Origin of the sequence: Rhizobium tropici CIAT 899, from assembly GCF_000330885.1 — a bacterium.
GTDB classification, from domain to species: domain Bacteria; phylum Pseudomonadota; class Alphaproteobacteria; order Rhizobiales; family Rhizobiaceae; genus Rhizobium; species Rhizobium tropici.
Genome location: NC_020060.1, coordinates 1 through 56,494, shown reverse-complemented (window position 1 = coordinate 56,494; position 56,494 = coordinate 1). Strand labels below are relative to the sequence as shown.

The following is a 56,494-nucleotide window of genomic DNA, read 5'->3' as shown; positions in this document are numbered from 1 at the left end:
CGCGGCAAATCCTTGAAGGACGCGGCCGACGATCAGCGCCAATGGAGACCAGGCAAACCCGCATAAGGCAGATGCGACCGCAAACCCGACCATGCCAGCCATAAAGACGTTGCGTCGACCATAGAGGTCTCCAAGCCTGCCACCTGTGATCAGCATGACAGCATAGGTGGCGGCGTAACCTGAGATAATCAGTTGCATCGTCGATGCTGAGGCCCGGAAGTCTTCCCGGATCGAGGGTAGCGCCACGTTGACGATAAAGAAATCGAGAGGCGGCAAAAACGCCCCGGTCAAAAGGATGACCAATGCCATCCATCGGCGTGGATCAGGTGTCGCATTGGCGTCGCTAACGTGTTTCATGTGTGTCTCCACCTCGACCGAAGAACCAGCCGACGGTTTGCAATGGTACGGTATTTGGAACCTTTTGGTTCCTAATTAAAGTCAGCCGAGCGCCTTCAGCGCAATATCGATCATGGCCCTGGTCTCCTCGCGATCCGCGACAGCCTTGCCCAGAACCCGCATGCCGTGGATCTGGCATACGAGGAATCTGGCAAGTGCACGTTCGTCGAGCCCCGGATCAATTTCGCCCAAGGCTTGAGCTCTTATGATCGCCGCGGCGTATAGATCTTGCAGTCGCCGAAACAGGCGGGAGATACGAGGCGCGACCTCTTTGTCCTCTGGAAGCATTTCCACAGCCGTCAAGACAACAAAGCACCCACGCAGTCCCTCCGTGCCAGATGATTGATCCAACTGCTGCAAAAATGCTTCACGAATTGCGGCCTTGGGCGATGGGTTGGAATGCAGCGTTTCACCGACCGTGCGAACGGCATCCTCGATATAGGCGTCAAGAGCACGAAGATAGATGCCCCGCTTGTCGACGAAAGCTTTGTAAAAGCTGCCTCTGGACAGTTCCATACCTTCAAGCAGGTCCGGAAGGGACGCATCGTGATATCCACGGTCCCAAAAGACGTCCATCGCTTTGCGAACTGCATCATCGAGTTCGAATTCGCGAGGGCGACCTACCGTCGGGGATGTATTAGTGCGTTTAACCATGATTGCGATATGGAACCATTCGGTTCATAATTCAAGCCGTGTTCTCGAAATTATTTAACGAAAGAGCAGGTCATCCCACTAATCAGCCGACGGAGGGATCCTCGGGATAGTCCCGAGAGAAGTCCCTAACGGCCATGATAAGCGGCATGAGCCCACGCCCCGCAGCACTTAGGGAGTATTCGACGCGAGTAGGCTGCTCTTGGTAGTCGCGTCGGTGTACGAGGCCGTCACTCTCCAGTTCCCTGAGATGCTGCTTTAGCATCTTCTGGGATATGTCCGGTATATCGAGCATAAATTGCGCGCTCGCAGCGAGGGCTCAGCCAACAATCTGAAAAGAATTCGCAGAACTCAACTCACATGGGCGACAGATCCATCGGCTCCGAGGCATGTCGCCCTGTCCTCGACAGGCACTTTAAAGTCCGAAATTGCCTGATGCATTACCGAACCTCATACCTGCGGATGCGAGAATAGGGATCGAATATCATGGACTTACAGCTCGGTGGCAAGATTGCGCTCGTAACGGGAAGCAGCAGGGGTATTGGCGAGGGCGTCGCCAGAGGCCTTGCGAAGGAGGGCGCGACCGTCATCGTCCACGGCCGACAAACTGACGGATCTCTGATTCAAGTTCCTGGTCTTCAGGTGTCCCGCCCATGAAGCCGCCATGCGGCATGGCCTCGAAAACGTGCAATTCTGTTTCCACGCCAGCCTTTCGCAAGGCTCGATGCATTCTCACCGTGTTCGATAGAAACAGATCACGGGTGCCGGTCTGCAGAAACGTCGGCGGGAAACCACGCAAGTCGCCAAAAAGTGGCGATAGATAGGGATCGGAAAGATTGGCACCACCAGCGTAAAGCAGGTTGTTCGATCTGAGGGGGCGAGGCAGAACGAGGTCGACCATCTGGTTGGTTTGGAAGCTGTCGCCGGATTCGGTGAGGTCGACCTGGGGTGAAAGCAAGACCAATCTGCCGGGCATTGGCAAGCCTTGATCCCTCGCCCGCAACAGCATGGCAGACGCGAGATTGCCGCCTGCCGATCTACCCAGGATGATTACCTTTTCGGGGGCGTGGGCGTTCAAGACATGGCGATACGTGGCCAAGCAGTCATCAAGCGCGGCCGGGTACGGATGCTCAGGCGGCATCCGGTAATCGACGCCGTAGCATCGAACCGCGTGCTGTTGCGCTTGGCAAAGCGCACTCACGCGACAGGCTTCTCCGCCGCCGAACACCAACCCGCCTCCGTGCAGGTCGATGAGTGCGCCGCCTGCATCAAATGCCCCGTGTGGCGTCGCGACATGGATTGTCGCGCCATCGATTGTAATTGTCTCCGCGGTGGACTGTAGACTGCCAGCCATCCCTTTGATCGCTGCGGCGTAATGCGCATCTGCCGCGGCTTTCATCGCCATCCAGCCCGAAACATCCTCTGGAGACGGCATTCCATAGCGCGCATTGATAGGACTGCCGTCCTCGTCCACGAGGCGAGACAGTGCCGCTTGCGCTTCGGCGCTAATGGACTGCGGTGGCTGAATTGTTCGTGGAGGGATAGCTGCACTGCGCGTGGCGTTGCTCATTTCTTACTCTGTCATTGGTCGAAGCTTCGACGTCTCTGTCCTACCTTGGGGCGACCAGCCTGTCGATCGTCGATGTCTTCACGAGACATGACATCGCGATAGATTGGCACCGTTGTCTACAGCTCAGTTGTCGATGGTTCATGCCGACGACTCTGCTACCGCATAGGCTCCCTTCGTGCCTTTACGAACGACTTCTATCCGTCATGCCGGAAATGCTCAGCCGCCTTGATGGGTATCGAACCAACGGCCAATAGGTAAGAGGCGAACTCTCTCGACGACTTATGTCACCAACCGCGTTCAATTCCGCCAGATCGAAAACATTAGAGTCCCGCCAAGACCAACGGGTGGATTTCTTTTTCCGTAGTTAAAGAGCCCAGCAGCGAAGCTAATGTACCTTACCGAGAGCGGGTCCCGTCTGCTGCAGCGCCGCGTCAGGATCTTCTTCGGATTGCTCGCGCAGTTTACGATTAACTGGGCGCTGGTCCTTGAACCGACGACGTAATGCCCCCCTCGATACAGCGGCACCATGTATCTATCTCGCCGTGCGCTCGGGCTGAAGGTTGTTGAGTGACGGTGACCTTAGGGAGATAGTGGGGGTCCATACGGCCACGTGGAAGATGCGTTGGCTGACGGCACGTGACCCGCATAAGAAGCAGGCGACACCGTATGAAATACGACATGACCTTTGGTGCTTTGGCAAAGGCACCGATATACCGCTGACCTTTTTTCTTTCGGCTTCGTGCCCGCAGGGAAACCTCTCCCGCAAATTTGAACGATCAACGTCTCCGCACTTGCGTCATCGATTTACGTGTTATATGATGATCATCATGCGAAACTCAACAATCAATTCCCGAGCCGCCGCAAAGGAGGCTTCCCACAAACGGATCGTACAGGCTGCGGCACGCGCCATCCGCCGCAGTGGCTTTGACGGTACGGGTGTGGCAGACATCATGAAAGAGGCTGGCTTGACGCATGGTGCGTTCTACGCCCACTTCGACTCGCGAGAGGCCATGCTGGCCAAGGCGGCAGAGCAAGCTGGCGCCGAGTCAAACGCTGCTGGCGCCCTTGCCCTCTCCTCAGCGTGTTCAAAAGGAGCTTTCCAGGCATTGGTACAGGCCTACCTCTCCAAGGAGCATCTCATGAGCATTGAGACGGGATGCCCCGTGGCCGCACTTGGTTCCGAGATGCACCGTCAAGCGCCTGAGGTGCGCCGGGTGACCACGCGCGGTATCAAGGAAATGATCGATCAGGTCGCGCGCCAGCTACCGGACTGGGGGCAGCCAGACGCCCATGAGCGCGCTTTGGTGACGGTCGCTACCATGGTGGGCACGCTAATCTTGGCTCGCGCGGTCGATGACGCCGCCCTGTCGGAATCTTTGTGCAGTGCGGCATTGAAGCGTCTTGACTCCTCAGGGTCTTGATTGGCCGCCTCATTTTTTTTGACATTACATATGACGACCATCATATCAAAAGACCCGTCAACTGCCACTGGTTGTGGTCCTGAATCTGGCACTACTGAGGAAAATCTATGAAAGCTTTCATCGTGGATCGTTACGGCAAGCGGGAGCCTTTGCGGGCTGTTGACGTGCCAGAACCGGAACTAATGGCCGACGAGGTGTTGATCGAGGTCTACGCGTCAGCCGTCAATCTCATCGACGCCAAAGTGCGCAACGGCGAGTTCAAGCTCATCCTGCCTTACCGCACCCCCTTCATCCTCGGGCACGACGTGGCCGGTGTGGTGGTTCGTGTCGGTGCCCGCGCTCGTCAATTCAAGGTGGGCGACGAGGTTTACGCGAGGCCCCGTGACCTGCGCATCGGAACCTTTGCAGAGCTCGTTGCGGTCAATGAGGATACCGTGGCGCTCAAGCCTAAGAACATCACCATGGAGGAGGCCGCCTCGATCCCCCTGGTCGGTTTGACGGCATGGCAGGCGCTGGTCGAGAAAGCAAAGCTTCAGAAGGGGCAGAAGGTATTCATCCAGGCGGGTTCCGGCGGCGTCGGAACATTTGCGATCCAGTTGGCCAAGCACCTGGGCGCCACCGTGGCCACCACCACCAGCGCCGGCAACGAGGCGCTGGTGAAAAGCCTGGGCGCGGATGTCGTGATCGATTACCGCAAAGACGCCTTTGAAGATCAGCTGCGCGACTACGACGTGGTGCTGAACAGTCAGGATGAAAAGACATTGAAGACGTCCATGGGCGTGCTCAAGCCTGGCGGTCACGTCGTGTCCATCACCGCGCCACCGGACCTGCAGTTTGGCAAGAATATCAAAGCGTCGTGGCCAGTGAGACAGATCTTCAGAGCGCTAAGTTTCAGCGTTCGCCGCAAAGCACGTCGCCTCGGGGTCAGCTACACCTTTCTGTTCATGAAGGGCAACGGAAGCCAGCTTCGTCGGATCGCATCGCTCATCGAGGCAGGCGCCATCCGCCCGGTGGTCGACAAGGTCTTCCCCTTCGAATCCACCAACGAAGCCCTGGCTTATGTCGAAAGCGGCCGGGCCAAAGGCAAGGTGGTGATCAAGATGCGATGACGTCCCACAGAACGACGCAGCACCCTCCGAAACATGACTAATTCACTTGAAAACTGAACCAATCAACTGGAGCCTTCCATGAACATTGAAAACTCTGTCGTCCTCGTCACCGGTGCCAACCGTGGCATCGGCCTCGCATTTGCCCGCGAGCTTCTCGCACGTGGCGCCCGCAAGGTCTACGCCGCCGCACGGGACCCTGCCACTGTGACGCTGCCGGGCGTGCATGCCTTGCGGCTTGATGTCACCAAGCCTGAAGAGATCGCGGCTGCAGCACGGGTGGCCACCGACGTGAACCTGGTGATCAACAACGCCGGGATAGCCCAGGTGGGTGGCTTTCTCGCCGATGACAGCGAAGAGGTGGCCCGACGCATCTTCGAGACCAACTTCTTCGGCGTGCTGAACGTGAGCAAGGCCTTTGCACCCGTGCTCAATAGCAACGGCGGTGGCGCATTGATCAATGTGCTGTCGGTGGCCTCGTGGATTAACGGCGCGGAGCTGGCTGCCTATTCGGCGAGCAAGTCAGCGGCATGGTCTTTGACCAATGCCTTGCGCCACGAGTTGGCCAGCCAGAAGACCCAGGTTCTGGGCCTGCACATGGCCGGCGTCGATACCGACCTCACGCGCGGCTTCGAGATTCCGAAGACCAGCCCCGAAGAGATCGTTCAGCGCGCACTCGACGGTCTGGCTGACGGCGCCGACGAGGTGCTGGCTGACGCGTTCACCGAACAGGTTCGGCGAGGCTTGACGGCCCCGCGCCCGGCCTACCTTCCCCAGGCCCAGTGAAATGACGTATGAATCCCGCATCGACAGAAAGCCCGACATGCTCTTTACACCCTTCGTTAATCCCTCCCTACAGTTGCGCAATCACATCGTGATGGCGCCTATGACGCGACACCGCGCCGTGGAACACAACACACCGAACGCCCTGATTGCCGAATACTACAGCCAACGGGCCACAGCCGGCCTGATCGTCACCGAGGGCACCTCGCCCTCACCCAATGGGCTGGGCTATCCACGCATTCCGGGCCTCTTCAACCAAGCCCATGTGCAGGGTTGGAAGCAAGTGACGCAGGCTGTCCACGCACAGGGCGGCAAGATCTTTGTGCAGCTGATGCATACCGGTCGCGTGGCTCATGCGGACAACCTGCTGTCGGGTGCTGAAGTTCTGGGACCGACTGCGGACATTTGCCCCGGCGAGATCCACACCGACTCGTCGGGCATGCAGCCGCACAGCGCGCCGCGCGCCATGACCACGGAGGACATCGCCCACGCGGTAGTGGAGTACGCTCGGTCGGCGCAACTGGCTATCGAGGCGGGTTTCGATGGTGTCGAGCTGCACGCGGCCAATGGCTATTTGATTGAGCAGTTCCTGAACGCCAGCGTCAACCGGCGTACCGATGGGTATGGGGACGGTCTGCATGGCCGTAACCGTTTTGCGCTGGAAGTGGTTCGCGCCACTGTTGCCGCCATTGGCGCAGACCGTGTTGGGATTCGCCTGTCACCGTTCGGCGTGTTGAACGGCACGGGCGGCTACCCCGATGTCGAAGCCCAGTATCTGGCGCTCGTCAAGGAACTGTCGCAGCTCGGCATTCTTTACGTCCACCTTCTGGACCATTCTGCCTTGGGTGCCCCTCCAGTGCCTGCCGAGCTGAAGTTACACCTGCGCAGCGCGTTCAAGGGCCTATTGATCCTGGCCGGTGGCTTCGACCAGGAAAGCGCCGAGCGTGCACTTAAGGAAGGTCAGGCGGATTTGATTGCTGTTGGCCGCCCCTTCATCGCCAACCCGGATCTGGTGGCGCGCATGCAGACAGGGGCGCCTCTCAACCCCTTGGACATGGCGACGTTGTACACCCCTGGCCATGAGGGCTACACCGACTACACAACGCTTAATCTGGCATAAAACACCGACTCATATCTTTGCTCGGGCTTTGTCCAGTCAACGACCTGCGCCCGCTCACGGCGGGAGCGGGAGATTGCAAAACGGGAAGCCCCACAGACAGTCTTCTATGGGTGAGAGATCGGGCGATCTCGCGATTTGGGTGAACCAGGGTCGTCGCCTTGACTGGACTCGAACCTGCGGCATGCAGTTCGCTCTAGCTAAACTATTGAAAAAACATAATTTCACAGGTAACCAGCGCACTCAAATGAGTAGACGCCTCAAAAGAGGAATACCGTCAATATATTCAGGCTCAAAAGCCGAAGAATCCATGCAGTTTCATTGCATCACATTAAAGCCCGATAGGGATAGAGGAAAACGGCGGCGTTCAGCGTCGGACGTGTTTTCCCGACTCGTCGTAACTAGGTGATCCGCGCTGACCAAACGCATTCCACATGAGATCAAATAAAGGCTTAAGGGTATTCTCTGGAACATCCGCTGCGCCTCTCGCATCAATATTGAGTTCGGGCAGCATGATCCGGTCAGAACGATACGGATAATTGATGCTGCCCCGCCACTCATCAATCGGGGCCGAAACTCCACGAATACCAATGAGGCTCACGAAAATCGTGTATGGCGCGGGGATCGACCGCCGTTTGTATTCTCCCAGGATCTGCCGAATACCGGAGGCTATCCCTTGCTCCACACCGGTCAGATAAATGTTGCGTTGACCGTCCTTCCCGCCGACATTCAACTTTGCAACGGCCTCCGCGATACCATTGCGAAAAAGCGTCGAAAATGCGCGGACGGTACCAGATTGCTCCTCCGGCCCCGAGTAAGCGACGAGACCGTCGAGCGAGTACATTGGATTTGCGCCGCTAGCGCCGAGAGGCCACGGCCACATCGTTCCACCACGTTCATCAAACGAGAGTGAAATGCTCTCTGTGAATGAGGCTCGTGGCACGACTTGCATGACCAGCCGAGTCTCTCCATCGGCGCCAACCGCCAGAGGTCCCTCGTTGTTGGTCAGGATTTCCAGCCGTTCTGTTCTAAAGCGTCTGATCCTCTCTTCGACCTCGGATGCAAATAGAAACGCTCGCCGCAACTCTTCTACTGACATCGGATGCTTTCCGTTTTCGTCGCGGATGAAAAAGCGATAGTCCTTGGCGACGGTTTACTCGGGGGGGGGCACTCCAGCTCCGCGCCATCTTGATGACGAGAACGCCGCGTTCACCCTCGATAGCAATCCATTTCACCCGAAATTCGAGGATTGGCGGTTCGAACGACGTTCGAATGGTATCGGAAACCGCTCGAACCAAGCCATCAGGATCTGGCGTCGCAACGCCGCTGACGTCTGATGCTATTCCGTTCCGCTCGTCGAGTCCGATCACAAGATACCCGCCCACAGCGTTGGCCATGGCGGATACATCCGCAGCAAACTCTCGCCGGTCTTCGTCTTTGCGCCCATAATGATCGCGCTTGAATTCTAGTTGTCTGCCTTCAGGGATTCCCTCTTCAACAAGTGCTTGAAGATCGGAAAGTGCTATGTCGTCGAACTCTCTCGCAAACATCGACTCGCTCTCTAAATACTCCGAAGAGCGTGCAATATTTGTATCCACCCAACAAGAACCGGACGCTCAATTCACAGCCACAAGCAGTATTGCGACCGACATCCCAATCGACACCACCATCATCGCGGACAACACGAGCGAGATAGCGTTCAAACTGCTTCTTCGAGGAGAAGGCGGCCAGAGCACGAGTTGGAAGCTGAGACTATCGTCGAGGGAAAATCAGTCGGTTGCAGTCGGCGGTAGTCAGCGTGCATATGGGCGCTTATGGTCTTGCTCATCGAAACATGGATGGGTGACCTCGATACCGTGGGAAGCAGCAGCGCGAGCGGAGACAAATCGGCTGGCTCGATCTCTGGTGCTGTCTCAGTCTGCCGGCGACGCCCCTTCGACTTCGTGTGTGTGGCATGCTTTACACTTTCCGTACTTCGTGAAGCCGTCCGCGATAGCCATCGTGCGCGGCGAAAAACGATCTTCTTGTGTTGAACAACAAAGATGCGCTATCCTCTGATTCTGCCGCTAACGTCGGCATGGCCGCTGCCAGGCGAAGGGTTTCTGATCCAACGTTCTTCAATATTCAGCTCACGTGACCGCAACCTAGTCCGGCCGCCTGAGACGAGCAGCGCGTCGATATGGCCGGAACGAAGGATGCACCCATGTATTCGACGCTCGACGGCGCCAAGAACCAAGCAAAGCATCTCAAGCGAATTCTTTCAGCGAGTGGCCTAATCTATTCTCTCGCAAAATGCCAAACAGCGGTCGCCCGAGCCGGTGGATTTGTGGACTGGTATGACCTCAGCAGGAAATTGGTGAGCAGCATCCAGCCAAGACCGCCGTTCGATTTCTGGGGTGCGCTTCTACAGCATTTGCCGATGCCTTGCCACTTCCCCATTCGGTCGTACCTCCGAGACAGCGGCCATACAGGCGCGAACACGAGGGACTCTTCGGAAAACTGGGTACGGAATGTCATCCCCTACTGCGCCAGCCTAGAACTCGTTCACAGAAAACATTCTCCTATCCTGATGCCGGGCTCAGGCCGCGGCCAAAGGTTGCGCCTGGAGATCGTGGCCGGAATGCTTCTGAACATTGAGGGGCATGAAGATTACTTGCCCAGGCTTGACCCGGAAACCTTGTCGATCGTATTCGAGAACCAACCGGGTTCGCTTCTGCCAACGTTGGCGGAGAGAGCGGATTTCGATAGAGAGGTCGCTGCATTAATCGCCTCTCAGATTATTCAGGTCTCAGAACGGCAAACCATCATTCTAGCGCCGCGCCTTGATGGTATTCCGGATGAAATCGTTCGGCGAGCTCGGGCATGGAACAGCCAGAAGGAGCCGCCTGTTCCGACCTTTGAAGTCAGCGCCGACCTCGCCGCCCAACTCAGACGCCAGTATGAATTGGACCGCGCGGATAGCGGCGAAAAAGTGTCATATGACGAACTGGAATATCGTGGCGTCACGTTGAGCAGTCGATTTTCGGTCAAGCATGAGTTCGAGACGATGAAGAACGTCGTTGACGCTATGAGCCCTTCAATCCTCCCGCGGGTTTCATCTGTTTATTGCGATTCCCGTGCGTGCGCGGTTTATGCAGTCGAGATCAAGCTGGGGATGAACACGGCCGAACTAGCAAATCAGGTCCAGGCGGTGTTTGTATGGGCGACAGACGGATTTAACGGCCTGACGGTAAGTCACGGCGCATCAGTCGAATTCTTCAACCCGGAATGGCCCGGTTTCGAGAGCGAGGATGTCAACGTCGAGATCGATGAGAGCATAACTTTGTGAATATGGTCCGGCATCGCAGGCCGTGACTTCAATCGCAGTCGGCGATGCCAAGATCGAAGGCGGCGGCCTACATCCCCGAGCGTGGATCTCCGACGAAAAGTTCCTATTTTTGACTTCTGTCGAAGAGCTCCTTCACCCAAGGTGAGTGATGGTGCTCTTGATAGACCATTGCAAGTTCCCGCCGTGGGCGCGTCACGCCAACGTAGAAAAGACGGCGCGCTTCACGGAGCGCAACGGTACTCTGCCGATCGCGTTGACTGGGAAAATCGCTTGCATTCACGCCATACATGACGACGGCATCAAACTCCCTGCCCTTCGCACTATGCAGCGTGCTCAGGTTCACGCGACCGGTTCCCTCTAAACGGCCGGCGAGATGGGCGAGCGGGATATCGAGGTCGGCCACAGGGTCAGTATTGCGGATCATCTCGGCACAGACCTCCCATTCTTGCTCTGCGTTTCGCGCAATCGTCCGCCAATGTGCAATAAGCTCGCTGTCGAAAAGTTGTAGCCAGGTGTGGGTGGTGTCGCTGGAGTTGATCGTAGCTTGGAGAAAGCCGATGAGCTGATCCGAAAGAAGTTGTTCTTCGTCAGGCCTAACTTGAGCGCCGTAGACGATCTTCAACGCTTGCTGAAGCAGGCGGCTATACCGCGGGTCAGCACTTTTCCAGCCACCAACGACCCAACGCGCGCAATCCTCGATAAACCGGGAAAGTCGCGAACTCCGCCTGACCAGTGCGTTTCCGTCGCTGCGTACAAAGGGCGTGCCGGCCCGCTTCAAGGCTTCGGCAATCTTGTCCCCGAGATATGCAGCGCGATACAGCACGGCTATTTCGTCAAGTGCGAAGCCTCTCTTTTCCAGATCGGGAATGACAGTGTCGGCAATCGCTTGTGCCTGCACATCAAGGCCGAGCGTCACCGGCCAGAATGTCAACTCTCCCTCTGGAGCTCCTTCTGCCTCGCGATAATCACGCTCCTCTCCCAATGCGCCGAGCGACGCTCGCACGATTTTCCCGCCAGACCGGTAGTTGAAGCGCAGTCTGATGGTGCGGACATCGCAGCGTTGGGTCAAGCTATCGAGCAGTTCGGGGTTTGCACCAGTGAACCCGTATATGGATTGGTCGGAATCGCCGACCGCAAACAAGCGAATGCCCCCGCCAAAACACAATAAAAGGACAAGCTCGTGCAATGCATGGCCGAGATCCTGATATTCGTCGACGAACAAGACGGGGAAGCGCGCGTGAAGTGCATCTCTGATCCAGTCGTGCTCCTTGATCATGCGATACGCCAGGAGCGGCATATCGTCGAAATCGATCAAGCCTTGCCGTCGAAGCTCGTTCTCATAAGCCTCAATGAACACGGCGAGCTCCGGATTGCGGCCTAGCCAGTCTGGCCGGCTGCGATCAACGTCCCGTCGCCGCTTTTCCGACGCAAAGTTCCATCGACGATGAGGGTCGTCGCTACCGCCGATCGCGGTCGCGTAGGCCGCCTCCACCGCAGCTCGTGTCTGGGCACGGGTCGCCACCTGAAACTCTGCAGGCAGTCCGATCGGTACGCATCGGGCGTACGGCGCTATGACCTGGCTCAGAGCGAATCCATGCACGGTTCCGATGAAGGCTCGATCACCACTTTCGATCCCAAGGCGGGCAAGGCGTGTCTCAAGCTCAATTGCGCACTCATTGTTGTAGGTGATGCAAGCAACCCCGCGAGGTTCAATGATGTCGTCAGACAGAGCGCGGGCCATCGCTGTCGTCAGCGTCTTCGTCTTGCCACTTCCTGGTCCGGCCAGAACGACGCAGTGGCCCGTCTCGCGCACAGCTGCGACTTGCTCCGGATTGGTGCTCAATTCGTTGATCGCGCTAAGCAGTTGCTGACTACTGGACACGGCTCACCACGTACGCAATTGCATCGGCAATGTACTTCGGTGGGGTCAGGCCGACCGCTTTTTTCGATAGTTTTGCGCTGAGCCGGCCTTTGCCGATATCCGCGATCATAGCCAGCAGTTGCGCGGGATCAACGGAAGCCGTACCCGATCGCCAAGAGGCGATGCGTTTGGTTCGGATCGATCCGAAACCTTGGGCGCCGAGGATATCGAGGAGAGGACTCAAAAGGGACGGCGTGTTTGCAACTGACACCTCGAACGTCTGCTCGTTAAGAAAGATCCCGGCAGGTGCAACCATTGATGCGAACGCGGCAAAGTCGAGCGCTTCCCATTGACCTCGCTGCACGGGATTGACCGCAGGCTGCTTGCGGACCTTCAGGATGTCATCCCAGAGGTCCAGCGTGCGTGTCTTGCCGAGGGGTAATTTCGTGCCGTCCAACGGATCCCAGTCGGTGATCACCGCGTAGGGCATGCCAAGAGATTCGGCCAATTTGACATATGGTGAGAAGTTCGTACCGGCTACATTGCATACGCTTATGCCGAGATCGTCGAGCCCATGGCCCAAGGCCGAGGAAAACACTGGTACCAAAGCCTCCTCGGCGTCCCCCTCCACGAAGATCACGCCACGGGCGAACAGCAGTTCCGCACGCGTGGCATCAATATAGTTCTCCAGGTCGTCGAGCTCATCAGGCGTGACAGGCAACTCTGCCAGCGAAAATGCGCGCGTCGACTGATCGCGCGTCCTCAGGTGAATGATTGACCGCAACGGAGTGACCGCAGCGAGCGTCGGCGAATGGCTGGTGACGATCAGCGATTGTGCTGCATCCCCGCCGGCGAGGAGTTTTTTGAACACCGAACGCTGCAGTTGCGGATGGAGGTGGGCCTCAGGCTCCTCTATGCACAAAAGCGAGAAATTTCGCTCATTTTTCTTCCGGCGCCAGGCAAATTCAGCAAGCTTCAGCGCGAGTAATGCGACATTGGCCGATCCGAGGCTTGCCTCTGCAATACCACGCTTGCCGCCGTCAATGAACATGGCGATAGCTCGGAAGAGCCGCAACGGATCGGAGGGCGCAAACCTGAGCCGCGCATCGATATCGTGCGCCTTGCCGGAAAGATTCAGAATGCCGGTGCGCAGCTCCTCTTCCAGATCTTTGATCGTCGGAAACGCCTCGAGCGCCTTCGTCGCCTTGTCGAGTTCAACCGCGACGGCATTGAGCTCCGCTCGCGTCACTCCCGCGATTGCGTCTTCGAGGAGGGGACGCAGAGGTGAACTTCTCCATGTACCAAGCTGGCCTTCGGCATCACGCAAGGCATCGAGCATATCAATCGCAATGCGTCGACGGACCTTGCTCGGCACGGTCCGCGACTCAACACCGCCGCCGAACACGAGAAACTCGCAGTCGTCGCTCGACTGTGGCGCGCCTTTGATATCGGCCTTCTTGCGGAAGATATAGGTGAGGCGCGCGATCGTGGGATTATCCGCAGGCCTGAACTCAGAAAGCATCGCCAGAAGGCCAAGGTCGCTCGCGAAGTCTGCGAGTTCTAGATGAACTTCGATCGCATCCTCGTAGGGGGCAGCTGCCCCGTCCCAGAAATCGGACAGTTTGAGCTGACGGGCCGAATCCGGGAGCGTTGAATCAAGTATCAACCGGATGGCGAAGAGGAGATTGCTCTTGCCAACACGGTTTTCGCCCAACAAGACGACATTGTCCGAGAGCGGGATGTCAACGGACTGAAAATTTCGAAAATTTCGAACGCTTAATTTGCTTAGACGCATGCTTTCCGGCCCGTTAATTCTTGAAGGCGAGGCCATCTACCAAGGCCCAGCACTCCGGTTGATCCACGAAATCACAGCGGAAAAAGGCTGCGCACTCGCTCAAAAGGATTGCGATACTCCGATGCGTGCCTGATCTTCGCTGCGATAATGTCGGGAATCGAGATGCGGCGCGCCAACGCATCGAAGATATCCATACCATCAGCGAGGATGATCTTGCGTGCCGTAAACGCCTGCAGGCCAACGTCGGTAAACCCGGCGAAACTGACGAATAACCCGCGTGTCCACTCAGGGCGTTCGCTCACCTTGCCTTGAAAACCATGGAGGGTATTAGCGTCAGTCTTCACGCGATGCCATTTTGCCTCCAGAAGGTAGGTGTCGCCCCCCAACTGAAACGAGCCGTCGATTTGCTCGCCGACGACAGTGAAGCCACCACGCGCGTCCATACACCAAGCATTAAAAAGGTCCGTGAGTAACCTCTCGAAGTGACGGCCGCGAGTGTGGGGCTCATCCGACATTTCTTGGAGCGCCAGAAACCGTGCTTCAAGCCCCCGTAATACGGTTTCGTCGGCGCGAAAAGTTCGAGGCGTAGCCTGTGACTTCGTTTCGAACTCGCCCAGGGCCGGCTCATAATTCGCAAGAGCAGCTCCGCCCAAACGCTCTATTATCGCGGTCAGACGGCGATGAGCATTGACGACTTTTTCAGTCTGGGCTCGCCCGAGCCGATCCGTTTCACGATATTCCCACAAGGCTGTAAGAGCTTTGACGATCGCTCGTGGCTGCCCGATCGTGAGAAAAGCGCGGAAATGCTTTCCCTTGCTGCCGCCATGGATCGCGTAGGCGTCGTCATAGATGTCGATGCCGACCTCCCGGCGGAAGAAATCAGCGAATGTGCTGTTCGTGAAATCGAGGACGTAGCCCGAGCTCATGCCAAACAATTCATCGATCAGCTTCATTTCGACCGGTCGTAGTTGTTCCATCTATCCACCAATACCCAACTCGCCAAGCAGCGTAGAGATCACGTCATTCACAGCGCGCTGGCGAAGCGCCCGCTGCTCAGCGATCTCAGGATCTCCGTCATCACCGATGATCTCAAACCGCGCGGCCGCAACCGGGCCCTCGCGGAGATAACCTTCATCGGGGACGGGATCGCAAAAGCGCTTCAGCAGGATTTTGAGCGCCGAGCCAATGATCTCGGCATGCTTGCCAGCCATAGCATCCTTGAATTTCTCGATCGCCGCTTCCAACCCGCCATCCGCGTGCTCGAGACAATAGACGAGGTCGTGAGCATCCTTGCCTTCGCGTCGGTGGTCGAATGCAAAGGCCTTCAGGCAGGTGAACGATACGATGTTTGCGTAAGGAATACTTTCGGTGGCTCGTCCCTTCTGACCGAGGAGATCTGCCGTCACCTCCATACGATCATGCAGATCGAAGACAAGCGATGCATGAGGAATGTTGACCGCCGAAATGTTTCCGTCCGTCGGCAGCTCTTGAAGGGCGCCGCCCTTCAATCTCGGGTCGTCGGCCAGGAATTCGAGAATGACTGTGACACCGTGTTCAGTCTTGGTCTTCCAACGCCAATTGACCTTGGCGCCCTTATCGTTTTCAGCCCGCTCGAAACCCATGCGCTTGAGGTTCTCTTCCAGGGAGCGATAGGCCTCGGTGTCAGCGAGAACGGCAAGATCGACGACAACGTCAATGTCCCCCGTCCCGGCATGTGCCGGAACTACCGGAGGGCGCGCCGTCACCAGATAACGCGGCGTCAGCCCACCAATCAGGAAAACCGAGTCTCGCCATGGCCCAAGGCCACTGAACAGTGTCACGAGCACACGCTCGCAGTCTCGGGTTACTTCTTCACTGTAGTCGACGAGGAATTGCGGCTTTGTCATCATCCACCCAGTCTCTCAGACCGCAAATGTTGAGCCAACTCCTTGGCGCGTCCGCCCGCCTGAAGAAGGTCGAGATACGTCTGGAGAGGATCGGTGACCCAAAGATCATCGATCCTCTGACGAAATCGAAGTTGATCGCTGGCGGCGACCTCGTGAATGCCGAGGTTCCAGCCTTCCCTCACTTGGCGTGCGTCGATCGACCCAACAAACTCCTGCATGCCAACTCCTGCCGGAATTCGGCAAAATACCTGCGAAACACTCGACAAATACGGGGTATGTATCTGGCCAGCCGTGATGTCGGCTAACTCATAAGGAACTTTGAGCTTTTCGCATGTGTGATGAATTCGCCGCTGAAGATCGGGCGGCGTGGTCGACCGCACGTAGAAATGTCGGATGGCTTTTGGTTTAGCTGACATTTGATGGATCGACCAGGCGTCCAGCAGCCCTCGCGGGTTGGCCAACCGACGCTCTTTGGATGGGCCCGCCCCTCGCACCTCAACCCATTCCCGACGTTCGATGCTTATCAATGTCTCGGAAGCTGTTGCCGGTGACACCCCTGCCCGCTCCGCAACTTGATGAACGCCGAACCAATCTGTTCCGAAAAGCCAGACTGCGTGCAGAACCTGCGCCCGGCGACCGACAAACAAATTGGTGAGTGAACGAGCCTGCTTCTTCGAGGCCGGACGATCGACAAGAACGTAAAGACCTTCGGCGGGAATGAAGAGACTTCCACTGGAATCAAAATAACCCACGCGCTCTTCGCGCAGCAGCTCTCGGGCGCCTGGCGAGATCGTTTCTGCCATCAAAATCGGCACTACGGACCCACCCGCCGGTCCGACATGAGCGAGATAGTTCCTCAGCTGCCAGATCGCTTCGCGTGCATCGCGAGGAAAGAGCGCCGGCTTAGCCTCGACAACGAGGCGCAGGGGCCTGCCCTCGTGCTCGAGCTCCATAACAATGTCCGGCCGAAAGTTTCCTTGTGAAAGTGTGGCCTCATGGATGATCTCGGGAGGTGCCCCGATGGCTTCGGCGACCGCTTCAGCGAAATCATCAAAAAGTGCGTCGATCGTCTGGCGTTCCATCGTAATCTTCTGCGCAGTGAATTTACCCTAAATACCGTATATTCGGCCTATAGTCCATATTTTCTGTACCGCAAAAAAGACATTAATGCTGAATATTTCCATTTTTAAGATTGCCCCATTCACCAGATCGCGTCTGTTGAAAGCGCCTCTCCATGTCGGTCCGGATCGTAGCTCGCCAGCGCTCACTTTCCGAAGGCATACGCGAGGATGGACTGGGCGCCGCTTTACCCATGCGGCAGGACATTTACCTGTCTTATGAACACTTGAGAATCCGGTTTAAATGACATCATCTCATTGCCGACCCTTGTACTTTTAGTTGCATGTATCTTTGCTACTGCTATGACTTGAATCAAACCCGGGCTACCATTTTGCTTAGAGCATAAGGCTGAAATGCAGGCGACAATGATGTCATTACAGGATGCGGTGAAGGACCTGCCGCCAGCAAGAATCCTTCTGGCAAGCGATTTCGAGAACGGGCCAAAGATTGATCCTCTCAAAATCATCCAGATTTATGAAGCAAGCGAATGGGAAACGTTCGTTGACGAATGGGTCCATTCGCTCAAAACCTCGTATGTCAGCGTTATGCGGCCGACCGGTGCGGGAGACAAAGGCATCGATATTGCCGGTTTCTGCGACACCGACCAGCTGCTTGGGATCTGGGACAATCACCAGTGCAAGCATTACACGTCGCCCTTGAGTTTCGGCGTGGTTGCGCCTGAGATCGGGAAGATGATCTGGTACTCTTACTCAGGAGAGTACAAAGCTCCGAGAGCATGCCGTTTCATTGCACCGAAAGGCGCTTCGACATCGTTGTCGTTGTTGCTCTCCAATGCCGACAAGCTAAGAGCGAAGGTGCTTGCGGAATGGGACAAAGCCATTTCCGGAAAAATCACCTCCACTGGTCCGGTCGCTCTGGAGGGGAAATTTCTCGACTACGTCAGGGAATTCGACTTTCGAATCTTTTCGGCCGAGCAGCCTCGAACGATCATCGAAGCTCATTCCAGAACGGCCTATCACATCGGCCGCTTCGGTGGCGGATTACCCTCACGGCCGCGGCCCGATGCTGTGCCTGTCGAGATCGGGGAGACGGAGGCGACCTACACGAGCAAGCTGCTTGATGCCTACGCAGAGCACAAGGGCGAGACGATCGTCGCAATCTCTAATCTCGATAAGTGGGCAAGTTTGAAATCCCATTTCCAACGCTCCCGCGAAGCCTTTTATCATGCGGAGTCCTTGCGAGTCTTCGTACGCGAGAAAGTAGAGCCCGGTACCTTCGAGGGGCTACAGACCGAGATCCTGGACGGGGTCTTGGACACCCATGATGGCGAACACTCAGATGGATATGCGCGAGTCATCGCCGTGACCGAGAAGGCGCAAGCCTTGATCCTCGATGCTCATCCGCTGAACAGAAGCGCTTTTCCCACCGATCGCCGGGGCATTTGTCATCAGCTTGCGAATGATGGGAAGCTGACATGGCGGCGCTAATGCCTTCTGCGTCGGCCTTTAATGGTCCGCTCGAAACGGGCGTGAGGGCCGTCTTTGTTCTGCACGCGCATTTCCCCCGAGCGGTGGATCTCAGTCGATTGACGGCTATGGACTATCTCATCGTGAGGACCAGCGTACTAGATGGACCAGCGGACCTGCATCCCCCGACACCAATCATGTCGCCGGTCACGCAAGTTCGCAGGAGGTCCGTCCAGTCCGCTGTGACCCTGATGATGTCCCGAGGCCTCATTGAACAGGTTGTCGACGAAAGCGGTATCCTGTTTCAGGCCGGGGACAATGCGGAGTTTTTTGTCACCGCGCTACAGACGCCATATCTTCAACAGTTGTACGAACGAGCTGAATGGCTGGCAGGTTACTTTCAAAATTACGACGATGAGGCTTTTGACGATCTAATGCGCAATCTCCTCGCGAATTGGGTATCTGAATTTCAAGACGAGGCGTCCGGACCGGCATAATGACATATTCAGGCTTCCAGATCCGCCATCTCTCCTTTCACGGCTCAGAGAAAGAGCCGGCGGTGGTCTCGTTTCAGTCCGGCCTTAACGTCGTGTACGGTGCTTCCGACACCGGGAAGTCCTATATTGTCGAGGCGATCGACTTCATGCTTGGCGGTAAGGGCCCTCTCCCCGATATCCCGCAGGCCAAGGGCTATGATCGCGTATTGCTTGCAATAGCTTTTGATGATGGATCGGAAACAACGTTGCACAGAAGCATGTCCGGTGGACAGTTTCGGGCTTTTGAAGGCTTGCACACGTCGATTCCGGATGCGGAGGGGAGCCCGCTTGGTGAAATTCACAACGAGCGCGATGAGGCGAACCTCTCGTCGTTCCTTCTCTCCAAGATCGGCCTTTCAGGCAAACGGATTAAAAAGAACGCAAAGGATGAAACGCAGGCTTTGAGCTTCCGCAACATTGCGCGGCTGGCGATCATCAACGAGGAGGAGATCATCCAGAAGCGCTCGCCGTTGTCCGATGGGAACTATACTGCGAATACGGCGAATACATCCGTGTTCACAATGTTGCTGACCGGCGTTGATGACACAGCGCTCCTGTCACGCAAAGGCACGTCTGCCGAAGAGCAGAAGCGCCTAGCGCAAATCGATCTTCTCGATCAACTGATCGCGGACGCTCAAAAACGCATCACGACAATATCCGGCTCACGTGACGAACTGTCTGACCAGGAAGAGCGGCTCGCGAGAGCGATGGACAATCGTGCCGAGCAGCTCGCCTTTACCGAGGAAAAATTCAAGGCGATCTCGACCAGAAGGCGGGCCATCATCCAGAAGATCGAGACAACAAGCGACCGATATACGGAAATTGCTACTCTGCTTGACCGCTTCAATCTTCTAAGGGACCACTACGTTTCCGACTATGAGCGTCTCCTGGGGATCAGGGAGGCGGGGAGCTTTTTTTCGGTCCTCGAGCAAGAGGTCTGCCCGACATGCGGTGCCTTGCCCGACCATCATGATTCCGGTGCGGCCTGCCACGGCGACGTTGGATTGACCGTCGCTGCTGCCGAGGCGGAGATGCAAAAAATTGAGTCTCGGCAAACAGAGCTGATGACAACGATAGCCGCGTTGAATGCGGAGTCGCAATCCATTCAGAAATCGCTTCCCAATTTGAAGAACTCACTGAGCGAACTCTCCATTGAGATTGAGATGGTCGTTTCACCAGACCTACGAAGACAGCGCGCAACATACAAGGAGCTCGCGGACAAGGGCGCGAATGTACGCGAAGCGCTCGGGCTCTTCAGCAATCTCAATGATCTGACCAGTCGCAAAGCCAACCTGGAACGGCAGAACGAAGGGGGCGGGAGCGATGCTACGTCCAACAATCGTTTATCAAGCACTGTGGTGGCACCGTTCGCAGAACGCGTGGAAAGTGTCCTCCAGCAGTGGGGCTTTCCGGGCATTGCTAATGTGCATTTCGATACAACCGCCAAAGATCTGGTAATATCTGGGAAAGCGAGAACAGCCTACGGAAAAGGGCTCAGGGCAATCACGCAGTCGGCTTTTACAATCTCGCTTCTGGAATACTGCGCCGACAACAATCTGCCTCACCCTGGTATTGTCGTGCTTGATTCTCCTCTGCTTTCCTACCGCGAACCAGAGGGGGCAGAAGACGATCTCAGTGAGACCAACCTCAACGGAAACTTTTACAGATATCTTCTCGGGCTCAAGGGTGATCGACAAGCTATCATCGTTGAGAACATGGACCCGCCGTCTGATGTCGAACTCGGCAATCGGGTCATTCATTTCTCCGGAATGTCCGATGAAGGCCGCTTTGGCCTTTTTCCACTCTAGCCGGGCTTCTGGGCTCGCCTCAGTGCCTACAGAACATTGGGATCACCTGTCAGATGCTCGGCGATCTGGAGGCCGTTACGGACTCCTTCAGGGGCTACGATGCTTAAAATTTATATCGACGACAGCGGGAAGTCGGATCACTCACCAGTTCTCGTTCTGGCCGGCTACCTTTCTGACAACGCTCGTTGGACCAAGCTGGAAATCGAGTGGCGGGCAATATTAGCCGATCACAAAATGACGACGTTCCATGCCGCGGAAGCGTGGCGAAGAGCGCATGGCTCCGGTCTCAAGGTCCCATTGGTACGTGATAGCGCGTTCGTAAAACTGCTGAATTGCATCAGGTCTAACGTCGACCACGCATTTGCCGTCTCAATACCTTTCGAAGGCCACGAACACTGGTTCCAAGCAAAGCAGTTTCCCGAATTGCCCTCGCTCAGAATCTACAATATGGCCTTCTACGGGCTCATGACGCAGATTCACCAGTACCTTTATAAGCGGCATTTCGATAAGCCCGTCGAACTCATTTTCGACGAGCAGGGAGGCGAGTCTGCCGCGCGGGTCCTAAGCGGAATGGAAGAGTTCCGTCGACTTGCTTCCACGGGCTTTCCAGGTCTGAACGTTTCTACCCCGAGCTTTAAGAGCGACGATGGTTGCCCGGGACTCCAAGCCGCTGACATGCTGGCTTGGCTTCTTCGTCGCGATGCCTATAACGCCGTCCGTCAAGTTGATCGGAAGCAAACCGCAGAAGCCTTGATGCTTGGCGAGGCGCTTTCCATGCCGTCGACTATCAAAATCTGGAGCGATAGTGACCTTCGCCTTGCCGCAGAGAGCGTTGCAAAGGCCCTGCAATAACGTCTTTTTTGTAGATCACTGGAATGTGCTGCTTGCTCTGGATATTTGCGCGATACAGCGTCCACGGTCTGCCTCGTTTGCCCTACGCCAAATCGTTCGCCCGACGAGACGCAGATCATGCAAGCCCCCACGCCCGAAACCTCCCCCTCCCCGTCATCTCGCGCAAGCCCAGCTCCAAAACAATCCGCCGCGCCGCCTGCGGCGTCACCTCAAGCGTTTTTGCGACCATCCCGGCCGACACCAACGGCTTCGCCATGACCAGCTCGACCAGCTCGGGTAATTTCGAAGATGTTCGCCGCCCCTCCAGCTTCCGCTCGAACAGGGTGCGCGCCAAAACCAGCCGGTCATGCTCTTTCAACCCGATCTCGGCGGCCGCGACCAGGCTGTGGGCGATGGCGAGCAACCGGGTCTGCCGATCACGATGCCGGCGCCGATCGACGGGAATGGTTTTGAGGCCGAGGTTGATGGAGGCGAGATGGGCACCTGACGTGATGCCGGCCTGGCGCAGGATGGAGGCGCAAAACAGCCGGCCGAGCCAGGGGGCGTGCTGCAGCACCGAAAACTCGTTCCAGGCATCGAGGGCGACGATCGCCTGCAGCACCGCCGGCAGGTGTTCGGCTTGGTGCAGTACACCACGCCATTCGTTGAGCCGGGCGTCCTCGTCCCAGTCGAGATCGTAGATGAGAGGATCCTTTTCCGATGCGCGGCTGCCGCCGGCGCGGTCGGACCGGGTTGCGTCCTCGATCGCCGCCTCCGAGCGGGCCAGCACTGCATCGATGGCGGCGTAGTCAATGCCAGGGAAATTTCTATTCGCGTCGTCGTCGACCCCCTCGCCTTCCGAATCGGTGACGACCGCGGGTCGAACAGGAACAGGCGCCGCCGGCTCAGCGCCAGCCGGAGTGCTGTCCGACGTCTGTCGCAAAGTTCGGATACCCTCTGCCGATAACGCCCAATCCTGCGCGTGCGAGGCAATTCGGCGGCGTGTTCGGAGAACGTCGCGGGCGATGGTGAGTTCGTGGGTCGGGGTGCGGGTGTCGCGAAAAGCGTCGTGGAGGACGAGGTCTTCGAGATGGACGAGTTCGCCGTCGATCCACAGCGAGGCGCAGGCATCGGCAAAATTCTGGCGTTCGATCCAGCCCCGCCCGACCGGCGAACGGGCAATCCGCTCGTCGAGACGGGTGTGGCTTTTCCTTTGCTATTTCAATCTGGAAGATGTCATACGCGGGTTGAGTTTAGCGGATAAAATCGAGAGGATTTTCCGCTAAAGATTTCAGCGAGAACCTCGTTTGTCAAAGCGATTGCGCAATCGGACAGTCAAGGCAGGTTCCGTAGCCACGGACGAGCAATGGTCGATGGCGCGCCGCATAGCTCGAGAATTAGAGAAGGTTCTCGAAGATAGCGGTCCAAGGCAGGAGGCCATCGCCCGAGCGGCGGCCGAGCTACGCGTGACCACCCGGCAAATCTACAATCTGCTCGTACGCTACAACACTGCTCGAACGGTCTCAGCCTTGTTGCCTCGCACCGCCGCGACGCGGCGCAAGCGGCTTCCGGCCGAGGTGGAGGGGATCATCAGGACGACCCTGCGCGAACAATGGCTGGTTTTAGAGGCGCCGCCGCTCGCGCCTGTCGTTGCCGAAATCCGCGCCCGCTGCGAGGAGGCCGGCCTTACCTTGCCGTCCTACGTGACAGTCGCACGACGCATTCCGGCGTTATTCGAGCCAGAAGAAATCGCCAGGAAGCGATCGGCCAATCCAAAGCATCTGCTTCGCCTCAAACCTCGGCCGGGCTACATCCACGCATCGCGCCCGCTGGATGTCTGCCAAATCGACCATACGCCGACAGATATCAATTTCGTGGAAGTGGTCGACGGAAGTGGCGTGTTTGCCGGCCGTCCCTATCTGACGATCGTCACCGACGTCGCGACACGATCGATCCTCGGCTTCTGCCTGACGCTGGAAAAGCCGTCGGTTCTGTCCGTCGCGCTCTGTCTTGCTCAGGCCATGTGCCCGAAGGAGGCCTGGCTTGCCGCACGGAACCTTGGTCACCCATGGCCTATGTTCGGCCGGCCGCGGCTGCTTGTCGTCGACTCGGCAAAGGAATTCAAAGGGCACGCGTTCCAGCGGGGCTGCGACGACTATGGCACCCGAATCCGCTACCGCGATCGCGGCCGGGTGCATCAGGGCGGCGTGGTCGAGCGGCTGCTCGGCAAGCTCAATGCGGTGCTTGCCACCTACCCTGGATCGTCGGGCCGCTCTGTTGCCGATCGCGATCGTTATCCATCCGAGCGACGCGCCCGCCTGAGCTTCGTGGATCTGGAACGTTGCGTCGCTCTGGCCGTGATTGATCACAACCTTCAGGAAAACACCAAGACACTGAAGGTGCCGATCAAGGAGTGGCAGCGGAACAGTGCGGACCTCACTCGCTTCGATGACGATCCGCAACGCGTGTTGCTGTCGTTTCTGCCAGGAACGGAGAGACAACTGTCACCGCAGGGCATCAGCATGTTTGCCCTGCATTACTATGCACCATGGCTTGGCATACTCGTTCCGCAACGCGATCGGCTTGAGAAGCTGGAGGTTCGTTACGACCCCCGGGACATCAGCCACGTCTACGTCCGAGACCCGGACACCCGGCAGTTCCGACCTGTCGAGCGGCGCGATGGTCGACGGGATTCGCTGACACTGTGGGAGTTCGAGGCGAAGCGCGCGAGGCAACGCGCGGGAAACCGGCGCTCGAGCCTCGAACAGGTGGCGTTTCGCCGAGAAATGGCTACCATCGTCACCGCGGCAAAACCTTCCAAGGGTCAACTGCGCGACGCCGTTCGCACCGCACATGCCGCAGCGGCGACAAAGCCCTATCAGGCCATGCGGCCACAAGAGCCGGCGACGGCCGAGCACCCCGTCCGTCAGAAACGCACACTGCCGGTTGAGGATTGGTGATCGCCATGTCGGACCACCTCCTTGAACATGTGCGCCCCTATCTCGACCGCGATCCGGCAGAGCGCATTGCCTATGTCCGCGCTCCACGATGGATCGGGCATCAGACAGCCCAACACGCCCATCGCCAGCTTGCGGATTTGCTCTCGCGACCGCCATCGTTGCGCACGCATGGTCTGATGCTCGTCGGGCCGTATGCCAATGGCAAAACGATGATTGCCGAGCGGTTCGCTGTCGAACATTTGAGAAGCGCGCCGGAGCAAAGACTATGGATGGTCCAGACCCGCGAGGGTGCCGGCCTTGGACACTTTTATGGCAGCATTCTTCAGGCGCTGCGTGCTCCTGGCGGTGACCTTCACGACGTCGGCCGCCAGGCCGAGCAACTCGATCATTTGCTCGCCAGCCTCAAACCGAGGATGCTGATCTTCGACGAGTTCCACAATGCGCTCCGCGGACGCGCGCGAGACGTCGAGGCGGTCTTTGCTTTCCTGCGGCGGATTGGGCGCCAATACGATATTTCCCCGGTGTTGATCGGCGAAGTGGCGGTCTACGACTTCATCAATGCTACCAGCGAGATGGCAAGCCGGTTTGACGTTTTCGCCGTTCCACGATGGCAATATGACGAGGACTATCTCATGCTGCTCGACAGTCTGGAGGGGGCCTTGCCGCTCACACGGGCGTCCGATCTATCCGACGAACGGTTGGCGCGACGTATATTCAATCTTTCGGAGGGATTGATTGGCGAGACCGTCGCCATCGTCACGAAAGCCGTGATCGCGGCGATCCGTTCGGGCGCGGAACGCGTCACCAAGACTTGCGTCGACGAATTGCACTATCGGCCGATCTCGCAGCGGCGCAATGCCCCCATGCGCGAGACGCTTCTATGACGGCCTTCAATGACAGTCCGGCGATCGCCATACGCGAGCGATACCATGAGGTGGCTTCGGACCAATGGCCCGTTTTGGTCGAACCGCAGCCCGACGAATTGTTATCGAGCTGGGTGCATCGGGTCGGATTTGCGAACGGCATCGCCGCTCGGCCGTTCGGCCGCGTGCTCGGCTTCAGCGGCGGAATGTGGTCTCCGTCCCTCGACATGAATTTTCAGATGGACGCCGTCAGCGTCCTCAGCGAGCACACCGGCGTTCTCGTGCCACGCCTTTGGGCGATGTCCCTGAAGGGTTCGCCGCTGAAGCGCCTGCTCCTTCCCCTGCGCGATGACGGACGCCGCCGCGGTTCGACCTGGCTGCAATTCTGCTCGCAATGTCTGGCGGAAGACGCCCAGCCGTATTTTCGCCGGCAATGGCGTTTGGCGAACAGAGTTTCCTGCCAGCATCATCGATGCGGATTGCGCGATCGATGCCCGTCTTGCCGCAGCCGCATCGCGGTTTTCAATCAGGTCGAACTCGTTCCGCAGCATTTTTGCGCCACCTGCGGATTTGATCTGCGGCAGGCATCAAAGGTTCCTGTCAGTCCATCAATACGGTCGCTGGATCAGTGCGTTCACGATATTTGCAGACTGGAGGCGATTGCCAGTACGCTGCTCAAGAATTCCCTTGTCCGTCGGCTGCTGGCCATCCCCGATCTTTGTGGCCAATATCCGACTGTATCTCTCGTCCGTTTGTCCACATCGGCTCGCGTTCGGTGTTTCGCGCGGCTCGCGATCCGACAGAATGACTATAACTGGCTGATCGATGACGACGATGCTGTGATCGCAGTTTGGCGACGGTCCATCCTGTCGGCGGGAGGACATGCTCCATTTATTGAGTTGCTTGCGAACGCCCTTGAGCGCAAACGGCGACGGTGTCTTCCCGTGAAACGCCCGCGACCAACGACTGAGCTCTCCACTTTTTTGACAGCCTATTTGCGGATGATGGAAAATCCCCGTCGGTCGGTCTAGGCCGAGCCGGACCGACGAACTGAGGTATTCCTTGGCATCTCAGCCGCAGCTGGCACTCTTTCCGGTGGACGGACCACAGCATGATTGAGCTGCGCCCCTGCTGCTCGGCAAGCCAGCGATCGCGTGGCTTGTGGCTTGACCGCGCGGCGAGAGCTCGAAGTGCACCGCGCCCGCTCGGAACGTTGGCATTGCGGCGCAGTAGAACTGCATCGGTTGAACGCCGTCACTGACTTCAAAGGTCAACTTGGCGGTATCATCGAGCTTCACGTTCTCGGTGACCTTGCGGATGATCGCGTAGAACTTCCCCGCAGGCATGTGCGTGCAATCGCCTTTCTTGATGTCCCATAGCTGAATGAAGATCTCGGACCAGGCTTCCGGGTTGGCGCCACAACCGAAGGCAGAGAACTGGCCGGCCTTGACCTCGGTGACGTGGTAGCCGGGCTTCACCGACTGCCCATCGGCAGGGTGACACTAATGGGCATCTACAAAATCGAAGGCGATCACATCGTCGCCTGGCGGGACTACGTGGACGACAACACCATTACCGCTCCAGCTGCAAGCTGACGGGCGACCGTCTCCCGCTGAATCGAGACGTTTCTCCGTTTACCGTGACCGGAAGACGACCATCGCTATTTCACGCGTTGAAAGGCAACGAACCGTCGGAGTGCCTCAGCGCTATCCGAATTCACTCAAATATTCGAATGGTACAGCCCGATCACCTAAGCCAGCATCAACCTTTGAACCGTAGTGCCTCAACGAACAGCGCAAACGCAGCCGTGTGCTGGCGTCGACTCGGATAGTAGAGATGGTATCCGGAAAAAGGCTGGCACCAGTCGTCTAGGACCCTGATCAGTCGGCCGTCTTCAATGTATTGGGCAACCTGGGTTTCGAACGTGTAGGCAAGCGCCAGTCCATCCAGGGCAGCCGACTCAAGCATCAGACCATCGTTCATGATCAGCGGCCCGTTCATTCGGACTTGTAGCTCCTCGCCATCGCGCTCGAACTCCCAAGCATACAAACCGCCGCCTGTGGTCTGCCGATAACTGACGCCTAGATGCTCGCCGAGGTCTCGAGGCGTTTGCGGGATCTTGCGGTTTTCGAAGTAAGAGGGCGATCCAACGACCGCCATGCGAAGGTCCGGACCAACTCTGACGGCAATCATGTCCTTTTGAACCTGCTCTCCCACGCGAATACCGGCATCGAAACGGTCCGCGACGATGTCGGTCAGCCCTTCGTCGAGAATAATTTCCATTTCGATGTCTGGATATTCCGCCAGGAATTTCGCCACAACCGGCCATAGCACACTGGTGGCGGCGTAGCGAAACGTCGTGATCCGGATCGTGCCGGAGGGTTTGTCACGCAGTGCTGTGATCGCTGCGATTTCATTTTCGATGTTCTCGAACGAGGGCCGCAGATTTCGTAGCATCCGTTGTCCGGCATCTGTCAGCGATAAGCTTCGAGTCGTGCGGGAAATCAGCCGCACGCCGAGTCTCTGTTCCAGCATCCTGACTGAGTAGCTGACAGCGGACTGAGACAGCCCGAGCTTGGCGGCGGCACGCGTGAAACTTCCTGCTTCGGCGACGGCGATAAAGGCCGCAAGTTCGCTAAAGTCGCCACTTCTCATTTATCGATCCCGCTTATAGTTCTCCCTCGATTATACCATTTTCCAACTGTTTGTCTCCTGTGGAGCTCCAGTATCACAACTCATTGAATGCCCGTGACCAGTAGCGTCAACATAATCGCGTTCGGGCCTCCGCAACCACTCGCCGGCGACATTTAACCCATTTCAGCTTTGACGTACTGCGTGGCCTTCGATCGAATTTACCGGTTAGGCCAATCGTTGGAGCGAATACGCCTCAGCAACATCTGCCACGACCGACAGCGCAAGAGCGTTTGCGTCGCGTGTCGGCCCGAACATTCCGATCGGAGCTTTGATCCGGTCTGTTTGGGCCTGTGTAAAGCCAAGCGCCCAAAGCGCGGCGCAACGGCGCTCATGTGTGCGTTTGCTGCCGAGTGCGCCGATGTAGAACGGTTTTGAATCAAGAGCCGCTTTAAGCCAAGGCAGCTCATGGTCAAGATCGTGATAGAGAAGTACGATTGCCGTGTCATTATCGATGGTGCCGGCCTCGAAATCACAAGATGCCTCGTCTAAGGACAAGACCTCGAACTCTGAAGCGAGACCGATCCTGGATGTTGTCGCCAATTCAATTCCGCGCCCGCAAATGACAAGACGGAGGTTTGGTTTATAGGAACGCAGGAACGATGTGCCACTCCAGGTGCCCGGCGCTTTCTCCTGCGATTTGACCGCACTGATCATTTGAGTTCCGGAATCATAGCGCAGCGCAATTCTCTTGCGCTTCTCGAGCGCCGACAGAATCTGACGGAGCGGCTTCACATTTTTGACGACGTGGATCGCCAGCGTGATCCCTCCTCCGCACGGGAGTATGATGTCGAAGAATTCCGAGCCTTCTCCAAGCCGAAGATACCGATCCATCCCTTTGGCAATCGCGGCGATGGCTTCAGCAGCAACGGCCGCCTCGGTACAGCCCCCGGAAACATAACCACAATAGCCACCATCTCCGCGAACAGCCATCTGCGCGCCGAGTGCACGGGCAGCACCGCCCCGGATTTCCACCAGCGTCACCAAAGCGCTCCCGAATTTCGTTTCGGCGCCGTCCGCCGCATAGTTGACGATCGCCTCAGGGTCGTCGGTCATGAAGGCGCAGTACGGTATGGGCGGTGCGTGGAGCACGGAGAACGACGTCAACATAAACGGTCCTTACCAATGGGACCGCTGCGGCATTACTGCGCCGCAGCGGTCGTCTCCTCAAGCCAACTTTTCGAGGGTGATCGGCAGGCCGCGGATGCGCTTGCCCGTCGCGTGATAGACAGCATTGCCGATCGCGGGAGCGACGCCGACAACACCGATTTCTCCGACGCCCTTGCCGCCAAGCGCCGTTGCCTGCATGTCGGGAATACCGACGGAGATGACCTGGATGTCAGGCACGTCGGCATTGACCGGAACGGCATAGTCGGCAAAGTTCGCGTTGACAGTGCGTCCATCTCGCTGGTCGACAAAGCCTTCTTCGAGCAGCGTCTGTCCAAGACCCATGACCATGCCGCTGATCCATTGGCTTTCGGCCAGCTTCGGATTAAAGATCCGGCCGCAACAGAAGGCCGAAACCATCCGTTTGACCCGGATCGTGCCGAAATCCTCGTCGACGCGAACTTCGACGAATTGGGCAGCCCAGCTGTGAGCCGAAACGCCACCTTCAGCAGGGCCCTTCAACTGGGCGAAACTGCGGTCGGCAGCATTCTTCATGTCTTCGGTTGCGCCAGCGGCAAAGGTGTTGCCTTCGATTTCCAGCTTGTCCTGGCCCACGGCCTTCAGCAGCGCCGCGATGCTGATGCCACCCGCTGGTCGACGGGTCGGGCGTATCGCGCCGTTCTCGAAGGTAAGTTCCGCGAGTTTCAAGGATTGCAACGGCGACTTCGGATCGGAGGCAGCGAGGTTCAGCAGAGCCACACGAGCGTTTCTTGCAGCTCTGTCGACCGCTCCCGAAAGGTTATTGGCCTGCTGGGATCCGCCCGCAAGAGCCGATCTCGGAAGGGCCGTATCGCCCAGTCGCACAACCACAGCCTCGACGGGAACACCCAACGCATCCGCTGCGGTCTGGGCGAGGATGGTGTAAGTTCCCGTTCCCATGTCCGTTGCAGCGCTGAGAACCTCGATTTGGCCGTTGGCATGGAAGACGAGCTTCGCTTCGCTAGCCGTGCGGATCATCGGATAGGAGCCGGCGGCCATTCCATAACCGATGAGCTCGCGACCCTCACGCATCGAGCGCGGGACGGGATTGCGGCTCCACCAGCCAATACCTTCGGCGCCAGCAGCATAGGCTTCCCGCAACTGCCGCGTGGTCCAGGGCATGCCGTTGCTGGGATCGACATCCGCCCAGTTGGCAAGGCGCAATGTGACCGGGTCCATGTTGAGTGCATAGGCCAGCTCGTCGATCGCGCTTTCCAGTGCGTAGGCGCTGGGGTTTTCACCAGGACCACGCTTCCAACCGGGCTGGACTGTATTGACGGGCACGACGTTCAGGCGGGTTGAGAAGTTCGGCGTCGCGTACATGATCTTCGTCACGTTGTTGCAGGCCTCGACGTGCACGTCGTCGATCGCCGTCTCGTTCCAGCTCTCATGGACGATCGATGTTATCTTTCCATCCTTGGAGGCGCCGATAGATAGCGTCTGTCGGGTGGCCGGGCGACCGCCGAGGCCGGTGAATGTCTGGGGACGCGTCAGCGAAACCTTGACCGGCCGGCCGAGTTTGCGCGAGGCAGCGCAGGCCAGACCAACATGGGGATGCGCGCCGATCTTCGACCCAAAGCCACCGCCAACATAGGGCGAGATCACCCGCACGTTCTCGATATCGATACCCAGAAACTCCGCGACAACGCTTCTGGCACCGCCGACCCACTGGCTAGGCTCCCAGACAGTGATCTTGCCATTATCCCAGGAAGCGATGGTGGCGTGCGGTTCCATCGGCACGTTGTATTCCCGCGACGTCGTATAGGTGACGTCGATCTTGACCTCGGCACTGGCGAGGCCTGCCGCTGCATCGCCCCATGCCGCTCCCATCGGTTCGATGAGCACTGGCTTTGCTTTGGGGTCGTTGATGTCGAGAATGGCTTCGCCGTCCTCGTACTCGACCTTGAGAAGGCTCGCGGCTTCCGTCGCAGCTTCGAACGTGTCTGCGACCACCAGCGCGATATGCATGCCATTGAAGCGAACGATATTATCCTGGATCGGCGTAAACTCTTCCGTTGCGCCTCCACCCTTGCTGTAGACCGTGGGCTTGTTGATCTTCAGGGTGTTCTGAAAGGTATAGACATCGACCACACCGGGCACAGCTTTGGCCGGTGTGGTATCGATGTTGAGAATGCGTCCTGCAGGACGGGTCGACTGGACCGTGACGCCATAGGCCATGTTCTCGAGCTTCTGCTCGATGGCATAACGGGCCTGGCCTGCTACTTTCAACGGACCCTCGGCGCGGGAAAGACGAGAACCTAGGGCGGGCATCTTTGCAGCGGCGGGCTCGGCCGCAAATGCTCCCGGTGCGAGATTGACGCCCGCGCCGGCGACGGCAGCGACGCCTACTCCGAGTTTCATCACAGTACGGCGGTCGAGTGCGAAATCGTTATTCTGTGTCATGCGATATCTCCTACCGTCATCAGGGCGCGTGCCACGACTTTTGGTGTCAGTTCGATCTTGAACGCATTGTGTCCGCTCGACTTTGCGCCATCGACGGCTGCCGCCGCAGCAGTTCGAAGCGTCGCCTCGTCCAATGGTTTCCCCTTCAGCGAATCCTCGATGGCTCGCAGACGCCAGGGTTTGGTGGCCACGCCACCGACGGCAATGCGTACGTCGCGGATTGTCTTGCCGTCGCCTTCAAATTCGATGCCGACAGCAGCGCTGGCGGCGGCGAACTCGTAAGATGCGCGATCGCGAACCTTGAGATAATGCGAGCGCTTCAACGCGGCGACACGCGGGATCTCAACGCCGACGATCATCTCACCGGGTGCAAGCGCGTGCTCGATATGAGGAGTTTGGCCTGGTAGCAGGTAAAAGTCATCGACGGGAATGCGGCGCTCAATGGATCCCCGCACCAGAACGGCGGCGTCGAACGCAACGAGCGAGACTGCGAAATCGCCAGGATAGATGGCGATACAAGCACCACTGGTGCCCAGCACCGCGTGGTTACGATTGGCACCTTCAAGGGCAGCGCATCCAGAGCCCGGATTGCGCTTGTTGCAGTTCGAGTAGGCGCCCGGATCACGGAAATACATGCAGCGGGTTCGCTGCATCAGGTTGCCGCCAATGGACGCCATGTTCCGCAGCTGCGCAGAGGCGGCTCGCCACAGGCTTTCCGATAGCGCTGGTGCGGCATCCTTGATGTCGGCGTGATCGGCAACCGCGCTCATCTTTGCCAGAGCACCGATGCGGATGACATCGGCCGAGACCTCGATCGTATCGAGACCGGACAAACGGGTGATATCGACCAGATGCGCCGGACGTTCGACGTTCAGCTTCATCAGATCGAGGAGCGTCGTGCCGCCTGCGAGGAACCGGGTTTCGGGCTTGTCTGCCTCGGCAATCGCTGACGAGGTACTATCGACGCGCAGATAATCAAACGTTCTCATAGCGCTGCCTCCTTCTTGAGGCGGGCGGCTGCATCACGCACCGCAGCCACGATGTGAGGGTAAGCGCCGCAGCGACAAATATTGCCGCTCATGTATTCGCGGATATCCTCGTCCGTGCCCGCGTGGCCTTCGCGAATACAAGCGACGGCAGACATGATCTGGCCAGGCGTGCAATAGCCACACTGGAACGCATCATGCTCGATGAACGCGGTTTGAACCGCATGCATCACACCGTCGGGAGACTGCAAGCCCTCAATCGTCGTGATTGGACGGCCTTCGACCTGAGCCGCCAGGGTGAGACAGCTCAGTACACGATGGCCGTCGACGTGAACCGTGCAGGCGCCGCATTGTCCGTGGTCGCAGCCCTTCTTCGTCCCTGTCAGATCAGCGTGCTCGCGAAGTGCGTCGAGCAACGTCGTTCGTATGTCGAGTTGAAGGTCATGGCTTTTGCCATTGACCTCAAGCGATAATTGACGGGCGGTTGACATCTCGTCTCCTCTCGAACCCAGGTATCGATGATCGAACCTAGCTCGACCGCTGACGAGCGATTAGCCGTCGATATCTGCATGAGGTTAGAAAGGGGATTGCTAAATCGCGCGTGTTGTTCTCACCCTCGAGATCCCGGTGAGAGCCGGAGGAATGGCTCGACAGCTGCCGACATTGATGATCAAAGGCGCTCACATTCGGGATTTAGAACGTGGAACCCCAGTACCTGAGAATTCACTTCGTGGTCGCCGGAGAGCGCCGATCTCTCTTGTGCAGGCTGAGCAGCTTGAGGCTGTAATGCGCAATCATGGCGCAGAGCGCGATGATCGCCGCGTGACGCAGGATAAATTCGGCTGCCGCTGCCTCGAAGTCCCAAAAATTGAAGGTCGTCTCCATCCGAAGCTTGGGTCCGATATCAATCACAAACAGGCTGTGAACGCCGTAGATAGCAATCAGAAATGCCAGACCGCGCAGAGCCACGGTTTTAATTCGGGTCTCCACCTTCACTCGCAAGACCTGCCCTATAACCCGCATGATCATCGACCATTGCAGTCCGACATGGAGAGCTGCCATCAAGAGTACGAGATAGGCAATGAGCGCATGCACCTGTCGCGTCGTAGAGCTACTGCGAAGAGACAGGAAGTCGAAGACGGCCTGCGAAATGATGACGCTGGTGACGAACAGCCCCACCATCATGACCATAAGACAAAGCGTGATGGTCTTGCTGAACACGGCCCGCGGCTCACGCCAGCCTTTCGCGACCATACCGTACCAGCGCCGATTGAAGACGTTATGACTGATCAACAAGCCGAACATCAAGGTGCCGATGATTTCGTGGACCCGGTTTCCGAACCAGTCATACGCGAAAGCGGCCAGCAACAGGCCGATCGCGAGGATATCGAGGATCGAGCGAAATAGAAAAAGCGGCTTCAAGGAAGGTAGGCCCGCATTTTGTCGGTCGTGAACATGAAATCGTTATCGGCCTGTCCTCCGTGGCACGACTGACAGCGATCGGCGATTGCTTCGCGCTTGACCTGTCCGGTGGTATCGAACTGCTGGAAATGCCAGTCGCCGGTCCGCTGGTCTTCTGGGGAAGTAAGGCCCCAATCGACGCCTTTTTCCATGACGAAATAGCTCACAAGTTTGTAATCGGTCCAGATTCCCAGCACCAACCGAGTGCCGGGCGGTAATGGCTGGCCGGACTTTGCGATCGCTATGGTCTCGGCAGTGGCGAAGGCCTCTTCTTTCGAGGAACCGCGATCGTAAATGCCATACCGAACATATTCTCCAAAGTTCTTCGGAAAGGTCGCGCGATTCCCGGTTGCCTGCGCGAACGCCTGGCTGGCGATGGGACTTGCGATTGCGACAAATAAGCAGATGATGCCGCAAATTTTGGCGCAGACAGATGGTTGTCTCGTTGAAGGCATTCAAATTCACCACATACACTCATTGACGCGTAGCCTATCTTGATGCCGTCCATCGCATTAGACGCCCTGGTTTGCATGAGGTTAGAAAGCAGCCTTCTAAATCGGCTGGTGGAATACGGAGTAGGTCGAGGAAGCATGGATCATCGCGAAGGCGTTTCGGTCGCGGCCATCTTGCTGGCGGCCGGACGGGCAAGGCGCATGGGGCAAAACGGCCCGCACAAGCTGCTGGCAGAGTTCGATAGCGTGCCGCTGGTGCGGCGTTCCGCAATGGTATTGCTGGCCTCAAATGCTACGCCGGTCGTTGCCGTGACGGGTCATCGGCAAGGAGATGTCGAACAGGCCTTGGTGGGCCTCGATATCGTCACTTTATTCAACCGGTCCTACGGAACCGGCATGGCCAGTTCGTTGGCTTGTGGAGTTTCGCATCCGCAAATTTCCGAGTGCGATGGTGTGCTTGTCATGTTGGCAGATATGCCCGGCATCCTGACCGAGCATATCGATTGTATTGTGCAGGCTTTCCAAAAATCCGGCGGAGAAGCGATTGTGCGGGCGAGCTTTGGCGACACGCCTGGACATCCCGTCTTGTTCCCCCGATTGCTGTACGGCCACCTGATGAGACTGGAAGGCGACGTCGGGGCACGAGAAGTGATTGGCGATAGCGAACTCCCCATCGTGATGATCGATATCGGTCGGGCCGCTTTGCTTGATGTCGATACGCCGACGGCCATTATCGAAAATGGCGGTGTCTTGCGTGACTGAGCCACGGCAACAGGCTGCTGCTGAGGACGGTTGCCGTCCGGCGCCTCCTTCCTGACTGGCAGTTCGAAACGGCCGGCGGGGTCTACGAGGTCTGCTCGGAGTTCGTTTTTCGGTTGCCCGCGGCGACGCATTTGCCGCCTGGATAGTCGCAGAGATGTTTGCATCCGGTCCCCGTGTCCACGACCGCAGCGTAACGACTATAACAGGGAGAGCTTCCCCTACCACGACAGGCCAAACCAGTCACTTGACCGCTTATTCATAAGCCAGATTTCTAAACTCATGCGGAATTGCATGGGTTATCAACCATCCGCCGTTGGCCGATAACGCTCGTATGAATTGATCCAAAGCTGTCCTCGAGGCAGCACTCAGGAGCGCGTAAAAATGTCATACGATCCGAAGGACTATCATATCGATGCCCGCAGCCTGTGTTCCGGCATGTTGCTCGTCGCCGTCACTCTATGCGGCATGGCGCTTGCAAGCCTGGATTTCCATGGGACAGTGCAGGCAGGCTGGTCCGCGATGGCTGGTGAAATGGTGTCAGGCAAAGTTACTCAATGCAGCTAAGCAAGACAGAAACGAGAAACCGGCAAGGCGCTGGGCTGTCGAGCAGGCTCGCGGTGTTGTTCGCGATCGCTGGCGGGATTGCCGTTGGAAACCTTTACTGGGCACAGCCTCTCCTGACCGAAATCGCCACAGCACTTCAGGTATCGACCGGAACGATCGGCCTGCTGGTGACCATGACCCAGATCGGTTACGCGGTCGGCGTCCTCCTGATCGTCCCCCTCGGGGACATGCTACCGCGGCGCAGTCTCATACCAGCTGTCATGGCCTGCTCAGCCTTGGCACTTCTCAGCGGTGCGTTGTCGCCGAGTTTCACGACGCTGGCAGCGGCCCTTGCCGCTGTCGGGATGACCACCGTCGCCGGCCAGCTTCTGACACCGCTCGCCGGAGATCTGGCGACGCCTGAAGAACGCGGTAAGGTCGTCGGCACTATTGTCTCGGGCCTGTTGGCCGGGATCCTCCTGTCCAGGACGGTCAGCGGCGTTCTCTCCGACGCCTTCGGCTGGCGTGTCGTCTATGCTGTGGCGGCGCTGTGCACGCTCCTAATGGCGGTCGTGCTCTGGTTCGTGATACCCGCTGAACCACCAAGGCCTCGCGTCGCCTACGGCAAGCTCATTCTCTCGATCTTCCAAATCGTGGGGAGATATCGCATCGTTCAGGTCACCCTATTGATCGGCGCTCTCGCATTTTCCGTCTTCACCCTCTTCTGGACCGGACTGACATATCTACTGAGCGCTCCGCCCTACTCATATTCGGTCTCCCAGATCGGTCTCGTCGGCCTTGTTGGCCTTGCCGGAGCCCTTGCAGCGCGTCGCGTCGGCAGGTTCCACGATCGTGGCTGGTCAGTCGCTGTCACAGGCCTTGCCCTTTGTCTCGCGACCGCATCGCTTCTGATCGCCATGGTAGGTACCAGCTCGATCCTTCTGGTGCTTCTAGCTGTTCTTCTTCTTGATGTGGCGATCCAGGCCGTGAACGTGCTCAATCAGTCCCGCATTCTGTCGGTGGATCCGGCGTCTCGAAGCAGGCTCAACACCGCCTTCGTAGCTTGTAACTTCATTGGCGGAGCACTGGGATCGGCTTTGTCAGGACCGCTGTGGTCCTGGGGAGGATGGAGGGCGCTGATGTTGTGTGGCGTGTCCCTAACGCTGCTCGCACTGGCCCTCTGGTTCGGTGGGAGGGAAACGCTCGACACGACGAGTGTGGACCGCTCGGGCACGTGACAGCTCGACGCCACACAGCGATAGGCCCGCAGCCGAAACCTCCTTGACGGGCGAGACGACGTGAAAAACGTCACCAGCAAGCCGAACAAGCCTGGATTGCCGGTCGACTAAAGACGCCAGCGAACTGTCCGCCCTACTTGGCCTCCGAACATTAAAGGGAGCACAGATACACGGTATGATGATACGGGCGGCGTTTGCCCTTGCCATCCGGAGGCCGACCTTCCCGAAAATGCAGACCGGCCGCCAAGATCAGCAGGCCGGCAACGGACGCGTCAGTCGCCGGCCGACTGCAGTTCTATCCCCCCGTAGCGCTTTTCATGACGGCTCGCTGCATCGAACGCGGTGTCAGGCGATTTGAAAATATAATGATCTTGTTCATGAACCCGGCAACTACGGAAGCCTTGCCTTGTGACAGGGCGTGGAGACCGCCTTTGGCAACAGGACGGGGCTTCATCGTCAAAATACGCAGCATTGGCGAGACAGGGGCGCTTGCGGCCGAATCGAAGCCGGTTTCGGTGTGTCCAGGGCAAAGGCAGGTGACCGTCACGCCTCGAGGGCGGAGTTCGTCGTGCAAAGCTTCTCCAAACGACAGCACGTAGGACTTCGTTGCTGCATAAGCGGCAAACCCAGGAACGGGCTGGAATGACAGAATGCTTGCAATGAGGAGTATCTGACCAGACCCGCGGGCTGCCATATCCTGCCCGAAGATAAAGCTCAGTTCCGTGACCGCCGTGATATTGAGCTGTATCATATCGGTCGTGCGCTCCAGCGGGGTGTCCAGAAAATCCCCGTGCAACCCATACCCGGCATTGTTCACCAGAATATCGATCTGCAGCGACTGGTCATCCAGACTGCTTTTCAAGCGAGCGGCAGCGCCAGGGGCTGCAAGGTCGATCGGTTCGACGACGATCTCGACACCATATTTCTGTCGAAGCTCTGTGGCGAGCTTCTCCATCGGCTCCTTGCGCCGGGCGGCGAGCACGAGATTTACCTTCTGCGCTGCCAAGAGCTCGGCATAGTCGAGACCCATGCCACTGGAGGCACCGGTGATCAGGGCCCGCTTCGTTGCGGCACCATTCAATTTTCCTGCGAGGGATGTTTGCGTTTCCGCGTTAGCAACGTTTTGCATTTGGTTTCCTTTCAATGTAGACAGAAGAAACTTATGCCTCTACATAGGCGATGAAGTTACCAGTGTCAACAATGTTTCTATGGGAAACTTGGAGGTACCATGCAGGCTACACCCCACCGCCCCTATCATCACGGTGATCTCCGCCGTGCGATTATTGAAACTGCTCTGGACATGCTTCGGACAGAGAAGGACTGGCAGTTCACGCTGCGGGAAGTCGCCCGTCGGGCAGGCGTCAGCCACGCGGCGCCCTACAAGCACTTTCCGGATAGGACTGCTCTTCTGGTAGAACTCGCCATGATTGGGTTCGATCGGCTACGCGAGGCGCTAGTGAAGGCGAAACCCGAAACCTCCGGATCGCTGCTCGAGGAAATCACTCCGATATCTCTGGCATATGTCGCGTTCGGAACCGAAAACCCGGCCTTATATCGCCTGATGTTCAGCGCGGAGGAGGGGCGGGCCGTAGGAATGCATCTCGATCAACGGGCGTTAGCGGTATTCGACGTAGTGCTGGATATGCTCAACCGCGGCCAGACTGCTGGGACCATTCGCAAGCGGCCAGTCAGGGGACAGGCGACCGCCGCATGGGCGCTCATTCACGGCATCACCCTGCTCGCGATCGATGGGCTCCTGGTGCCAGAAAAGGTCGGATCGGCGCCGCTGGAGGCAGCCATTGCCACTCTGGTGGATGGGCTGGCGATGCCGCAACCGAACACTTAGCTGATACCAGGCCAGGGCCGCATGGCCAATCGACGTCGCGTTCCGGCCTTCGTCTTTAGATCAAGCAGCGTCGGTCGTAGCGCCCGTTCATGCTTTGGCGGGCTCTTGGCGGTCCCTCGGTAACTCGTACCCACTCCGGGTGGAGAGCAAGGCCATTGCAAGAAACCCCGGGAGCGGCCGCAGAACGCGCAAAGCCCATTGCCCGGCATGACTTAGATTCCGCGTTTGTGACGGACGAGTATTTTTTCACCGTCGGCTCGCAATTCGCCTTTAGGGCCAACAAATCGATACAGCGTCTGCCTAGAAGTTCGGTCCCGGAATGAGGTGGTGCGGATTAATTTTGAAGATTGACGGGGCCTTTGTCCAGGCGTCGCAGAAGTTATAGACTGTGACGAAGGCCAGGACATGGGCTTTCAGGCTTTGCAGATCGTCGTAGTGGTAGACCTTGACGGTGGAATCCCTGACTGGCGACGGGCAGACGAGCACCACCATTTCCGCGGTGTAAGATGCAGCTGGCTCACGTCTTCAAAGCGAGCGGTTTGCCGATCCATGCCGTTGCCGGTCGCAATTGAAAGAATGAGCGGGCCACTCGCGGCGGCCCACTCATAGAAATCTTAAGCCTATGCATCGAAGGCAAGAGAGCTTGACAGTTCTTTGTGGGCATCGATCTGCCGCTGCACCAAAGCAAGCTTCTGTTCGACCATGCCGACCGCGTCGGCGCCGGCGATGAAGCGACGGGGCAACTCGGGCAGGTTGACCAGCGTGATCAGGGCCTGAGCAAGCTTGGCGGGATCGCCGGGCTGCTGGCCGTTGGCGGACTTCCAGAAGGCGAGGTGCTGGGCCCGCCGTTCGTCATAGTCGTTGACGGCTGACGGAGCATACTGGGTGGAATCGTCACTCAGAAGCTCCGTGCGGAAGAAGCCGGGATTGACGATCATGGTCTCGATGCCGAACGGCGTCACTTCCGGCTGCAGCGACTCGATCCAGCCATCGAGTGCGAACTTTGCAGCAGCGTAGGCGCTGCAGAATTCAAAGCCGACCAGGCTTGCCGTAGACGAGATGGAGACGATCTTCCCGGATCCTTGGCCCCGCATGACCGGCAGCACGGCGCGCGTGACATTCATGGGGCCGATGAGACCACTCGCCAGCTGCAGATCCATCTGCTCCGGTGTCAGTTCCTCGAAATAGCCGGCGTAGAAGCTGGCGGCATTGTTGACCAGCACGTCGATGCGCCCGAAACGCTCGATCGCTGCATTGACGGCCGAAACTGCGTCGGCCGGCTTGGTCACATCGAGCGTGGTCACCAGCAGATTTTCCGACTGCCCGATCGCCTTGGCAACCCGCTCCGGGTCTCGACCGGTTGCAACCAGCTTGTCACCGGAGGCCAGAACTGCTTTGGCGAAATCCAGGCCCATGCCACGGCCGGCGCCGGTGATCATCCAAACTTTACTCATAGGTGTTTTCCTTGTGTTGGATCCCCTACGGGCTGCCTCCACAGGCAGCGCCGTCCGGATTGAGGGAGATTAGGCCGTTGCTTTCCGTGGTTCCTCTGGGCGATCTTCTTTCACCCTGAACCAGCCTGTGGCGGCCTGAATGACGCCCCACAGCTTGTTCGGGATCCCGATCTCCGGCACTTTCGAAGTTCTGACTTCAACCTCGATCTGATTTTCGTGACCGCTCTTCGAGAGCTCCACCCAGTTTGGGTTGATCACTAGCCCCTGGCCGACGGCCACGAGCGACAGGCCGAGATCGAGAGCACGTCTTGCCTGGTCGGGTGTCCGGATCTGGCCGGCCGCAATGACCGGGACGCGCCCTGCCACGCGAGCGGTGATCAACTCAGCGATCGTGAGCTGCTCGCCGCCATCCAGTGGCTTTGCTTCAAGGACGTTACTCAGGGAGGCGTGGACGTAATCCACGCCGGTTTCGATAAGACGGTCGACTAACCCGTAGGCGTCGTCGATACGAAGACCGCCCTCTTCGGGTTCTTCGGGCGAAATTCGATATCCCAAAAGGAACGGGCGCTTTGCATATTTGTCGATGACCCGTTTGACCTCGACGACGACGGCGATCGGAAAGCGCATGCGGTTTTCAGGCGAACCACCCCACTCGTCGTCGCGCTGATTATAGAGTGGCGAGAAAAAGTTCTGAAGCAGGAAGCCGTGCGCGCCGTGGAGTTCGATACCGTCAAAACCGGCTTCGATAGCGCGACGTGTGGCAGCGCCGAACGCAGAAATCACGTCGAGGATTTCGTCATGGTTTAAAGGGCGCGGTGTCACTCCAGCGGCGTTGAACGGCCCAGCCGCCACCGGAACGGAACTGGCGCTGACTATATCCTCGGCGGCGACCAGACTTGCCTCTGCCTTGTTGCCGGCATGGAAAATCTGAAGCACCGCTGGCGCTCCCCCACTTTTGGCGGCATCGGCCAGCCGGCGCAGACTTGGTGTGAATTTGTCAGCGTAGGACGCGAACTCGCCGGTGAAGCCGATACCGTTCGCCATGATATGTGTGCAACCTGTCAGAACCAGGCCAACGCCCTGTGCCCTGCGCCGATAGTAGCCGATTTCCTCATCGGAGACGGTCCCATCGTCGTTTCCTGACCAGGTAGTCATCGGCGCCATGACGACATGGTTCCGAAGGGTCAATCCGTTCTGAAAGGTGAACGGTTCGAAAAGTCGAGTTCTCATGGTAGCAATCTTCCTTGCAATGTTAGCTGTTGAACAGACATTTAGCAACGAAGACGGTCGTTGATTATTCCACCTAATCTGCATGAAGTTAGAAACGCGGCTTCTGAATAGGAATGTCGCAGCTGATCAACGCAAAAATCCTACCGTAGGTCAGCTGCGGCAGGATTCTGAATGGCAGGAAATTAAGACGCCAGTTCCTTGAGCGCCTGGTCGCTCGAGTCGATATATCGATCCCGCTGCAAGACCCCGAAACGGCCGTAAGGATAATCGTCCGGCCGCGGCGCGCTGACCGCATCGAGTTTTGCTGTCACTGCTTCTTCAAGATCGAGGTCAGCCGCACCAAGATTGTCCTGCAGCTGTTCCATGGTCCGTGCACCGATGATGCTGGCCGAGACGCCCGGACGGTTTGTGACCCAGGCCAGCGAGACCTGGCTTGGAGTCGATCCGATATCACCGGCGATCCGGCGAACGGTCTCGATGGTGTCCCAGTTCCGATCGGCGGCATAGAGTCCCTTGCCCATATGCTTGATCATCGAGCCGTCCTTGGCAAGGCGCGTCCCCTCCGCAGGCTGATTCTCGCGATGGTATTTTCCGCTCAGGAAGCCTGCCGCCAGCGGAGACCACGGCAGGATGCCAATGCCATTGTGGAGTGCTGCCGGAACCACCTCATATTCGATCTCTCGATAGACGAGGCTGTATTGTTGCTGCAGCGTGATCGGTACCTGCAGCCCCATTGCACGGGCAGTAGACAACACTAGCTGTACCTGCCATCCCGTGAAATTGGAGAGGCCGACGTAATGAATTTTGCCGGCGCGTGCCGCTGCATCCAGGAAGGAAAGCGTTTCTTCCACCGGGGTTAATGGATCCCAACCATGCATCTGGTAAAGGTCGATCGCCTCGACACCCAAACGTCGCAAAGATGTATTGAGCGCGCGGTGCAGGTGAGGACGCGACGTGCCGGCGTCGTTGACGTCAGGTCCGGTTCCGAACCGAGCTTTGGTCGCGACCAACAGCCGGTCTACCTTGTCTTTGCGGCCTGAGCGCCACCGGCCCAACAGTTCTTCCGACGCGCCTGTGCCATAAACGTCGGCGGTGTCGATCATGTTGCCGCCGGCGTCGAGATAGGCATCCAGGATCGCAAAGGCTTCCTTCTCGGGCGTCTCCGTCCCAAACCCCATTGTGCCGAGGATGAGGTTGGATACCGACGCACCTGAATTGCCGAGTTTCCGATACTTCATGGATAGCTCCTTGTCGTGCTACTAGGATTGACGCGACCGACCCTGCAACCAGGCTGCGATCTATTCCCGCTATGTGGGCTCAGAGATCGGCGTGATTAGACCGCGAAAACTGCATAGGCCTATGAATGCCGCTTCTGAAACAAGCAGTCTTTTCCTGCGTTGTGGGAGTGCACCTGACTTACAAGCTCGGAAACCTCAAGAAGCCGGCTGGTCCCCATTCGAACAACTGCACCAATGCAGTCAGGGAAACGATCTTCTGGCCAAAGGTCGGCACCTGCGTCGGACCCGACTGGGGTTTTGCGTCGTCGGATCTCAGAAGTATTTCACAGGCTAACGCCTCGAGTCTTAAGCCGTAGCAAAAGCTTTACGCAGAGCAGCCAGTTTGGCGTTGTTGAACGTTTTCACAATCTGAGCATCGGGCGAGCCCAGGTCGAAGCCGTGAAAACCACCCGGGACCACAGAGAGTTCTGTTGCCACGCCAGCATCGATCAGCCGGCTGGCATATGTGATGTTTTCCTCAACGAAAAGATCGATTGAGCCGACACATATATAGGCCGGCGGCAGGCAAGCAAGGTCACGCGTCCGTGCAGGAACACCACCGCGCGGAACTGCCGCTGTTCCCGGCCGCACCCCGAGAAAAGAACCCCATCCGAACCGGTTTGCCGTAGGGGTCCAGATGATGCGACCGATGTGAGATGGTGGCTGACGGACACTTCCGGTCCGATCATCCAACATCGGATAGACGAGCAACTGAAACGCGATGGGAAATTCTCCGCGATCTCGCGCCTTGATCGCGAGCAGGGCAGCATGACCACCACCCGCGCTTTCGCCCATGACGGCGATCTTGCCGTTGTCGACACCAAGCACGTCCGCATTCTCGAACACCCACTTGAGCGCGGCGTAATTGTCTTCGACGGAACCTGCGTAGGTCACTTCAGGAGCCAGTCGATACTCTACCGAGACGATCACGCAATCGAGGGACGCTGAGGTTGCCTGCAGCCGCGGCAAATCTTGCGCTACGGTGCCAAGAACATAGCCACCCCCATGCGTGTGGACGATGGCCGGCCGGCGGGTGCCGGGCTTATCGTTGATCACGTAAACCACCACGTCCGGCTGATTGCGGGTTCCAGACACGGTGCGCCGCGTGATCTTGACAGACTGATCGGGAGCGGGATTCATTTTATCCAGAGATGCACGGATTCCCACGAGTGTCGATGGGGACATTTTCGCGAGCGTTTCGGTGAGTGGCATGACTGTCGCCGCCGCAGCTCGGAGCTCAGGGTCGACAAGATTCATGAAATCCGTGTCAGCGCCTGGTGAAGCTGCCTCGGTAGCAAAGCTCCGCGGGGCTGACGCGAGAAGGGCGATGGAAATGGCCCCGCGGGCAAGTTCGCGACGTGTCAAATCAATCATGTCAGTCCCACCTCGGTTAGCGTCATTGCAATCGCATGGAAAGCTGCCCAACACAGTGCCTTGCGAGGCACGTGCGCCCAACGTTATGTGCGGGTAGCTGTACCGGACGCTTAGACAAGCGATTAGAGCGTCCGGTTTGCATAAGCTTAGAAACCAGGCTTCTGAATATCGCTTGTTCTGTTTCCGGGGTCGCCGAATGGCATCCTGCGGTCAGAAGGTGACCCCGAAGCCGAATGCTTTTCGGCCGTTAAGTTCGGCGTTTTTGATCCCTTTTTCCGTTTCGGAGAACCGGGGGCCGATTCGAACAATGCTAAGTGCCGCAAGGCTTATCGACGGTTCTGATGGGTTACCGCTAATGAGTATCAGTTCGGGAACAAAACGGAACGCCGCAGACCGCCATTCAGGGCTGAAGCGCTCGCGCTCCAGCCCTAACTGCCGTAGAAGATTGACTATTCAAGCTGATCGGATCGGTTGAAGGCGGGACGGAAGCCCGGCGCCAGAATGCCTGTTACCACCCAATGGGTGAGAAGGATTATGGGCATGATAGTTCCCACAATGCACAAGCCCATCCAGCCGGCATGAGCAAACGCGAAGCTTCCGAGTGCCGATCCCATCGACATGCCAATGAACCCGGCCGTCACGAAGATCGAGGTAATGCGCGACTGGGAATCCGGCGCCAGCCTATAAAGGATGGACTGATGCGTAACCTGGAGGCCCATGACCGCGACGTCGAGCACCAAGATGCCGGTGATCAACAAGGGAAGAGAAGTGCCACCCGCTGCCACAAGCCCCCACGATGTAATGAGTGCAACCGCCAATATACAAGTGGTAGTATTGGCGAGTCCTCTGTCACCGAGGCGGCCCGCAATTCCGGCCGACAGGGCTCCGGCCGCCCCGATAACACCGAACAGCCCTATAGTTGAGGGTGAATAGTGGTAGGGTGCGGACGTCAGCAGTAGGGTCAGCCCCGTCCACAGGGTGCTGAAGCTGCCCATGCCGAGCATGGCATAAATCGATCGGCGTCTCAGTTCCGGCTCTGCACGGAACAGGACCATCAGTGACCGCATCAGGTTCGAGTAGACGAGGGTGCCTACCTGTGGGTTCGCGACCATCGTCCGGCGCAGCATCACCCACAGGCTGGCGACAGCAAACGCGGCCAGGGCATACATCCAGCGCCACCCGATCAGATCTGAGACGAACCCAGAGACCGTGCGAGCAAGCAGAATGCCCAAGAGAAGGCCAGTAATGACCTGCCCGACGCGCCGTCCGCGCTGTGCTCCCGACGAGTGCGAGGCGACATAGGGAATGACCACCATGGTCGCGCTTGCCGTTGTTCCGATCAGAAGCTGAACGACGGCAAAGATCAGGAACGAGGGGCTAAGGGTAGCTGCGGCAAGCGCAATCACACACCCGGCCAGCATGATTGAAGTCAGCTTTCGTCGATCTACACCGTCGCCGAGCGGAACGATGAGCAGGACACCAAGCCCGTCGCCAAGCTGCGTGAGCGTCACAAGGTAACCGGCATGGGTCGGGCTCACTCCGAAGGCCTGCCCGATGACGGCGAGCAGAGGCTGGGAATAATAGATGTTTGCGACCATCACTGCCGCGGCAAGGGAGAATAGAAGGACCTGGCGCGATGTGACGTCGGGGGAGGATGAGGCGGATGTCATGGTTTTGGGCCTAGTTTTGGTCTGCCGGAATGTCGTGAAGCGCACCTGGCTTTTGAAAGCCGGCACTGCGCCCCTGTTTGGCGAATCGATCGGTCAGGCCGGGTAGGTGACTTCAGCAGACCAGGATGCTCGCGGTGCCGCATGCAAGCTCCAAAATGCCTCGGCCACCCCCAGAGCCTCGGGAGAGTTCGGCGCCACCACCGTCGCCACGTTCACAGTGGCCACGTGGACACCTCGATCCTTGAAGCTGTCGAACAGACCATAGGCCAGGTTGCGAGTGCCGGCTTTGCCGATGCTGAGCGACACATAGTCGGGATTGGGCGTCACCCCGAAAAATCCGCCGGTCAGGAGGATCGTCCCTTCGCCACGCTCGAGCATGCCACGCGAGACATCCTGAACGGCAACTAGCGCCGCACCGATGTTTACGGTCAGGTCCGACACAAACGTGTCGGCGGGCTGAGTCTCGATAGTGTCCTGATGCATCGACGCGGAATTAAAGTGAAGGACGTCGATCGCACCGAATTCGGCTTCAGTTTCCCTGATCAGGGTGCTGACACTGGCAAGATCGCCGGCATCTACGGTTTTGCTCGCAACAGTATAGCCCTTGACCGCAAACTGCGCGATCCGCGCGGCAAGTCTGGCCGGCTCACGCGATGTCAGCACCACGCGGTAGCCCTCTTTGGCGAAGCGTTCAGCGGTTGCAGCGCCGATGCCCGGGCCGGAGCCAACGCTTAGGAACGTTTTCATATGATATCTCCAGTAAAAGAACTCGAGGAACGAAACACCACCGTTTTGACAGGCACTCGGGTCGGTCGCTTCGGGTTCGGCCTGAGTCGTGAAATTCAGATCAGGCCGCCATTCGCGAGAATCGTCTGGCCGTTCACCCACATGCCATCCGACGAGCACAGGGCAGCAATGATGTTTGCAATGTCATCCGGCTCGCCCAATCGACCATGCGGCGTGCGCTGAACAAAGCCGGCAATCGCCTGCGCATTATTTAAATCCGTGAACAGCGTGGTATTGACTGGACCCGGCGCTATCGCGTTGACGGAAATCATGCGCCCTGCCAGTTCCTTGGCCAGGACATTGGCATAGATCTCCTGCGCGGCCTTGGTGGCTCCATAGGGGCCGGTGGCGGGTAATCTCGCGTGCGCGACGGTGGAAGACAACGTGATGATGCGACCATTGTTTCGAACGCGCCGCGCAGCTTCTCGCATCGTGTAAAAGCCGCCTTTCATGTTGACGTCAATCAACCGATTGAAGTTTTCATCCGTCATGTCGCTCATGGGTGTCTGACGAATTATCCCCGCATTTGCGACAACAACGTCGACGCCCCCAAAAGCCTTATCGTTTTCATCGAACAGTCGGCGCACCGCGTCAGAATCGCTTATGTCGGCCTGCACGGCGATTGCTTTCCCGCCTGCGCTCTCGATGTCGCGCACGACCGCATTGGCGAGATCGCGGTTTACAATGAAGTTCACTGTTACCGTGTATCCCTCGCGGGCAAGCCGTTTGGCCACGGCGGCGCCGATTCCACGGGACGATCCTGTGACGATGGCCGCTTTTCCAGTGCCGCTGCCAGTGGTCTGCGCTGAGGCAGTTCCGGCGACGACGCCCGCTGCCAGCGGAGCGATCGCTACAGCGCCCAGTAGGCCGCGACGTGACATGGATGCCGGAGGCTGAAGATCATTCTGATCGGTCATGGTACTTTCACTTTCGTGGGCGTTTAAATTTCCGAAGCTGGCGATTGACATCGCAGAGCGCAGCGATGGGGTCGCTTCCGGCGTCAGTCTAAGCAGGGGAACGAGAGGCTCGGACGGTCTTTTGGGCGGTCCAGCTTTGAGACTGCATCAGCAATCGGAATTTGAAGCTCCAATTTGGCTTAGTTGCCCTTGCCAACTTCATATGGCGAACCGGCGGGATCAGTTTTTACCGTCCACTTGCCGCTCACCCGGAATGCAGAGGCCGTCCCGTAGCTATCTTCCATGAATTGGAAGAGTACGATTTTGCCGTCGCGGACCTTGGCGCGAATAGCTAGCGGTGACGTAACGGCTATCCCAGTTGCTTTAGCGCGATAGGTGAACTGGCCGAAGACGGCAACATTCTCACCTGCTCCGAATATGTCGAGAACCTTGAAGTCCTCCAGTGTTCCAAATTGCTGAACTCGCATAATCGCGTTGCTGTAGGCTTCTGGCCCGTTCTGGGTCCCGACCCACGGTATGATCTGCTTGAGTTCCGGGTTGTCGAAGTTCAACGAAATGTATGTAGCATCTGGAGCGACCAGACGCTTGGCAGCTGCCTCAACCTTGTCGGCTCCGGTGTTGGCGAGAAAGTCGGCAACGATCCCGACATTGGTTGATACGTCGGCGGAGTTTTCTTGGGCGATCGCGGCTGGCGCGGCGAACATGGCAGCAGTCGATACTGCTCCGGTCGACGCAACCGCCAGTATAATGCTAAAGCTGAGCCTTTTAAAATTGGACATCATGTCTCCATATAATTGCGATCGTCAGATCGATAACGCCAAGGAACCAGGAGGGTCACGGACCACGTTCCGGCGTCCGTTGACGCTGTGATATGAATAGATCCAATCCTCTTGATTGATAATCTCGGCTCAATTCGTTTTAATAGTGCCGTGACGGAACAAATTGGAATCGATCGGCTTACTGGTATCATCGCGTTTGCTCGTGCGGCGTCGCTTGGTAGTTACACGGCAGCGGCTCGTTCTCTGTCGATCTCTCCGTCGGCAATCAGCAAAAGTGTGCAGCGTCTGGAGGAGCGGCTCGGCGTTCGGCTCTTCAGCCGCACGACGCGCTCCTTGACCCTGACGCCCGAGGGACTTGTTCTGCATGAACGGGCGCTCCGCTTGTTGCAGCAGGCCGAGGAGATCGAACAGGCCGCAGCCGCGACGCGGGCCGAACCTGCCGGATTGTTGAAGATCACTACAGCTCTGCCGGTTGGAGTGCATCTCATCAGTCCGCATCTCCCGGCGTTTCGGGCGCTCTACCCGAAAGTGTCTATCGACCTCCGCTTAGGCGATACCTTCACAGACCTTGTCGAGGAAGGGATCGACGTGGCGATCCGCGTGGGCCAGCCAGTCGATTCACGCCTTATCTCTAGGAAGCTTGCGCCAAACAGGGTCTGCGCTTTCGCATCGCCAGCCTATCTAGAGCGACGCGGCATGCCCACGCGGCCCGAGGACCTCGACAGCCACGACTGCGTGAACCTCCGTTATCAGAGCTCGGGGCAGTCGATGCGATGGCCTTTCCGGACCGGAGATCGTATCCAGGAGATCTTGCCCAATGCCGGCATCGTCGTCGACAATAGCGATGCGGTCATGGCGGTCCTCTTGAACGGCGGTGGCATCGGTATTTCGGCAACGTACATAGCTGGTCCCTACGTTGCCCGCGGGGAGTTAGTTCCAGTGCTAAAGAACTACTGGATGGACAGGCACCACATCACGGCGCTTTGGCCGGAAAGTCGACGTGGAAATCCGAACGTAAAGGCGTTCGTCGCGTTTTTCGCCGAGCTTTTCTCTGAGCCGACACCTTGGGATTCTGAATTCACCCTAGCGTGAGCGTTGACATACGGGCATAGACATAGCGGTCAAGAAAATGCCGTTCGCGGCTCACCAAGTGCCTCTTCTTTGCGCTCGCTCGGTCGCCTTGACCGGCCTCAACTTCATCGACGTCCGCCTCGGCTTCTCGCCCACGCATGCGAAAATTCCCTGGGGCCCGGGGTTCATCGTGCCGTACGCCGATCAGATCCGGAAGGCGACCGGCCTGCCCGCGCGGCGAGTTGGAATATCACTCAGCCGGAGCAAGCGGGCGAACTCATAAGCAGTGGGCAGCTCGACCTGGTCATGATGGGCAAAGCGATGCTCGCCGATCCGCATTGGCCGTACTCAGCTGCTTATCTGTCGTGGGCGTCTTGATCGACTGGTTCGTTCCGCTCGTCCGAGGCTATCGGGATATCGGCGTCGAAGAGCATGTGCTTGCTGAGCAGTCCGGCATCCTCAAGCGCTTCGATATTGGGCAAATCGCGCAGGGTCTCGAACCCGAACTGCGACAGGAAGGTCTTTGTCGTCACCAGCGTGTAGGGTGCACCCGGCTGCGGGCTGCGAGGACCTGAGGCGACGACGCCGAGCGACCGGAGATGGGCGATCGTATCGCGGCTGACCTCCTTGCCGGTGATCTTCGAGATTTCGCCGCGGGTGATCGGCTGGTGATAGGCGACAATCGCCAGCACCAACAGATCCGCTTGCGACAACAACCGTCCTGGCTGCTCGACGGCCGTCACGCTGCGGATCGCCTCGGCAAACCGTTGCCTGGTGCGGTGCTGCCAGCCGCCGGCGACCGAGACGAGCTCGTAGGGGCGGTCACGCAGTTCTTCGCGGATGTCGTCGATCAAGAGATCGACGCTGCAGTCGCGTCCGACCAGGCGTGCGAGCGTCTCGCGCATCACCGGTTCCGCCGATGCGAAGATCACTGCTTCGACACGCCCCATCCACTCGCGCCAACGCAGCTCCGGCGGGAGCTCGGCGAGCTCGGTGTCAAGTCCCTCTGTTGCTCGTGGCCGCCGTCCCATGGTTTACAATCCATAAAGCCGGAATGTCGTTCGACCCGTGAGCTCGCGGACCCCGCCGAGCGTCACCAGCCGGTCGAACAGCCGCCGGCTGGACCGGTCGCTGGTGGCCTTGCCCGTCTTTGCCGCCAGCGCGTCCTCGCGGATCAGGATCGAGATCGTCGTATCGGCCTCCTTGCCGCGCAACTGTGGCGCGACGGCCAGCAGCCGCGTCATCCGGCGGCCAAGATCGGCGTGCAGATCCAGCGCCGCCGCGGCGCCGCGCCCATAGGCAAAATGGCAGGCATCCGTCCAGATTTCCGCCCTGCCCTCCCGCAGCGCTCGCCAGTCACCTGGCCGCAATGCGTTCGCCAGAATCGGCAGGGGCGCCGGCCATCCGAGACGGCTGGCGAGAATGGCGTCCGCCAGCCAGACGCCCAGCGACCGGGCATCCGGCCGACGCCGCGTGAACGCCAGCGCGGCGGACGCCGCCGCCCGTACCCCGTCGCCGGGCCCGCGCGCATGATCGGCAGCCATCTCCAACGCCACCACCAAGGAGGCGTCGGCGGCGATCTCGAACAGGTTTGGCAGGCGGGTTTCCCATTCCTGCGTGCGCACGGCTCGTGGCTCGCCCAGCGCGCGGAAGGCGCCGAGCAGCCGACCCGCCGGTCCGGGATCGCCATCGGCCGGCGTCAGATACCAATGATCGCGCAACGTCGTCTCGCCTTCCGGCCGACCCTGCTGCCGCGTCATCGCCGCGGCACAGCCAAGCGCCAGTCGCTGTCGCCAAAGATTACCGAGCGGATGCCCGTCGCGCGCCGCCGGGTGCAGGGCGGCCAGCGCCGCGCCGGCGAAATAGCCCGCGTCGCCAACGCCTTCTGCCGTGGCGGGAAGACGCGCCCAGACGGGAACGGGCGGATAGCTGAGGGGTGCATCGGGGATGATTCGCGCGCGTGAGGTCATGGCGGACGGTAACATATGACGGCGCTTTTCGCTATCGAAGGAAGCACAAAGCGCCGCGCCTGTCGGCGAATAAAAACGTCCGATAATCTTGCATTATCGGACATTATGTTCATTATAGAGAAATGGCCCAAATCAGCGACCAGAACAGCAGAAATCACGTCGAGAAGATCTCGGCGCCGTCTCTCAGCACGGCGGACGGGCATGATGTTTCCGCGCCGGAGGTGTGGGACAGTGCCCTCCCCTCCCCTGCTGATCAGGATCAGACACCAGCGCATCTTGCCAACCTCGCCGATCGCGCCCGGGGATATGTCGAAGCGGCGAGTTCCGCGAATACCCGCAAAGCCTACGCCGCAGACTGGAAGCACTTTTCAGCGTGGTGCCGGCGGTCGAATCTCACTCCCCTCCCCCCGCATCCGCAAACCGTCGGGCTTTATATCACGGCCTGCGCTTCCGGCACGGCTGAACGTGGTGCAAAAGCGAACTCAGTGTCGACCATCGAACGCCGCCTCTCCTCGCTCTCCTGGAACTATGCCCAGCGTGGCCTCTCGCTCGATCGCAGGGACCGGCATATCGCCACCGTGATGGCCGGCATCCGCAACAGCCACGCAAAGCCACCGGTCCAGAAGGAAGCGGTCATGGCGGAAGACATTATCGCCATGGTCGAGACGCTCGATCGCGGCTCTCTGCGCGGCCTGCGGGATCGGGCCATGTTGCTCATCGGCTTTGCTGGAGGTCTTCGGCGCTCCGAAATCGTCGGCCTCGATCTGAAGGCAGACCAGACCGAAGATGGTCGCGGCTGGATCGAAATCCTCGACAAGGGCATGCTTATTACCCTGCGCGGAAAAACCGGATGGCGAGAGGTTGAGGTCGGCCGCGGCTCGTCTGACGCGACCTGCCCGGTTGCCGCAATCGAGACCTGGATCAAGTTCGCTAAGCTGGCTCATGGCCCCCTTTTTCGCCGGGTGACGGGGCAAGGGAAAGCTGTCGGGTCGGAGCGGCTGAACGACAAGGAGGTCGCTCGGCTTGTGAAAAGGGCCGCAATGGCCGCAGGCGTTCGCGGCGATCTCAGCGAAATTGAACGCGCCTTCAAGTTCTCCGGCCATTCCCTCCGCGCGGGCTTGGCTTCTTCCGCTGAAGTCGACGAGCGTTACGTCCAGAAACAGCTCGGTCATGCTTCAGCGGAGATGACGCGCAGATATCAGCGGCGGCGGGATCGCTTCCGTGTTAATCTGACCAAGGCATCAGGGCTTTAGCCGGCCCCTCCCCTCCTCCGCATGAAATCGCAAGGGGAGATTTCAGTGCCGAATTTCTCGCTTGGCGCTTCAATTGAAATCGGAAGCTAAAAGCCACAGCGTTCTAACTAACGATAAGTATCAAGTATCGATAGTGATGGATTTCGAGCCGCAAAACCGATGTCTCGGCCTCCTGGATCTATGGATTCCCCGGGAAAACCAGGCGTTTCCGCCAGTTTTTCACCCAGGATCGGTGGACTCATCTGCCTGATTGAGTGGAACAACGTTCATCGAACCGGCCGGCCCGCTGCCCCTCCCCTCCCGCTTCCCCGCGTCGGACTCGGCTTAAGACGGCAAGGCCAGGGCTGGTCCCAATCAAATCCGCCGATTTTGCGCGATTTCAGCCAGGGAAGCCCGCTGACGCGCGTTTGGCGGTCGCGATGGATTCATCGCCTATTCTTGGTCCAAAATCGCGCTGTAGGGCTCTCAATTTTGATGATAAAACACGCTTGCAAAGGACCATTTTCTCACGCATTCCTTCTCTGTACAAAGTACCTTGAAACGGGAGTGTTGAAGGCGCCATGGTAAAGCGGCAAACCGTTAACATCCACCAGCCTCCTAAGCGGCTGATCGGCTACGCCCGGGTGTCGACGGACGATCAGATCCACGATGCCCAGATCGATGAGCTGCGGGCCGCCGGCTGCGATCGGATCTATCAGGAGCACGGCTCCGGTGCATCGCGCGCCCGACCGGTGTTGACGCGGATGCTCGGCGAACTCACCGCGGGCGACGTCCTGGTCGTCGTCCGCCTCGATCGACTGGCCAGATCGGTGAGCCATCTCTTGTCCGTGATCGAGGACCTCGAAGAGCGGGGCGTGCATTTCCGCTCAATACGTGACCCGATCGATACGTCCACGCCACAGGGCATGTTTTCCCTCCAGGTCCTCGGCGCGGTCGCGCAGCTCGAGCGTGCTCTAATCGCCGAACGCACCAAAGCCGGGATCAAGGCGGCGAAGGCGCGCGGCAAAATTCCTGGCAACCCGGGCCTGCGAGAACGGCGTCCGGAGGCGATCCGGGCAGTTTCGCGAGCGCGCGAGAAACTTTATCTCGATAAGCTCATCGCGTCGGCGCAGACGTGGCTGCCGGTGGTGCGACAACTGCGCCCGCAACATAGCTGGGACAATGTCGTACGGGTACTCAATCGTCGCGGTCACGACTGGTCCGTCGAGCGCCTTCGTCGCGCCGTTCATCGCCTGGTTCGCGAAAAGCTTGCGGAGAAAGAACTGCTGGTCCGCTCCCCTCGTCGCGCCCCCGAGGACCACCTCATGAAGTTGGTGGCGGCTATCTCTATTGCCGATCCCGATCTGTCGCTTCGCGACATTGGCGCGCAACTGGACCAGATGGGAGAACGGCCTGCGCGCGGCGGCAAGAAATGGCAGCCCTCATCCGTTCGAGACCTGCTAGACGAAGCCCACCGCTTTGGCCTCATTCGCCGGTGACGGCGCAATTCATCGGGCGAGCGACGGCTCGGTGTTTCGCGCTGTCCGATCGCATAGATTTCCACACTTGGCTGTTGAGGATCTGGAGCGCTAGGCGGCGGAATTCGCCATCGGTCCGCAGCTACGGCGGATTGCTTCAACCAGGGACACGGGCGCTAGTTTTTCCGGCGCCAGCCTACCCTCCCCTCCTTAGAGTTTATTGGATGCCACATGTAGAGGCGCGACCGTTACGGCCGCACGAGGACAAGCAGACCTGCGGTCTCAACGATGGCCTCGATGGCGGCGACCCGCCACTCGGCCGGAGCGCACGGCGCATATGCGCGAATGCCGCCCCTGTGGAATCGTCGAAGAACATCAATCCGAAACGTGAGAACAGGAAGTCGAACGCGCCCTAGGGCAGATCGGCGCTGCTGGCGTCCGCCACCTGGAACGGGATGACGTATCCTGCGGCGCTGGCGCGCGCTCTGCTGATCAACGGTCGGATATGTCCACGCCCAGCACGTTGTCGCCCGACGCCAGCGGCCAGATGCCAATCAGCTTAGCTCTACAACTAACGCATCGAGGCAAGCCAAAGCGTCCCGACTGTAGATCGCTTGGAACGACTGCAGCGAACGCTGGCCGTTTTCAAACTCGACTCTCATCTTTTCCAGAACGTCATTGTGATAACGGGCCAACCACACGTATTTACGATGGACGTTCGGTCGATGGGTTGTGCCTAAGTTCCGGCGCAGCAAGTCAGCGTGCCTTTCCATGAATTGAAGGTAATTCGCGAAGTCGTCGAATTCTCCCTCGCCCGCAGTCAAATAGTCTATGTACCGCGTTCCGTCCTCGCCAACTCGAAGAAGTCCGTTGACATAACCCGCTTCCTCCTCAGGGTCGTGATTTTCATTATGTAGGCGACTGTCCGCGAGGAAGAGCCTGTATGCGGCTTCGTCAATGACAATCCGCGGATACCTGGCTTCCTCGCTCTCGATTTGGTAAGCGCGCACCATCGCCGGTCCAAAGATAGGGCCTTTTCCATTTAAGCCAACATGCACGTCTCCGATCGCGACCCCGGCTCGGATCAATACTCCGCTGTTAATGCATTGTATCTGGATGTGGAGAAGGTCTAGCAACTCGTTGAACAGCGCCCCGTCAGCATATTGTGTGTCAAAAACGCGGACACGCACCACCGCGTCCGACACCGACTCCGCGAATGCTCGACTACTCAGCCGGACGTCCTTCATTCGCCTCGCGGGCAACTCATCTGGCGTGGAAAATTCCCGCAGATCGAGAATGATGTTGTGAATCTCGGCAGGAGTTCTCGAATTGAGGAGCGCCTGGAAACCCAACACGTCGATGAAACTTGCGATCGCAGGTTCATAATTGGAGGCATTAGCGCGGGCCTTCGATTTCTCCCGCTCGACCTTCTCTCGCTGCCGCCGCCCTTGCGCAACAGCTTTATTTAATTTCGCATGAAAAGCAGCGATTTGATTATTTGGAGTTGGTTCGGTCACTTTGTCGCTCTATGGATAGAAGCACGGTGCAGGACGCTGATAACGCCTTACCGCTAGTAGATCGCCTGATATGCGGATGGCAAGTTATGCCGGCCTGTCCAGCCCTAGAGCTACTTCCAAGTTTACTGCTCGCCTATAGGATCCACTCGGAACCTCTTTTCGTCGATCGGCATTGAGGGGCATACTTCACCTCACGACTTATGCGCTCCACATGCCTATACGTCTCCGATTTACGCGGAAGTAGCGGCCATTGAGTTGAAATGACCATCGCCGAAAGTCCTTGTATTTCAAGATATTAAGACGGTGGTCAGCTGACCACCGAAGAAAATGCCATCGAACACCCGCATCAGGCCTCCCTTTTTAGCGGTTTCAAAGGGATCGATTTGGTCAAGCGAGCCTGAGGAATTTGCCGAGATGCCGAGCATCAAGCCTCTACCGACTTGCAGTGGCTCTCATAGCGTCGCCTGTCCACCAATAGAAGGGATCGGCCTCCACTACTCGCAGCACCGGGCACTAGGAAGTAGTACGTCGAACCACACAGACGCCGACACAAGGTAAGCCTCCGCTCAGACGTCCCTCGTTCCTGGCCTTCCGAGGTGCGATCGATTGCCTTCGCCACCAAATGATATGACAGCAAGACTGACCGCGTTTGCGGTGCTCATCTTCGAAAGCCATTGTCCGCCAAAGTGTTAGATTTGTGGTCAGCTGACCACGACCGAAATCGTGAAGGCTTGAATGACGATCGGGCTAACC

At 58.3% G+C, this 56,494-nt stretch carries 50 protein-coding genes and 5 pseudogenes (1 of these 55 cut by a window edge); 21 read left to right on the top strand and 34 right to left on the bottom strand.

Annotated features, from left to right (window positions below; genetic code table 11):
• The 3 genes and pseudogenes from RTCIAT899_RS18860 to RTCIAT899_RS18850 all read right to left on the bottom strand — a co-directional run.
• On the bottom strand, positions 1-357 hold the beginning of the coding sequence (locus RTCIAT899_RS18860; protein WP_015341830.1) for an MFS transporter. 1,062 nt of this gene lie to the left of the window's left edge; 357 of the gene's 1,419 nt are visible here — the first part of the coding sequence; its start codon is at positions 355-357; the stop codon falls past the left edge of the window.
• Between the two features lie 81 nt (positions 358-438).
• Positions 439-1,050 (bottom strand): TetR/AcrR family transcriptional regulator, encoded by a 612-nt coding sequence (locus RTCIAT899_RS18855; protein ID WP_015341829.1) that lies wholly within the window; start codon positions 1,048-1,050, stop codon positions 439-441.
• Between the two features lie 82 nt (positions 1,051-1,132).
• A pseudogene (locus RTCIAT899_RS18850) lies at positions 1,133-1,488 on the bottom strand (winged helix-turn-helix transcriptional regulator).
• Between the two features lie 45 nt (positions 1,489-1,533).
• On the opposite strand from RTCIAT899_RS18850, the pseudogene RTCIAT899_RS32035 reads away from it, so the two are divergent.
• A pseudogene (locus RTCIAT899_RS32035) lies at positions 1,534-1,650 on the top strand (SDR family NAD(P)-dependent oxidoreductase); the annotation flags it as partial.
• Here RTCIAT899_RS32035 and RTCIAT899_RS18845 read toward each other — a convergent pair.
• Complete coding sequence (locus RTCIAT899_RS18845; RefSeq protein WP_015341828.1) at positions 1,634-2,617, bottom strand: alpha/beta hydrolase; 984 nt, start codon at positions 2,615-2,617, stop codon at positions 1,634-1,636. The pseudogene RTCIAT899_RS32035 and the gene RTCIAT899_RS18845 overlap by 17 nt on opposite strands.
• Positions 2,618-3,432: 815 nt before the next feature.
• Here RTCIAT899_RS18845 and RTCIAT899_RS18840 point away from each other — a divergent pair.
• The 4 genes from RTCIAT899_RS18840 (at position 3,433) to RTCIAT899_RS18825 (ending at position 7,047) form a co-directional block, all read left to right on the top strand.
• Positions 3,433-4,038, top strand: a complete 606-nt coding sequence (locus tag RTCIAT899_RS18840; protein ID WP_015341827.1) for a TetR/AcrR family transcriptional regulator — start codon at positions 3,433-3,435, stop codon at positions 4,036-4,038.
• Between the two features lie 107 nt (positions 4,039-4,145).
• A complete protein-coding gene (locus tag RTCIAT899_RS18835; RefSeq protein ID WP_015341826.1) occupies positions 4,146-5,147 on the top strand; it encodes an NADP-dependent oxidoreductase in 1,002 nt (333 codons plus the stop codon).
• A gap of 78 nt (positions 5,148-5,225) precedes the next feature.
• Positions 5,226-5,930 carry an SDR family oxidoreductase gene (locus RTCIAT899_RS18830; RefSeq protein WP_015341825.1) on the top strand — a complete coding sequence of 235 codons (705 nt, stop codon included), beginning with the start codon at positions 5,226-5,228 and terminating at the stop codon, positions 5,928-5,930.
• A gap of 37 nt (positions 5,931-5,967) precedes the next feature.
• Positions 5,968-7,047, top strand: coding sequence for an alkene reductase (locus tag RTCIAT899_RS18825; RefSeq protein WP_015341824.1), 1,080 nt, complete (start codon positions 5,968-5,970; stop codon positions 7,045-7,047).
• Between the two features lie 364 nt (positions 7,048-7,411).
• On the opposite strand, the gene RTCIAT899_RS18820 is transcribed toward RTCIAT899_RS18825, so the two are convergent.
• Both RTCIAT899_RS18820 and RTCIAT899_RS32030 read right to left on the bottom strand, forming a co-directional pair.
• Entirely contained in the window at positions 7,412-8,143 is a 732-nt protein-coding gene (locus RTCIAT899_RS18820; RefSeq protein WP_041678038.1) for a hypothetical protein, read from the bottom strand.
• Complete coding sequence (locus RTCIAT899_RS32030; RefSeq protein WP_081598410.1) at positions 8,073-8,594, bottom strand: AlbA family DNA-binding domain-containing protein; 522 nt, start codon at positions 8,592-8,594, stop codon at positions 8,073-8,075. Before RTCIAT899_RS32030 ends, RTCIAT899_RS18820 begins: the two co-directional genes overlap by 71 nt.
• A 653-nt stretch (positions 8,595-9,247) precedes the next feature.
• On the opposite strand from RTCIAT899_RS32030, the gene RTCIAT899_RS18815 reads away from it, so the two are divergent.
• Positions 9,248-10,372: a hypothetical protein gene (locus tag RTCIAT899_RS18815; RefSeq protein WP_015341822.1), complete on the top strand. Its 1,125-nt coding sequence runs from the start codon at positions 9,248-9,250 to the stop codon at positions 10,370-10,372.
• Positions 10,373-10,475: 103 nt separating this feature from the next.
• On the opposite strand, the gene RTCIAT899_RS18810 is transcribed toward RTCIAT899_RS18815, so the two are convergent.
• From RTCIAT899_RS18810 to RTCIAT899_RS18790, 5 genes are all read right to left on the bottom strand, one after another.
• The gene (locus tag RTCIAT899_RS18810; protein WP_015341821.1) at positions 10,476-12,254 is read right to left on the bottom strand and encodes an ATP-dependent helicase; all 1,779 of its coding nucleotides are present in this window, start codon (positions 12,252-12,254) and stop codon (positions 10,476-10,478) included.
• Entirely contained in the window at positions 12,244-14,028 is a 1,785-nt protein-coding gene (locus tag RTCIAT899_RS18805; protein ID WP_015341820.1) for an ATP-dependent nuclease, read from the bottom strand. The genes RTCIAT899_RS18810 and RTCIAT899_RS18805 overlap by 11 nt, the downstream gene beginning before the upstream one ends.
• A 71-nt stretch (positions 14,029-14,099) precedes the next feature.
• Positions 14,100-14,981 (bottom strand): restriction endonuclease, encoded by an 882-nt coding sequence (locus RTCIAT899_RS18800; RefSeq protein WP_161624409.1) that lies wholly within the window; start codon positions 14,979-14,981, stop codon positions 14,100-14,102.
• A 24-nt stretch (positions 14,982-15,005) separates the two neighbouring features.
• Entirely contained in the window at positions 15,006-15,914 is a 909-nt protein-coding gene (locus RTCIAT899_RS18795; RefSeq protein ID WP_041678054.1) for a nucleotidyltransferase family protein, read from the bottom strand.
• Complete coding sequence (locus tag RTCIAT899_RS18790) at positions 15,914-16,996, bottom strand: hypothetical protein (RefSeq protein ID WP_015341817.1); 1,083 nt, start codon at positions 16,994-16,996, stop codon at positions 15,914-15,916. The genes RTCIAT899_RS18795 and RTCIAT899_RS18790 overlap by 1 nt, the downstream gene beginning before the upstream one ends.
• 402 nt (positions 16,997-17,398) lie before the next feature.
• On the opposite strand from RTCIAT899_RS18790, the gene RTCIAT899_RS18785 reads away from it, so the two are divergent.
• From RTCIAT899_RS18785 to RTCIAT899_RS18770, 4 genes are all read left to right on the top strand, one after another.
• The gene (locus RTCIAT899_RS18785) at positions 17,399-18,481 is read left to right on the top strand and encodes an ABC-three component system protein (protein ID WP_244441489.1); all 1,083 of its coding nucleotides are present in this window, start codon (positions 17,399-17,401) and stop codon (positions 18,479-18,481) included.
• Positions 18,469-18,957 (top strand): ABC-three component system middle component 2, encoded by a 489-nt coding sequence (locus tag RTCIAT899_RS18780; RefSeq protein WP_015341814.1) that lies wholly within the window; start codon positions 18,469-18,471, stop codon positions 18,955-18,957. Before RTCIAT899_RS18785 ends, RTCIAT899_RS18780 begins: the two co-directional genes overlap by 13 nt.
• A complete protein-coding gene (locus tag RTCIAT899_RS18775; protein ID WP_015341813.1) occupies positions 18,957-20,804 on the top strand; it encodes an AAA family ATPase in 1,848 nt (615 codons plus the stop codon). The genes RTCIAT899_RS18780 and RTCIAT899_RS18775 overlap by 1 nt, the downstream gene beginning before the upstream one ends.
• A gap of 99 nt (positions 20,805-20,903) precedes the next feature.
• A complete protein-coding gene (locus tag RTCIAT899_RS18770) occupies positions 20,904-21,656 on the top strand; it encodes a DUF3800 domain-containing protein (RefSeq protein ID WP_015341812.1) in 753 nt (250 codons plus the stop codon).
• 115 nt (positions 21,657-21,771) lie between these two features.
• On the opposite strand, the pseudogene RTCIAT899_RS18765 reads toward RTCIAT899_RS18770, so the two are convergent.
• Positions 21,772-22,836 (bottom strand): annotated as a pseudogene (locus RTCIAT899_RS18765) (RHE_PE00001 family protein); the annotation flags it as partial.
• 172 nt (positions 22,837-23,008) lie between these two features.
• On the opposite strand from RTCIAT899_RS18765, the gene RTCIAT899_RS18760 reads away from it, so the two are divergent.
• The 3 genes from RTCIAT899_RS18760 to RTCIAT899_RS18750 are packed head-to-tail and all read left to right on the top strand — an operon-like array spanning position 23,009 to position 26,489.
• The gene (locus RTCIAT899_RS18760; RefSeq protein ID WP_244441488.1) at positions 23,009-24,595 is read left to right on the top strand and encodes a transposase family protein; all 1,587 of its coding nucleotides are present in this window, start codon (positions 23,009-23,011) and stop codon (positions 24,593-24,595) included.
• 5 nt (positions 24,596-24,600) lie between these two features.
• Entirely contained in the window at positions 24,601-25,479 is an 879-nt protein-coding gene (locus RTCIAT899_RS18755; protein ID WP_015341809.1) for a TniB family NTP-binding protein, read from the top strand.
• Positions 25,476-26,489 carry a TniQ family protein gene (locus RTCIAT899_RS18750; protein WP_015341808.1) on the top strand — a complete coding sequence of 338 codons (1,014 nt, stop codon included), beginning with the start codon at positions 25,476-25,478 and terminating at the stop codon, positions 26,487-26,489. Before RTCIAT899_RS18755 ends, RTCIAT899_RS18750 begins: the two co-directional genes overlap by 4 nt.
• A 39-nt stretch (positions 26,490-26,528) precedes the next feature.
• On the opposite strand, the gene RTCIAT899_RS18745 is transcribed toward RTCIAT899_RS18750, so the two are convergent.
• Positions 26,529-26,936 carry a DUF6428 family protein gene (locus RTCIAT899_RS18745; RefSeq protein WP_015341807.1) on the bottom strand — a complete coding sequence of 136 codons (408 nt, stop codon included), beginning with the start codon at positions 26,934-26,936 and terminating at the stop codon, positions 26,529-26,531.
• Between the two features lie 27 nt (positions 26,937-26,963).
• Here RTCIAT899_RS18745 and RTCIAT899_RS34405 point away from each other — a divergent pair, with 27 nt between their 5' ends.
• Positions 26,964-27,053, top strand: a complete 90-nt coding sequence (locus tag RTCIAT899_RS34405) for a limonene-1,2-epoxide hydrolase family protein (protein WP_081598408.1) — start codon at positions 26,964-26,966, stop codon at positions 27,051-27,053.
• A gap of 166 nt (positions 27,054-27,219) precedes the next feature.
• Here RTCIAT899_RS34405 and RTCIAT899_RS18740 read toward each other — a convergent pair whose 3' ends face one another.
• The 7 genes from RTCIAT899_RS18740 to RTCIAT899_RS18710 all read right to left on the bottom strand — a co-directional run bounded on the left by RTCIAT899_RS18740 (position 27,220) and on the right by RTCIAT899_RS18710 (position 34,600).
• Positions 27,220-28,113 carry a LysR family transcriptional regulator gene (locus RTCIAT899_RS18740; RefSeq protein WP_015341806.1) on the bottom strand — a complete coding sequence of 298 codons (894 nt, stop codon included), beginning with the start codon at positions 28,111-28,113 and terminating at the stop codon, positions 27,220-27,222.
• Between the two features lie 204 nt (positions 28,114-28,317).
• Positions 28,318-29,259 (bottom strand): XdhC family protein, encoded by a 942-nt coding sequence (locus tag RTCIAT899_RS18735; protein WP_015341805.1) that lies wholly within the window; start codon positions 29,257-29,259, stop codon positions 28,318-28,320.
• A gap of 57 nt (positions 29,260-29,316) precedes the next feature.
• Positions 29,317-31,698: a xanthine dehydrogenase family protein molybdopterin-binding subunit gene (locus RTCIAT899_RS18730; RefSeq protein WP_015341804.1), complete on the bottom strand. Its 2,382-nt coding sequence runs from the start codon at positions 31,696-31,698 to the stop codon at positions 29,317-29,319.
• Positions 31,695-32,687 carry an FAD binding domain-containing protein gene (locus RTCIAT899_RS18725; RefSeq protein ID WP_015341803.1) on the bottom strand — a complete coding sequence of 331 codons (993 nt, stop codon included), beginning with the start codon at positions 32,685-32,687 and terminating at the stop codon, positions 31,695-31,697. Before RTCIAT899_RS18725 ends, RTCIAT899_RS18730 begins: the two co-directional genes overlap by 4 nt.
• The gene (locus RTCIAT899_RS18720; protein ID WP_015341802.1) at positions 32,684-33,175 is read right to left on the bottom strand and encodes a (2Fe-2S)-binding protein; all 492 of its coding nucleotides are present in this window, start codon (positions 33,173-33,175) and stop codon (positions 32,684-32,686) included. The genes RTCIAT899_RS18725 and RTCIAT899_RS18720 overlap by 4 nt, the downstream gene beginning before the upstream one ends.
• 232 nt (positions 33,176-33,407) lie before the next feature.
• The gene (locus RTCIAT899_RS18715; RefSeq protein ID WP_015341801.1) at positions 33,408-34,106 is read right to left on the bottom strand and encodes a DUF4405 domain-containing protein; all 699 of its coding nucleotides are present in this window, start codon (positions 34,104-34,106) and stop codon (positions 33,408-33,410) included.
• A complete protein-coding gene (locus RTCIAT899_RS18710) occupies positions 34,103-34,600 on the bottom strand; it encodes a cytochrome P460 family protein (protein ID WP_015341800.1) in 498 nt (165 codons plus the stop codon). Before RTCIAT899_RS18710 ends, RTCIAT899_RS18715 begins: the two co-directional genes overlap by 4 nt.
• Before the next feature lie 135 nt (positions 34,601-34,735).
• Between RTCIAT899_RS18710 and RTCIAT899_RS18705 the strand changes: the two genes are divergently transcribed.
• The 3 genes from RTCIAT899_RS18705 to RTCIAT899_RS18695 all read left to right on the top strand — a co-directional run bounded on the left by RTCIAT899_RS18705 (position 34,736) and on the right by RTCIAT899_RS18695 (position 37,140).
• A complete protein-coding gene (locus RTCIAT899_RS18705) occupies positions 34,736-35,359 on the top strand; it encodes a nucleotidyltransferase family protein (protein WP_015341799.1) in 624 nt (207 codons plus the stop codon).
• A 381-nt stretch (positions 35,360-35,740) separates the two neighbouring features.
• Positions 35,741-35,923, top strand: a complete 183-nt coding sequence (locus RTCIAT899_RS18700; RefSeq protein WP_015341798.1) for a hypothetical protein — start codon at positions 35,741-35,743, stop codon at positions 35,921-35,923.
• A complete protein-coding gene (locus tag RTCIAT899_RS18695) occupies positions 35,914-37,140 on the top strand; it encodes an MFS transporter (protein WP_015341797.1) in 1,227 nt (408 codons plus the stop codon). The genes RTCIAT899_RS18700 and RTCIAT899_RS18695 overlap by 10 nt, the downstream gene beginning before the upstream one ends.
• 295 nt (positions 37,141-37,435) lie before the next feature.
• Here RTCIAT899_RS18695 and RTCIAT899_RS18690 read toward each other — a convergent pair whose 3' ends face one another.
• On the bottom strand, positions 37,436-38,269 hold the full coding sequence (locus RTCIAT899_RS18690) for an SDR family NAD(P)-dependent oxidoreductase (RefSeq protein ID WP_015341796.1): 834 nt from the start codon (positions 38,267-38,269) through the stop codon (positions 37,436-37,438).
• A 99-nt stretch (positions 38,270-38,368) separates the two neighbouring features.
• Here RTCIAT899_RS18690 and RTCIAT899_RS18685 point away from each other — a divergent pair, with 99 nt between their 5' ends.
• A complete protein-coding gene (locus RTCIAT899_RS18685; protein WP_015341795.1) occupies positions 38,369-38,986 on the top strand; it encodes a TetR/AcrR family transcriptional regulator in 618 nt (205 codons plus the stop codon).
• 300 nt (positions 38,987-39,286) lie between these two features.
• Here RTCIAT899_RS18685 and RTCIAT899_RS33125 read toward each other — a convergent pair.
• From RTCIAT899_RS33125 to RTCIAT899_RS18640, 9 genes and pseudogenes are all read right to left on the bottom strand, one after another.
• Positions 39,287-39,451, bottom strand: a pseudogene (locus tag RTCIAT899_RS33125) (IS481 family transposase); the annotation flags it as partial.
• 155 nt (positions 39,452-39,606) lie between these two features.
• Positions 39,607-40,440: an SDR family oxidoreductase gene (locus RTCIAT899_RS18675; RefSeq protein WP_041678036.1), complete on the bottom strand. Its 834-nt coding sequence runs from the start codon at positions 40,438-40,440 to the stop codon at positions 39,607-39,609.
• A gap of 69 nt (positions 40,441-40,509) precedes the next feature.
• Positions 40,510-41,670 carry an NADH-dependent flavin oxidoreductase gene (locus tag RTCIAT899_RS18670; protein ID WP_015341792.1) on the bottom strand — a complete coding sequence of 387 codons (1,161 nt, stop codon included), beginning with the start codon at positions 41,668-41,670 and terminating at the stop codon, positions 40,510-40,512.
• 182 nt (positions 41,671-41,852) lie between these two features.
• Positions 41,853-42,908, bottom strand: a complete 1,056-nt coding sequence (locus RTCIAT899_RS18665) for an aldo/keto reductase (protein WP_015341791.1) — start codon at positions 42,906-42,908, stop codon at positions 41,853-41,855.
• 345 nt (positions 42,909-43,253) lie between these two features.
• Positions 43,254-44,321 (bottom strand): alpha/beta hydrolase, encoded by a 1,068-nt coding sequence (locus RTCIAT899_RS18660; protein ID WP_015341790.1) that lies wholly within the window; start codon positions 44,319-44,321, stop codon positions 43,254-43,256.
• A gap of 449 nt (positions 44,322-44,770) precedes the next feature.
• Positions 44,771-45,991: an MFS transporter gene (locus RTCIAT899_RS18655; protein WP_135488262.1), complete on the bottom strand. Its 1,221-nt coding sequence runs from the start codon at positions 45,989-45,991 to the stop codon at positions 44,771-44,773.
• A gap of 93 nt (positions 45,992-46,084) precedes the next feature.
• Positions 46,085-46,738, bottom strand: a complete 654-nt coding sequence (locus tag RTCIAT899_RS18650) for an SDR family oxidoreductase (protein ID WP_015341788.1) — start codon at positions 46,736-46,738, stop codon at positions 46,085-46,087.
• Positions 46,739-46,833: 95 nt separating this feature from the next.
• Positions 46,834-47,694, bottom strand: a complete 861-nt coding sequence (locus RTCIAT899_RS18645; RefSeq protein WP_041678035.1) for an SDR family oxidoreductase — start codon at positions 47,692-47,694, stop codon at positions 46,834-46,836.
• A gap of 179 nt (positions 47,695-47,873) precedes the next feature.
• On the bottom strand, positions 47,874-48,473 hold the full coding sequence (locus RTCIAT899_RS18640; protein WP_015341786.1) for a nuclear transport factor 2 family protein: 600 nt from the start codon (positions 48,471-48,473) through the stop codon (positions 47,874-47,876).
• Positions 48,474-48,623: 150 nt separating this feature from the next.
• Here RTCIAT899_RS18640 and RTCIAT899_RS18635 point away from each other — a divergent pair, with 150 nt between their 5' ends.
• Positions 48,624-49,565: a LysR family transcriptional regulator gene (locus RTCIAT899_RS18635; RefSeq protein ID WP_015341785.1), complete on the top strand. Its 942-nt coding sequence runs from the start codon at positions 48,624-48,626 to the stop codon at positions 49,563-49,565.
• 335 nt (positions 49,566-49,900) lie between these two features.
• On the opposite strand, the gene scpB is transcribed toward RTCIAT899_RS18635, so the two are convergent.
• Complete coding sequence (gene scpB, locus RTCIAT899_RS18630) at positions 49,901-50,575, bottom strand: SMC-Scp complex subunit ScpB (RefSeq protein ID WP_015341784.1); 675 nt, start codon at positions 50,573-50,575, stop codon at positions 49,901-49,903.
• 3 nt (positions 50,576-50,578) lie between these two features.
• Positions 50,579-51,514 (bottom strand): DUF1403 family protein, encoded by a 936-nt coding sequence (locus tag RTCIAT899_RS18625; protein WP_041678034.1) that lies wholly within the window; start codon positions 51,512-51,514, stop codon positions 50,579-50,581.
• A gap of 122 nt (positions 51,515-51,636) precedes the next feature.
• On the opposite strand from RTCIAT899_RS18625, the gene RTCIAT899_RS18620 reads away from it, so the two are divergent.
• Both RTCIAT899_RS18620 and RTCIAT899_RS18615 read left to right on the top strand, forming a co-directional pair.
• Positions 51,637-52,767, top strand: a complete 1,131-nt coding sequence (locus tag RTCIAT899_RS18620) for a site-specific integrase (protein ID WP_015341782.1) — start codon at positions 51,637-51,639, stop codon at positions 52,765-52,767.
• A gap of 560 nt (positions 52,768-53,327) precedes the next feature.
• Entirely contained in the window at positions 53,328-54,245 is a 918-nt protein-coding gene (locus tag RTCIAT899_RS18615; RefSeq protein WP_015341779.1) for a recombinase family protein, read from the top strand.
• Between the two features lie 289 nt (positions 54,246-54,534).
• On the opposite strand, the pseudogene RTCIAT899_RS34585 reads toward RTCIAT899_RS18615, so the two are convergent.
• Positions 54,535-54,755 (bottom strand): annotated as a pseudogene (locus RTCIAT899_RS34585) (class I SAM-dependent methyltransferase); the annotation flags it as partial.
• 23 nt (positions 54,756-54,778) lie between these two features.
• Positions 54,779-55,741: a hypothetical protein gene (locus RTCIAT899_RS18610; protein WP_015341778.1), complete on the bottom strand. Its 963-nt coding sequence runs from the start codon at positions 55,739-55,741 to the stop codon at positions 54,779-54,781.
• Between the last annotated feature and the right edge of the window lie 753 nt (positions 55,742-56,494).

Excerpts from the sequence above, each read along its gene's own strand:
- RTCIAT899_RS18645 (WP_041678035.1), bottom strand. The coding sequence starts at position 47,694 with ATGACCGATCAGAATGATCTTCAGCCTCCGGCATCCATGTCACGTCGC.
- RTCIAT899_RS18795 (WP_041678054.1), bottom strand. The coding sequence starts at position 15,914 with ATGACAAAGCCGCAATTCCTCGTCGACTACAGTGAAGAAGTAACCCGA.
- RTCIAT899_RS18845 (WP_015341828.1), bottom strand. The coding sequence starts at position 2,617 with ATGAGCAACGCCACGCGCAGTGCAGCTATCCCTCCACGAACAATTCAG.
- RTCIAT899_RS18815 (WP_015341822.1), top strand. The coding sequence starts at position 9,248 with ATGTATTCGACGCTCGACGGCGCCAAGAACCAAGCAAAGCATCTCAAG.
- RTCIAT899_RS18805 (WP_015341820.1), bottom strand. The coding sequence starts at position 14,028 with ATGCGTCTAAGCAAATTAAGCGTTCGAAATTTTCGAAATTTTCAGTCC.
- RTCIAT899_RS18780 (WP_015341814.1), top strand. The coding sequence starts at position 18,469 with ATGGCGGCGCTAATGCCTTCTGCGTCGGCCTTTAATGGTCCGCTCGAA.
- RTCIAT899_RS18825 (WP_015341824.1), top strand. The coding sequence starts at position 5,968 with ATGCTCTTTACACCCTTCGTTAATCCCTCCCTACAGTTGCGCAATCAC.
- RTCIAT899_RS18660 (WP_015341790.1), bottom strand. The coding sequence starts at position 44,321 with ATGATTGATTTGACACGTCGCGAACTTGCCCGCGGGGCCATTTCCATC.
- RTCIAT899_RS18820 (WP_041678038.1), bottom strand. The coding sequence starts at position 8,143 with ATGTCAGTAGAAGAGTTGCGGCGAGCGTTTCTATTTGCATCCGAGGTC.
- RTCIAT899_RS18695 (WP_015341797.1), top strand. The coding sequence starts at position 35,914 with ATGCAGCTAAGCAAGACAGAAACGAGAAACCGGCAAGGCGCTGGGCTG.
- RTCIAT899_RS18685 (WP_015341795.1), top strand. The coding sequence starts at position 38,369 with ATGCAGGCTACACCCCACCGCCCCTATCATCACGGTGATCTCCGCCGT.
- RTCIAT899_RS18615 (WP_015341779.1), top strand. The coding sequence starts at position 53,328 with ATGGTAAAGCGGCAAACCGTTAACATCCACCAGCCTCCTAAGCGGCTG.
- RTCIAT899_RS18690 (WP_015341796.1), bottom strand. The coding sequence starts at position 38,269 with ATGCAAAACGTTGCTAACGCGGAAACGCAAACATCCCTCGCAGGAAAA.
- RTCIAT899_RS18740 (WP_015341806.1), bottom strand. The coding sequence starts at position 28,113 with ATGAGAAGTGGCGACTTTAGCGAACTTGCGGCCTTTATCGCCGTCGCC.
- RTCIAT899_RS18750 (WP_015341808.1), top strand. The coding sequence starts at position 25,476 with ATGACGGCCTTCAATGACAGTCCGGCGATCGCCATACGCGAGCGATAC.
- RTCIAT899_RS18640 (WP_015341786.1), bottom strand. The coding sequence starts at position 48,473 with ATGTCCAATTTTAAAAGGCTCAGCTTTAGCATTATACTGGCGGTTGCG.
- RTCIAT899_RS18700 (WP_015341798.1), top strand. The coding sequence starts at position 35,741 with ATGTCATACGATCCGAAGGACTATCATATCGATGCCCGCAGCCTGTGT.
- RTCIAT899_RS34405 (WP_081598408.1), top strand. The coding sequence starts at position 26,964 with ATGGGCATCTACAAAATCGAAGGCGATCACATCGTCGCCTGGCGGGAC.
- RTCIAT899_RS18620 (WP_015341782.1), top strand. The coding sequence starts at position 51,637 with ATGGCCCAAATCAGCGACCAGAACAGCAGAAATCACGTCGAGAAGATC.
- RTCIAT899_RS18655 (WP_135488262.1), bottom strand. The coding sequence starts at position 45,991 with ATGACATCCGCCTCATCCTCCCCCGACGTCACATCGCGCCAGGTCCTT.
- RTCIAT899_RS18790 (WP_015341817.1), bottom strand. The coding sequence starts at position 16,996 with ATGGAACGCCAGACGATCGACGCACTTTTTGATGATTTCGCTGAAGCG.
- scpB (WP_015341784.1), bottom strand. The coding sequence starts at position 50,575 with ATGGGACGGCGGCCACGAGCAACAGAGGGACTTGACACCGAGCTCGCC.
- RTCIAT899_RS18735 (WP_015341805.1), bottom strand. The coding sequence starts at position 29,259 with ATGTTGACGTCGTTCTCCGTGCTCCACGCACCGCCCATACCGTACTGC.
- RTCIAT899_RS18785 (WP_244441489.1), top strand. The coding sequence starts at position 17,399 with ATGATGTCATTACAGGATGCGGTGAAGGACCTGCCGCCAGCAAGAATC.
- RTCIAT899_RS18675 (WP_041678036.1), bottom strand. The coding sequence starts at position 40,440 with ATGAGTAAAGTTTGGATGATCACCGGCGCCGGCCGTGGCATGGGCCTG.
- RTCIAT899_RS18625 (WP_041678034.1), bottom strand. The coding sequence starts at position 51,514 with ATGACCTCACGCGCGCGAATCATCCCCGATGCACCCCTCAGCTATCCG.
- RTCIAT899_RS18705 (WP_015341799.1), top strand. The coding sequence starts at position 34,736 with ATGGATCATCGCGAAGGCGTTTCGGTCGCGGCCATCTTGCTGGCGGCC.
- RTCIAT899_RS18855 (WP_015341829.1), bottom strand. The coding sequence starts at position 1,050 with ATGGTTAAACGCACTAATACATCCCCGACGGTAGGTCGCCCTCGCGAA.
- RTCIAT899_RS18725 (WP_015341803.1), bottom strand. The coding sequence starts at position 32,687 with ATGAGAACGTTTGATTATCTGCGCGTCGATAGTACCTCGTCAGCGATT.
- RTCIAT899_RS18730 (WP_015341804.1), bottom strand. The coding sequence starts at position 31,698 with ATGACACAGAATAACGATTTCGCACTCGACCGCCGTACTGTGATGAAA.
- RTCIAT899_RS18830 (WP_015341825.1), top strand. The coding sequence starts at position 5,226 with ATGAACATTGAAAACTCTGTCGTCCTCGTCACCGGTGCCAACCGTGGC.
- RTCIAT899_RS32030 (WP_081598410.1), bottom strand. The coding sequence starts at position 8,594 with ATGTTTGCGAGAGAGTTCGACGACATAGCACTTTCCGATCTTCAAGCA.
- RTCIAT899_RS18755 (WP_015341809.1), top strand. The coding sequence starts at position 24,601 with ATGTCGGACCACCTCCTTGAACATGTGCGCCCCTATCTCGACCGCGAT.
- RTCIAT899_RS18760 (WP_244441488.1), top strand. The coding sequence starts at position 23,009 with ATGGCGCGCCGCATAGCTCGAGAATTAGAGAAGGTTCTCGAAGATAGC.
- RTCIAT899_RS18670 (WP_015341792.1), bottom strand. The coding sequence starts at position 41,670 with ATGAGAACTCGACTTTTCGAACCGTTCACCTTTCAGAACGGATTGACC.
- RTCIAT899_RS18770 (WP_015341812.1), top strand. The coding sequence starts at position 20,904 with ATGCTTAAAATTTATATCGACGACAGCGGGAAGTCGGATCACTCACCA.
- RTCIAT899_RS18775 (WP_015341813.1), top strand. The coding sequence starts at position 18,957 with ATGACATATTCAGGCTTCCAGATCCGCCATCTCTCCTTTCACGGCTCA.
- RTCIAT899_RS18710 (WP_015341800.1), bottom strand. The coding sequence starts at position 34,600 with ATGCCTTCAACGAGACAACCATCTGTCTGCGCCAAAATTTGCGGCATC.
- RTCIAT899_RS18800 (WP_161624409.1), bottom strand. The coding sequence starts at position 14,981 with ATGAAGCTGATCGATGAATTGTTTGGCATGAGCTCGGGCTACGTCCTC.
- RTCIAT899_RS18840 (WP_015341827.1), top strand. The coding sequence starts at position 3,433 with ATGATGATCATCATGCGAAACTCAACAATCAATTCCCGAGCCGCCGCA.
- RTCIAT899_RS18650 (WP_015341788.1), bottom strand. The coding sequence starts at position 46,738 with ATGAAAACGTTCCTAAGCGTTGGCTCCGGCCCGGGCATCGGCGCTGCA.
- RTCIAT899_RS18665 (WP_015341791.1), bottom strand. The coding sequence starts at position 42,908 with ATGAAGTATCGGAAACTCGGCAATTCAGGTGCGTCGGTATCCAACCTC.
- RTCIAT899_RS18835 (WP_015341826.1), top strand. The coding sequence starts at position 4,146 with ATGAAAGCTTTCATCGTGGATCGTTACGGCAAGCGGGAGCCTTTGCGG.
- RTCIAT899_RS18720 (WP_015341802.1), bottom strand. The coding sequence starts at position 33,175 with ATGTCAACCGCCCGTCAATTATCGCTTGAGGTCAATGGCAAAAGCCAT.